Here is a 54,878-nt window from a genome sequence, read left to right on the forward strand (position 1 = left end):
CACCAGGTAGGCCGCCATCACGGGGATGTCCACCATGCTGATAGCCTGGATGAACAGCAACCCCATGCCGGGCCACTGGAACACGGTTTCCGTGATGATGGCGAAGGCGATGATGGAGCCGAGCTGCAGCCCAGTGATCGTGATCACGGGAACCATCGTGTTCTTCAGCGCGTGGCGGAAATTGATCAGCCGTTCCGGCAGGCCGCGGGCGCGCGCGAACTTGATGAAATCGGCGCGCAGCACCTCCAGCATTTCGGCGCGCACCAGGCGCATGATCAGCGTCATCTGGAACAGGGCCAGCGTAATGGCGGGCATGATCAGCGCCAGCCAGCCCGATTTGGTCAGGAAGCCGGTGGTCCACCAACCCAGGCTGACGACGTCGCCGCGCCCGAAGCTGGGCAGCCATCGCAGTTGCACGCCGAACACCAGGATCAGCAGGATGCCGATCAGGAACGTGGGCAGCGAGATCCCGGCCAGCGAGATCGCCATGAACGCCTTGGACAGCACGCCGTGCCGCTTGAGCGCGGTGTAGATGCCCATCGGTATGCCGAGAGCCAGCGCCATGACGGCGGAAACGAAGGACAGCTCCAGCGTGGCGGGCATGCGTTCTTCGAGCAGTTCGCTGACGGGGCGGCGCTGGCGGTACGAAATACCGAAGTCGCCCTGCGCCGCGTTGGAGACGAAGCGTGCGAACTGCACGACGAAGGGATCGTCCAGGCCGAGTTCGCCGCGCAACTGCGCGCGTTGTTCAGGCGTGGTGTCCTGGCCGACCATGCTGGCTATCGGGTCGCCTACATAGCGGAACATGGAGAACGCGATCAGCGCCACCGTCAACATCACCAGCACCGACTGGATAAGCCGTTGCGCAATAAAGGAAAGCATTATCGGGTGCCCTCGTTTGCAGATAACGCCGGGCCGCGTTTCCGGCGGAGGCCGGAAGCGGGGCTGGGCCGGGCGCGCCCGGACGGCTCGCGCCGCCCGGGGCTGACATCGTCAGGGGATTACGGCAGCACGACGTCGCGCAGGTCGAGCACGTCGTCGGCGCGCTGGATGACCTTGATGTTGTCCTTCACGCCCCAGGACATGGGCTGCTGGTGCAGCGGCAGGTAGCCGAAGTCGCTGCGCACGATGCCGAAGGCTTCCTTGATCATGGCGTTGCGCTTGGTCTGGTCGGTTTCCACGCCGATCTTGTCGGTGAGTTCATCGACCTTCTTGTTGCAGTAGCCGCCCAGGTTGAACTGCCCGGCGGCCGTCTTGGCGTTGCGGCAGGACGTGAGGTTCAGCAGCGTGTTGTGCGCGTCGGTGGAGCTGGGCGTCCAGCCCAGCATGTACATGCTGGTCTGGTTGCCGGCCTGCAGCAGGATCTTGCCGAAGTACTTCGACTTGGTCTGCGCCAGCAGGTTGATCTTGATGCCCACGCGCGCCAGCATGCCCGCGACCGCCTGGCAGACCTTTTCGTCGTTGACGTAGCGGTCGTTCGGGCAGTCCATGGTGACCGTGAAGCCCTTCGGATAGCCGGCCTCGGCCAACAGCTTCTTGGCGCGTTCCGGATCCGGCTTGTAGGGCGCGCCGAAGGAGTCGTCATAGCCGTTGATGGCGGTGGCGATGAGCGAACCCAGCGGCTTGGCCGCGCCGCGCATGATCTTCTCGTTGATGGCCTTGGTGTCGACCGCCAGGACCACGGCTTCGCGCACCTTCGGGTCCTTGAAGGGGTTCTTGCCCTTCACGTCCGAGAACAGCAGTTCGTCGCGGTCCTGGTCCATGCCGATGAAGATGGCGCGGGCTTCGGGCGCGGTCAGCGGCTTCACGCCCTTGGCGTCTTCGAGGCGCTTCCAGTCCTGGACGGGAACGGGCTGCACCAGATCCATTTCGCCGGAGATCAGCGCGGCCACGCGGGTGGCTTCCTGCGTGATCGGCTGGAAGATGACCTCGTCCACGTTGGTCTTGATGTTCTTGTTCCAGTAGCCATCGTAGCGCTTGAGAACCGTCTTCACGTCGGGCTGGCGCGAGGCCAGCATGAAGGGGCCGGTGCCGTTGGCGTTGAGGTTGGCGTAGTTGCCCTGGTTGTCGCCCTTGACGTTGGTGGCCTCGGTGGTCTTGTTCTTTTCGGACCACGACTTGCTCATGATGTACAGGAACACCCATTCGCGCGGCAGGATGGGGTTGGGCGTGGGGGTGGTGACCTCGATGGTGTAGTCGTCCACCTTCTTGATGTCGGACGCCTTGGCGCCATAGCCCTTCATGTCGGAGCCCGGGGTCAGGCTGCGCTTCCAGGAGAAGATGACGTCGTCCGCCGTGAAGGGCGAGCCGTCATGGAACTTCACGCCCTTGCGCAGCTTGAACACCCATTTGGTGGGCTCGGGGTTTTCCCAGCTTTCCGCGAGCAGCGGAGTCAGTTTCAGGTTGCCGTCGTAGCCGGCCAGGGTTTCGTAGATGTTGCCCTGGAAGCCCAGCGTGAACGTTTCGTTCAGGGCCATCGGGTCCATGGACGTGGCATCGCCCTGGTACGACCAATGGAAGGTCTTGGCGGACGCGCCGGCGCTGAACGCCAGCGAAGCCGCGACGGCCGCTGCCAGCGCCGCTTGCTTCAGGTGGGGAAAAGTACGCATAGCCCTCATGCTCCGTGTAGTGCGCGGGTAGCGCGACAGAAGTGACAGGGCCCCAGCCCCATCCAGGGCGGGGGCATGGCGTTGCTGCTTACGACGAAAGGCGGATTGGGGTCGAGCGGGACGCGGCGCCAAGCGCGCGCGGGCCGATAATGGCGCTGCCGGGAATCACTGCGTAGGACTTCGACTTCACGATCGACCCAACCCCTTGTGCTTGTCATGACGGGGACGGGCCCGCGCCGATGCAAAACGAATCTTATAGACGCATTCGTTTAAGCGTCAATCGGTTTGGATTGGGGTTAGTACGCGCTTGCGGGCGGCCTTGAATGGTGCGTGCCGCAGCGCCCGCGGGCACAGCGGGTCAAGCGGCGGGCAGCGGCGCGTTGGCAAGGGTTTTCGCCAATTCGCCCACGACGCGCTTGCGGCGGTCGCTGTCTTCGTAGCGTTCGCCGAGGGCCGACCATTCGGGCCGGCTGCGCGCTTCCTTCAGGGCTTCGGGCAAGGGGCCGTTGCGCCAGGCCTCGTCATCCGGGCGATCCAGTTTCAGCGGTTCGCGCGCGGCGTGGCCGCGGCGTTCCAGGGCTTCGATCAGTTGCCGCTGGCGCAGCGCCAGCAGGCGCAGCACGGTGTCGTCGACGCTGATCTCGCGCCAGCCGCGCAGCTTGCCGGCCATGCGCTTGCCCAGCTTCTCGACGCCTTGCCAGAGGCCGCCGGCGGCGGCCCCGATCAGCATGCCGGTGCCGAGGCTCAGGCCGGCGCTGAACAGGTCCACCGCGGCGCCCGCCATCGCACCGGCGGCCGCGCCCATGCCGACCTGCACGCCCATGTCCTTCAAGGCCTGGGGATGGAACAGGTCCATGCCCCAGCGTTCGCCTTGCAGCGGCAGCGCATCGTCGGCGAAATCGGATCGGCGGAAGTTGTAGAGCGCCAGCAGGGCGTCGACGCAGGCCTGCTCGCGCTGCCGCACCTGTTCCCGCAGCCGGTTCGAGGCGGCCGTGAGCGCGGCTTCGTCGCTGGCGCTGGACACGTGCAGCGCGGCCGCGTCGATCAGCAGGTCCGCCAGCATTTCATAGGCGGCGCCGCGGCGGGCGCCGCGCTGCGCGGCCAGGCTGCCGGACAGCCGCGCCAGCGCGGCGGCATGGCGGTCCAGCAGCACGCCGAGCTTGGCGTAGAGCTGCTGCTCGCCGTCCAGCGGCGGCGCGACGGTATCGAATTCCACCACCGCATGCAGGCCCAGGCGGGCCATGGCGCCGCGCCATTCGTCCGCCCGGTGCGCGGGCGCGTTCACGAAGTTCAGCACCGGCAGCAGGGGGCGGCCGCAAGCGGCCAGGATGGCGAGTTCGTCGCGATGCTTGCCCAGCACCGGGTCGCGCGCGTCGATGACGTACAGGGCGGCGTCGCAGTCCAGCATCTTGGCCAGCACCCGGGCTTCCTGTTCGTAGCGGCCGTGCGCCTCGGGCGTTTCCAGGAAGCGGCGGATCCGCGCGGGTCCGTCCAGGCGTTCGCCCGGGCGGTCCAGGCGCTCCAGGTACTCCAGCAGGGAAATGCTGTCTTCCATGCCCGGCGTGTCGAACCACTCCAGCACCGCCCGCCCCTCGAGCCGCAGGCGCGCGCCTTCGACGTGGCGCGTGGTGCCGGGGCTGTCGGCGACTTCGCCGAAGCCGGTGTCGCGGGTCAGCGTGCGCAGGAGCGAGGTCTTGCCGGTGTTGGTATGGCCGACCAGCGCGATCTTGATGAGGTCTTCAGGCATGGCCGGACTCCAGCCACGCGAACGGGGCGGCGGGGGCCTGCACGATGGCGTCGGCGGACAGCCCCAGCGCGAGCAGGCGTTCGCGCCAGAGGGGAGCGCGGGTCGCGGCATCGGCGCCGGGCGGGATGAGCCAGACGCGGGTCTGCGCCGCGTGGGCCGCCAGCTCCGCGATCAGGGAGAGCGTGCCCCGGTCGGGCGTCTGGCGGGCATCGCAGGCGATCAGCAGGCGCGTGGCGGCGGTGCGCGCCAGCGCGTCCAGCACGCGGTTGCGTTCCTCGCGGGTGTCCAGGTTGCCGGCCTGCTGCACCGCCGCGGGCACGTCCGCGGGCGGCCATGCCAGGTCCGCGGGCAGTTCCAGCCCCAGCACCACGGGCCGCCCGTCCAGGGCCGCCGCGGATGCCGTGCGCACCCGCGGCTCGTGCAGGGGATCGACGGGGCGGTCTATGCCGGTGGACAGGGCGGGCGGCTCCAGCCGGTCGCGCAAGGACGAGAAGCCGGGCAGCGCGGGATCGACGCGCAGGCGGCGCAGCGCGCGCAGCGTGCCGGCCGCGCACAGGGCGCCGGCCAGCAGGCGGGGCAGGACGCCGTAGACGACCAGCACGCCGATCAGCCAGACCGACCACTGCACCTGCGCGTCCGCGGACAGGGCCTGCGTGCCATCGCTGGCGCGGACCATGGCGGCGTCCGGCATGGGGAAGCCCAGGTGGGCCGGCAGCCAGCCGATGGCCTGCGTGAACGCGACGAAGGTGTCGGGCGCCAGCAAGGTGGTGGCCCAGATGAAGCGGTAGCTGGCGGTGGACAGCACGGCCAGCAGAGCGGCCAGCGCTGCGCACAGGGCCGTCAGCCACAGCAGGTGGCTGATGCCGCCGAACAGCCAGCGCAGGGCGCCCGCGCGGGCCAGCAGGTTCAGGAACGCCTGGGGGACGAGCGCGCCGTCGGGCCCGCGGGCGAGCTTGCGCGTGGCCCAGAGCCAGAGGCGCCCCAGCCCGGTCGCGGCCGAGGCCTTGAGCAGGAAGCTGGCCAGCCACAGCAGGAACGTCAGCGCATGCAGGCCCAGCAAGGCGCCCAGCGCCCACAGCACGTTGACAGGCCGCGATCCGTCGCCCAGGGCGCCCAGGGCGGCGGCCGCGCCGGAGATCGCGGCCAGCACCAGCAGCGCGGCCAGGATGCCCAGCGCGCTGCGGCGCCAGGCGTCGACCAGCGGGGCGAGCTGTTCGCGTTGCGCCAGCAGCGCCGCGCGGGCCAGGATGCGCGCGGGCAGGTCGGCATCCAGTTGGCGCGTGCGCCGCACGGCGTCCGCGTCTTCCAGCGGCCCCCAGTGCGCTTCGCGCAGGCGGACGAGTTCCGCCAGCCAATGGGCGCGCAGGCGGCTCGGGCTGGCGGATTCGGCCGAGGGGCCGAAGTCGCGAGGGGGCGGGGACGGCATCGCGTCGGGCAGGGGCGTGGACAGGCCCTAGGGGCGGTGCGTCATTGTAGACCGGGCGGCTCGGGAAACGGGGCCGGACGGGGCCTGGCCGGGCCCGCGCCTAGTGTTTGCCGCAAGCGCTGCGGTACTGCCCGGGCGTGACGCCAACCGCGTCGCGAAAGACGCGCGCCAGATGGGAGGCGTTGCCGAAGCCGCTGGCCTGGGCGATCCCGGCCAGGTCGCCTTTGCCGGCCGCCAGCAGGCCGCGGGCGCGCGCCAGGCGCCTGGCCCGGACCCAGGCGTGCGGCGGTTCGCCGAAAGAGGCGTGGAACATGCGGGCGAAGTGATAGGTGGACAGCGCGGCCACGCCCGCAAGCCGGTCCAGCGTGAGCGGCTCGGCCAGGTGCGCGTCCACGTAGTCCATGACGCGCCGGCGCACGCCGGGCGCAAGCCCGCCCTTGGCCGGCGCGTTGGCCTTGCGCGCGACGCCCTGGTTCAGCAGGTGGTGCAGCACCGTTTCGGCCGCGCTGCTGGCCGCCAGACGGTCGGCGGGCTGCGCCCAGTCGGTACCCATCAACTGCCGGCAGACGTCGATCAGCGAATCGTCGTGGATGTAGGTGCGGTCGCGCAGTTCCAGCGTGCGGGGCTCGCAGTCCAGCCGCATGACGGCCTCGCGGGCCAGGCGTTCCGGCGCGATGTACAGATGCAGGAAATGCACCGTGTCGTTCATGCTCCAGCGCGAATGGTGTTCGGCCGGCAGGACGCAGAACTTGCCGGCGCCGCCGTGCAGCGTGTGGTTGCCCACGCGGAAGGATTTGTCGCCGCCATGCAGGTAAAGCGACAGCGTATGGTGGCCCGGCGTTTCGTAGCCCAGGGTTTCGCGGGCGCTGCGCGACCATTGCGAGATCGCGAGGCCTTCGCCCAGCGGAGCGGCGCGCTGCAACGTCGCGGTGGAGCGCGACAGCGTGCGGAAGACGGAGAAATCGGCCGGGGCCGAAGCAACGAGAGCCATAGGATTGAAATGCTACTGCGATCTTGCGCGCGTGGCGCGCGCGCGAGGGCAAAAACCGCAAGAAACGGCAACCCGGCGCGAGCCGGCAGGCGCACACTGGTGTTCCGGGCGGCCGTCGGGCCGCCGGCCCCATGTCCCTGTTTCCGCCTCGCCGCAAGCCGCAACGTGAACCTTTTCCTGTACTTCCTTACCGTCGTCATCTGGGGCACCACCTGGATCGCCATCAAGCTCCAACTGGGCGTGGTCGCCATTCCGGTGTCGATCTTCTACCGCTTCGCGCTGGCGGGCCTGATCCTGTTCGCGGCGCTGCTGCTGGCCCGCAAGCTGCAACGGCTGGACCGGCGCGGGCATTGGCTGTGCGTCGGCCAGGGGCTGTGCCTGTTCTGCCTGAACTTCCTGTGCTTCTACACCGCGACGCAGTGGATACCCAGCGGCCTGGTGTCGGTGGTGTTCTCGGCGGCCACCTTGTGGAACGCGCTGAACGCCCGCCTGTGGTTCGGCACGCGCATCGCGTCCCGCGTGATGGTGGCCGGCGTCTTCGGTTTTTCGGGCCTGGTGCTGCTGTTCTGGCCGGAACTGGCCAGCCAGGAGGCCAGCCATGAAACGCTGCTGGGCCTGGGCTTCGCGCTGCTGGGGACCTTCTGCTTTTCCACCGGGAACATGCTGTCTTCGCTGCAGCAGCGGGCGGGCATCCGGCCCTTGACCGGCAACGCCTACAGCATGCTCTATGGCGCGGCCATCCTGCTGGCGGGCTGCCTGGCGGCGGGCCTGCCCTTCGAGTTCGATGGGTCGGCCACCTACGTGGGTGCCCTGCTCTACCTGGCCATTCCCGGTTCGGTGATCGGTTTCACCGCCTACCTGACGCTGGTCGGACGCATGGGGCCGGCGCGCGCCGCGTATTGCACGGTGCTGTTCCCGGTCGTGGCGCTGAGCGTGTCCACGTACGCCGAAGGCTACCAGTGGACGCCGTCCGCGCTGCTGGGCCTGGGCCTGGTGATGCTGGGCAACCTGCTCGTCTTCACGAAGTGGTCGCCCTTTTCGCGCCGCGCCGAGGCTGCGGGCTAACTGCGCGCCAGGCCGCGCAGCCCTTCCAGCAGCCGGTCGATTTCCGCGTCGCTCGTCAGGTAGCTGACCGACGCCCGCGCGATCTGCGCCAGGCCGCGGGCCTGCATGTCCAGCGGCGTGTAGGGCACGCCGTTGCTGCCGATGGTCACGCCCCGCGCGGCCATGGCGCGCTGTACCGACACGGCGTCGCGGCCTTCCAGGTTGAAGGCCACCAGGCCGGAACGCTCGCGGCCCTGGTCCAGCACCGCGATCCCGGGAATGGAGGCCAGTTCGGCGCGCAGGGCCTGGGCGACGGTGTCGATGCGCGCGCGGATGGCTTCCAGGCCGATGTCCAGGGCTTCCCGCAAGGCGTTGGCCAGGCCGCAGCGCAGCGCGAGCGAATTCTCCGCGGACTCCAGGCGCGCGGCGTCCTGGCGCAGCACGGGCCGGCCGTCCGCGCCCAGCGGCGCCGAGTGCGTGTCCACGAGCGCCGGGGTCAGCGTGTCGAGAAAGCCGCGCCGCACATACAGCAGGCCGGTGCCGCGCGGGCCGCGCAAGGCCTTGCGCCCGGCTCCGCTCAGCACGTCGCAGCCGATCTGCGCCACGTCCACCGGCAACTGGCCGACGGCTTGCGCTCCATCCACGAAGTACGCGATGCCGTGCCGCCGCGCCACTTGGCCGACGGCGGCGGCGGGATTGATCAGGCCGCCGTTGGCGGGCAGCCAGGTCAGCGCGATCAGGCGCACCCGTTCGTCCAGCATGGCTTCCAGCGCCTGCGCGTCCACGCAGCCGCTTTCATCCGAAGGAATGGTTTCCAGCGTGGCGCCGGCGCGCTGGGCCGCGAGCCGCAGGGCCGCCAGGTTGCCGCCCCATTCGTGGCGGCCGACCAGGATGCGGTCGCCGGACCGCCAGGGAGGCAGCGCGGCGAAGGCCGCGCCCCAGCCGGGCGAATTGCCGCCGGTCAGCGCGATTTCGCCGGGATCCGCGTTGAGCAGCCGGGCCGCCAGCAGGCGGGCCTGTTCCGTCTGTTCCCGCGAAGCCACGCCCGCCTCCATCGGCCCCTGCGTGGCTTCGCGCTGCAGATGCGCATGGATCGCTTGCAGCGTGGCGGCCGAGGGCAGCGACGCGCCCGCATGGTTGAAGTGGACGGTGGTTCGGGCGCCCGGGGTCAGGGCGCGCAGCGCCTCGATGGCGGCAGGGGTCAAGGGGGCGGACATGGCGGCTCCGGAATGGGCGGGTTCAGGCCTGCGCGAGCGCGACGACGGCCTCGACTTCCACGGCCACGCCCTGCGGCAGGGACGCGACGCCGACGGCGCTGCGCGCGTGGCGGCCCGCGTCGCCGAACACCTCCACCATCAGGTCCGAGGCGCCGTTGGCGATGGCGCTCTGGCGGTTGAAGTCCGGCGTGCTGGCCACGAACACGCCCAGGCGCACGACGCGCGCCACGCGGTCCAGGCGGTCGCCGGTGGCGGCGGCGATCTGCGACAGGACGCCCAGCGCGGACAGGCGCGCCGCCTCCACACCGTCGGCGTCGGAAACCTGGTCGCCCAGCCTCCCCAGGAAGGCGGCCTTGCCGTCTTTGCGGGAGATCTGGCCGGAGATGTAGAGCAAGTTGCCTTCCTGCACGCAGGAAACGTAATTGGCGGCGGGGGCGGCGGCGGCTTCCAGGGCCAGGCCAAGTTCAGCCACGCGGCCGGAGATCGAGCGGGTCATGAGGGACTCCTGAATCGGGATCGAAGGGGTAGTCCCCATGCTATCGGCCACGGCGCGCCGTGACCAATCAATTCTTGCGCTGTACACATGAGTAAAACTAATGCGTGTCGTCCGGCGCCGCGGCCGCCTGCTCCAGCCAGGAATGGAACCGCTGCGCGGCGTCGCCGAGCGCGCCGCGCGGGGTCACGAACCACCAGCCTATGCGGGGGGCTTCCAGCGTGGCGCCCGGCAGGGCCTCGACCAGCGCGCCGCTGGCCAACTGGGCTCCGATCAGGCGATGCCGCCCCATCGCCAGCCCCTGCCCCGCCAAGGCGGCTTCCACCACGATGTTGTAGTCGTGCAGGCGCACGGGCCGCGCGCGGCCCAGGTCCAGGCCGTAGCGTTGCGCCCAGGCGTCCCATTCGAACGGATGCCGGGCGTGGGAAGCCAGCAGGGGATAGCGCAGCAGGTCTTCCGGACTGCGCGGGCGCTTCCTGCCCGCGATGAGCGCGGGGGCGCAGACGACGGACAGGCGCTCCGTCATGAGCAGCCGCGCCCGCACGCCGGGCCAGGCGCCGCGTCCATACCGTATCGCGACGTCGACCTCGCCGCCCGCGACGTCCGCCAGCGCGATGTCCGGCAGCAGTTGCAGGTCGATGTCCGGATGGGCCGCGGCGAACCCCGCCAGGCGCGGCGCCAGCCAGCGCGTGGCGAACGAGGCCAGCAGTCCGACCCGCAGCTTGCTGCGCGCCGCCGCGGGCGCGCGGATCTCGTCGGTGCCCTGGCGCAGCAACTCGAATGCGGCGTGCACGCGTCCGTAGTAGGCCTGGCCCGCGGCGGTCAGGGCCACGGCGCGGGTGCGGCGTTCGAACAGCGCCACGCCCAGCTCCGCTTCCAGGCGCTGGATATGGTGGCTGACGGCGCTTTGCGTCACGAACAGCTCCTGCGCGGCCTGGGAAAAGCTCAGGCGCCGCGCGGCTGCTTCGAAGGCGCGCAGGGAAACCAGGGCGGGCAGGGATCGCGCGGAACGCATGGGGCGGGCGGAATCGTGGTGGGGGAATGCGCATCATCGTACTGCGCGGGCGGGCAAGGCAAACGGGCGCCCAGGCCGTTTCCGAAATGCAAAAGGCCCGCAACGGATTGCGGGCCTTTCAGTACTGCATTCTTTGGCTCCCCGAGCTGGGCTCGAACCAGCGACCTGCGGATTAACAGTCCGTCGCTCTACCGACTGAGCTATCGGGGAACAGGTAGAGGGGCCGAATTATGCACAAAAAATAGAAGGAATGCAAAACGGGCCGGCGGCCGGCGCTTCAGGCGTGCTGGATGGCCTGCGCCGTGCGAAAGAGCTGAGGCACGATGTCGCGCAACAGGCGCTCGACCGGGTAGTCGTGGCGCGGCGCGCTGATGCTGATGGCCGCCAGCGGCAGATCGCGGGCGTCGCGCAGCAGCACGGCCGCGCCGACCTGGTTCTGCAGCACCTGGTCTTCGGTCAAGGCATAGCCGTCCTCGCGGGCCTGCCCGATCAGCGCGAGCAGCGCGTCCGTTTCCACCACGGTGCGCGACGTAAAGGCGCGGGGCGGCGAGCGTTCGAGCGCCAGCCGCAGCGCCGCGTCGTCCAACTGCGCAAGCAGCATGCGCCCAGCGCTATTGCACCAGGCTGGCATGCGGCGGCCCGGCAGCATTTCCGCCAGCGTCATTTGCCGGCTTGGCAGGCGCAGCAGGTAGATCATGTCGCCGCCCGCCAGCACGCTCATGTGCACCGCCAGCCCGCAACGGTCGCGCAGCGCGACCAGATGCGGCGCGGCCATGGAAACGAGGCGGTCGCTGCGCAGGAAGAAATAGCCCAGCTCCACGACGCGCGGGCCCAGCCGGTAGCGGCGCGAGAGCGCGTCCTTGACCAGATAGCCCAGCCGCTCCCAGGTGTGCACGAAGCGCTGGGCCGCGCTCTTGCCCAGGCCGGTGAGCGTGGCGATGTCGGTCAGGCCCAGCGAGTCGCCGGCGTCGCGAAACGCCTCCAGCACCCGCACGCCTTTCTCCAGCGATGCGACGAAGAGCGGATCGTCCGCGTCGGCGGCGGGCGGCGAGGCGGCTTCGGAAGCGGGTGAGGAGCGCGTCGTCATGGCGTTTTCTGGAGTGCGGTCAAGGTGGCCGGAATGCCGTGGGCGCTAGTTTCCCCGAATTGTCCGGTAGCGGAATACCTACTATAAAGTCAATTATTCAATACTTTGTATTGTATGGCAATACACCTTGAGCAGAACATGACTATCGAATCAACCGTGTGCGAGATGACCGCAACCGCAATGCGTGCGGAAATCGCCGCGGGACACCTGAGCGCTCGCGAGGTGGTGTCGGCGCATCTGGCGCGCATCGACGCCTGGAACCCCCACGTGAACGCGGTGGTGACGCTGGACGCCGAGGGCGCGCTGGCCGCCGCGGCCCGAGCCGACGAGCGCCAGGCTGGCGGGCATCCTCTGGACCTGCTGCACGGGCTGCCCATCGTCCACAAGGACTCGTTCCTGACGGCCGGCATGCGTACCACCTACGGTTCGTCCCTGTACCGAGATTTCGTGCCGGAGCGCGACAGCCTGATCGTCAGCCGCGAGCGCGCGGCCGGGGCCATCACGCTGGGCAAGACCAACCTGCCCGAGTTCGGCGCCGGCTCGCAGACCTTCAACACAGTATTCGGCGCCACCCGCAATCCCTATGACCTGCGTCTGACCGCGGGAGGCAGCAGCGGGGGCGCGGCCGCCGCGCTGGCCACCGGCATGGCGCCCCTGGCCGACGGCACGGACATGGGCGGGTCGCTGCGCAACCCGGCGTCGTTCTGCAACGTGGTGGGCCTGCGGCCCTCGCCCGGCCGCGTGCCGCAATGGCCGAGCGCCAGCCCCTACAACACGCTGACCGTCGCCGGCCCGATGGCGCGCACGGTGGCCGACGTGGCGCTGCTGCTGGCCGCCACAGCCGGATCCGACGCGCGCGATCCGCTTGCCATCGAACAGGATCCCACCCGATTCCTGAACGGCCTTGAACGCGATTTCCACGGGGCGCGTATCGCTTGCGCGCCCACCTGGGGCGGCCTGCCCACCGAGCCCGCCGTGGTGCACGCCCTGGAACAATGCCTGCCGGTGTTCGCGGACCTGGGTGCGCACGTGGAGCCTGCCTGCCCCGATTTCACCGGCGCGGACGCCGCGTTCCAAGCCCTGCGCGGCCAGACCTTCGCGGTGGGCTACGAGGCTGTGCTGCGCGAGCATCGGCACCAACTGAAGGACACGGTGATCTGGAACATCGAGCTGGGGCTGCGGCAACCGGCGACGGCCGTCGTGCAGGCCGAACGGGACCGCGCGGCATTGTTCGCGCGCATGCATGCCTTTATGCAGACCTACGAATTCATGATCGGCCCGGTCAGCCAAGTGCTGCCGTTCCCGGTGGAACAGGAGACCGTGAGCCGCATCGGCGACACGCCCATGCACAACTACATCGATTGGATGCGCTCGGGCTATTACCTGTCCCTGACGGGGCACCCCGCCATTTCCGTGCCTTGCGGCTTCACCGCCGAGGGCCTGCCCGTCGGCATCCAGATCGTGGGCCGTTACCGGCGGGAGCATGCGCTTCTGCAACTGGCCCACGCCTTCGAACAAGCTACGCAATGCTGGCGCCGCGCGCCGGCCCTGCCCAACTGACCGCCACAGACCAACACAAGGGGAATTCCGCATGAGCAAGCACATCGCCAAAGCCGCGATCCTGTGCATCCTGGCCGCCGCGCCGGCGCTGGCGCCGGCCCAGGACTATCCGAGCAAGCCCATCACCATGGTCGTTCCGTTTCCGCCCGGCGGCTCCACCGACGTGATCGGCCGGCTGTTCGCCGCCAAGCTGGGCGCGCGGATGGGGCAGACCGTCGTGGTCGAGAACAAGCCCGGCGCCAACACCGGCATCGGCGCGGTGGCCGTCGCGCGCGCCGCGCCGGACGGCTATACCTTCATGATCACCGGCGCGCCGACCTTCACGCTGAATCCGCTGCTGTATCCGAACCTGAACTACGACCCGATCAAGAGCTACGAGTACGTGGCGATCGCCGGCAGCACGCCCTTCGTGATCCTGACGAATCCGCAGACCGGCATCGGCTCGGTCGCCGACATCGCCAGCAAATCCGCCGCGCAGCCGCTGAGCTTCGGTTCTTTCGGCAACGGCTCCACGCCCCACATCGCCGGCGAGTCGCTGGCCCAGCGCACCGGCGCCAAGCTGCTGCACGTGCCCTACCGCGGCAGCGCGCCCGCCATGGCGGACCTGCTGGGCAACCAGATCCCGCTGTCCATCGACACGCTGGTCGCCGGCCTGCCGCAGATCAAGGCAGGCAAGGCCCGCGCCGTGGCCCTGACGGGCGGCGCGCGCTCGAACCTGGTGCCCGACGTGCCCACCGTCGCGGAAAGCGGCGTGGCGGGCTACGACTTCGAGACCTGGTTCGGCGTGGTGCTGCCCAAGGGCACTCCCGCGCCCGTCGTGGCCCGCCTGTCCAAGGAGATCGAAGCAGTGATGGCCGAACCGGACACGCGTGCCAAGCTCGAACAACTGGGATTCGACGCCACCTACTCGGATCCCGCGGCCTTCCGCCGCAAGGTGGAAACCGAACTGGAGCGCAACGTGGCAATCATCAAGGCGGCCGGGATCAAGCCGGATTGAGCGATACGCGGACGAGAAAAGGCCGGCTGTGGGAGCCGGCCATTTTCATTCCATTGAGCGTAAAAGAAGTCCGCGGACTTCTTGCGGGCTCAAGCCGGGGCCATCTTCTTAAATGGCGACGGTGGGCCGGCTTCTTCAAGCGCGCCTTGCCTGATGCCTGCGCTGCCACTCGTGATTGCGCGCATCCCGAATTCCGTAAGCGTCAGTTCGCGGACTTTGATCACTGCACCCGGCTTCGAAATGAGCTTGTACTCTTTGACGAAAGTCTCAGACGGCTTCTTGGTGACAGTGTTCATATCAATACCTCTTCGTGACAAAGTCGCTAATGGCCTTGGTGCCAGCACCAACAATTTCCACAACATCGTCGCGTTCAAAGAGAGCGCGGTCACTTGAATCCAAGTAGATCACGCCGATCGGGTGCTGTCTAGAGCGGTCCAGCACGGGCACGGCCATTGCAGAATAGCGTCCGGGGCCAAGCTTGCGAGCTTCCGCTTCGGTGTATCCCCATTCCTGAACCAACTCGGTGCGCAGTTCTTCTTCCGTTCCGTTTTGGCTGGACATGACCAGGGGCTTCTTGTTTCGGATGGCTCTTCCCGTTATGCCGGTATGGATCGGGAACGTCCGGCCGACACCCTCACCATTGGAGCCGGCGTAGTTAATGATCTGCTCGATCTCTCGCGGTTCGTGGATGGGAGGGACGACTCGGTGGAAGGTGGCACGGATGTCACTTCCGCATCCGCGCTTATTGCACCATTCGGAAAGCATGGTATGCACCGTGGAAACCGCCGCGTAGAGCCCCTCATGGATGACGTCGGGGCCATCCTTCTGATCCTCGGAGCGAGCGGTTGCAACGCGGACCATGGTCGCAACGATTAGCCAAATGCACGCGGTGGCGGCAAGTCCGAACATCCATTGATCAAAGAGAGGGTCCCGCCAGCTTTTCACTGCCGCCGAACCGGCAACGATGATGGGAGGGCCGTTGAACAAGACCTCCCTAGGCCATTTCTTTTGCCAGAAACGCTTTTGCTGTGCTCCCGGAAGATGATTTGCATTCATGCCGTCGAGCCCTTCGAGCCAAGAGTGGGTACGATTGTAGGCGAACGTTACAGTGGAGGAATCAGGCCTTGTTACCGGGAAGCGGCAAATCAGACGGAGGGCCACGTCGAGGCCGAGTATCTCTCATCCTTCCCGGCTGCCGCGGCTGTATAACAATGAAAAAAAACCCGCATCGCCTGGGCTGATGCGGGTTTTCGGACGTCTGCTTCGAATTGGTGCCGGTGAAAGGAATCGAACCCTCGACCTTCTCATTACAAGTGAGCTGCTCTACCAACTGAGCTACACCGGCGTTGCGTGCCGGGGGCACGCGCAGGGACCGCATTGTAATGAAAAAATGCGGTTGCCGCGTTGGACTGGCCGCAGGCAGGCGCTATTTGACGATGGTCAGGCGCGGACGCTTGGGTTCGTCGTCGTCTCCGCCGTCGTCGTCGGGGGCGGTGGCGGCGTCGGAGCCTTCGGGCGCGGCGGTCGCGGCCGTGCCCTGGGCGCCGGCGGCCGGCGGTTCGTAGGGCTGCACTTCGAAGCCCATGCCCGCGCCGGTTTCGCGCGCGTAGATGGCGCTGACGGCCCCCACGGGAACGTAGACGTTCTCGGTCACGCCGCTGAAGCGGGCCTGGAATTCGATGAACTCATTGCCCAGCACCAGGCGGTTGGTGGCCAGCGTGCCGACGTTCAGTGTGATCTGTCCGTCGCGCACGTGGGCGACGGGCACCATGGTGTGCTCGTCGACCTGCACGGTGATGTACGGCGTGTAGCCGTTGTCGGTGCACCATTCATGCAGCGCGCGGATCAGATACGGTTTGGTCGAAGTTTCACCCATCACGCAGCCAGCCTCAACGACGCATCACTTTTTCCGAAGGCGTCAGCGCTTCGATATAGGCCGGACGCGAGAAGATGCGTTCGGCGTACTTTTGCAGCGGAGCCGCGTTCTTGGGCAGTTCGATGCCGTAGTGGTCCAGGCGCCACAGCAGCGGGGCCACGGCCACGTCCAGCATGGAGAATTCCTCGCCCAGCATGTACTTGTTCTTCAGCAGCATGGGGGCCAGTTGGGCCAGGCGGTCGCGGATGTTCTGGCGCGCGTTGGCCAGCTTCTTTTCGTCGGGCTTGGCGCTGCGGTCTTCCAGCGTCGAGACGTGGACGAACAGTTCCTTCTCGAAGTTGTAGAGGAACAGGCGGGTGCGGGCGCGCATGACCGGGTCGGCGGGCATGAGCTGCGGGTGCGGGAAGCGCTCGTCGATGTACTCGTTGATGATGTTCGACTCGTACAGGACCAGGTCGCGTTCGACCAGAATGGGCACTTGACCGTACGGGTTCATCACCGAGATGTCTTCGGGCTTGTTGTACAGGTCGATGTCGCGGATCTCGAAATCCATGCCTTTTTCGAACAACACGAAACGGCAGCGTTGCGAAAACGGACACGTGGTTCCGGAATAGAGCACCATCATGGCGGTAAGTCCTTTATGAAAAACGAAAGGCCAGCGCCTTAATCTAGCAGGCGCTGGCCCCAATTGCCAGGCTGGATAGGCGTACGGCCCTATCCGCCGATTCCGTCCCCATTTGCAGCCGGGGACGGCGGAAAACCTGGCGGGGCGTTGCGGTTAGCGCACGTGTTTCCAGTACGAGGCATTCAGGCGCCAAGTAACCAGGAAGAACAACAGCAGGAACAACATGACGCCGACACCGAGACGGACGCGGAACGTCTGGACGGGTTCGGCCATCCAGGACATGAACGCGGTCAGATCGGCGATGTCGTTGTCGTATGTTGCGACTTGGGCCGGGTTGCCGGCCTTGAATTTGGCATCGAAGGTGGCATGGCCGTGGTAGTTGGCTACCGGTTCGGCCTTGACCGTGGAAAAACCTTGTGCATCGTACACCGTGGTGACGCGTTCCCAGGTTTTGGGCGCGCCTTCCTTGCCTTCCACCTCGTGCATGGCGACGGTCGTGAGCTCGCGCGGACCCTGGCGTTCCCAGAGGGCGTGGGGCATGCCCACGGCCGGGAAGACCAGGTTGTTCCAGCCCGTGGCGCGCGACGTGTCGCGGTAGAAGGTGCGCAGGTAGGTGTAGATGTAGTCGGAACCCGAGGGGCCGGCGTTCACGGACTTGGCGCGGGCGATCACGGACAGGTCCGGGGGCGTCGTGCCAAACCACTGCTTGGCGTCCTTCGGGGTCATGGCGACGTGCATCATGTCGCCGACCTTTTCGCCGGTGAACAGCAGGCTTTCCTTGATTTGCTGGTCGGTCAGCCCGATGTCCTTGAGCTTGTTGTAGCGCATCGAGGACGCGCTGTGACAGTTCAGGCAGTAGTTGACGAACAGCTTGGCTCCGTTCTGCAGCGACGACATGTCGTTCACGCGGTACGGGGCCTTGTCCAGCGGGAATCCGCCTTCAGCGGCGAAAGTGGAGGTGCACGCGAGCATCAAGGCCACGGCACCAATCAGCTTCTTGATCATGGTTAATCCGTTATCTGGTGGGCTCAGTGGGCGTGGAACGTAACGCGCTCGGGCACTTTCTTGAAGGTGCCCAGGCGGCTCCAGACCGGCATCAGGAAGAAGAATGCCAGGTACAGCAGCGTGCCGATTTGCGACGTAATGTTCAACGGCGGACTGGGCGGCTGCGTACCGATGTAGCCGAGCACCAGGAAGTTGACCATGAAGATGCCGTAGATCCACTTGTGCCACGTGGGGCGGTAGCGGATCGACTTGACCGGGGAATGGTCCAGCCACGGCAGGAAGAACAGGATGACCACGGTGCCGCCCATGGCGACCACGCCCCAGAACTTGGCGTCGATGGCGCGCAGCAGCACGGCCACGACGATCAGGATGCCGGGGATGGCGACGCGCATGATGCCCTTCAGGTTGCTCTTGACGAGCAGCGCGATGGCGCCCAGCACGGACGCGCCCGCCAGCACCCACGTGAATTCGTCGGTGGTGGCGCGAAGCATCGAGTAGAACGGCGTGAAGTACCAGACCGGGGCGATGTGCGGAGGTGTCTTCAGCGAGTCGGCGGGGATGAAGTTGTTGAACTCGAGGAAGTAGCCGCCCATTTCCGGCGCGAAGAACACGATGAAGGCGAACACCAGCAGGAAGCCCGCCACGCCCATCAGGTCATGCACCGAGTAGAACGGGTGGAACGGGATGCCGTCCTTGGGACGTCCGTACTTGTCCTTCGGGCCCTGTTTGATTTCGATGCCGTCCGGGTTGTTCGAGCCGACTTCGTGCAGCGCGACCAGGTGGGCCGCGACCAGGCCCACCAGCACCAGCGGGATGGCGATGACGTGGAAGGCGAAGAAGCGGTTCAGCGTGGCGTCCGACACGACGTAGTCGCCGCGGATCCAGATCGACAGTTCAGGGCCGATGAACGGAATGGCCGCGAACAGGTTCACGATCACCTGGGCGCCCCAATACGACATCTGGCCCCAGGGCAGCAGGTAGCCGAAGAAAGCTTCGGCCATCAGACAGAGGAAAATCGCGACGCCGAAGATCCACACGAGTTCGCGCGGCTTGCGGTAGGAACCGTAAAGCAGCCCGCGCAGCATGTGCAGGTACACGACGACGAAGAACATCGACGCGCCGGTGGAGTGCATGTAGCGCACCAGCCAGCCCCAGGGGACTTCGCGCATGATGTATTCGACGGATTGGAACGCGCGTTCGGCATCCGGCTTGTAATGCATGACCAGGAAAATGCCGGTCACGATTTGCAACACCAGCACCAGCAGGGCCAGTGAACCAAAGAAATACCAGAAGTTGAAGTTCTTCGGTGCGTAGTACTCGGACAAATGGGCTTTCCAGGTGGAGGTCACCGGAAAGCGCCGGTCCAGCCAGCCCAACAGGCCTGTCGTCTCGACGGTTTTCTCGCCAGCCATGTAACGGCTCCTTCTCTCACGTGGCGTAATGCGGATTTACTTACGTAATTTCGGGAAAAAGCGCGACGCGAGCGTCAGGCCTTGTTGTCTTCATCGACGCCCACGATGATGCGGGTATCGCTGAGATATTGGTACGGCGGAACTTCGAGGTTGTCGGGAGCGGGCTTGTTCTTGTAGACCCGGCCGGCCAGGTCGAACGTGGAGCCGTGGCAGGGGCAGAGGAATCCGCCTTGCCAACTGGCGCCCATGCCGCCACCGCCACCGGTTTCGAAGTGCGCGGTGGGCGAGCAGCCCAGATGGGTACAGATGCCGACGCAGACGAAGATCTCGGGCTTGCGCGAGCGGCCTTCGTTTTCGGCATAAGCGGGAGTGAAGCCGGGCCGCTTGGAGTCAGGATCGGCCAGCAGGGCGTCCTGGGTCTTGAGGCCGGCGAGCTGTTCGGGCGACCGGTGGATGATCCATACCGGCTTGCCGCGCCATTCGACCGTTTTCATGGCGCCGACGGGAATGTCGCCGATATCCACTTCCACGGGTGCCCCGGCCGCGCGGGCCTTTTCAGAAGGGGAAAACGTGCTCACTAACGGTATTGCCGTTGCGACACCTGCTACGCCACCCACAGCACAGGCGGTGGTTACCCAGAAACGTCGCGAAGGATCGGGCGGCAGGTTTGGATCAACCGCACCGTCATCATCATGCACCAGCGTATCCTGACTCATCTTCCTATCCTTGTTGATGCGCCCGCTCTACGAGTAGCATCACTTCTGCGGCATCGGCTTCGCGGGAATATGTAACAACATAGCAACCGCGTATTATAGCGCCAGCCCACTGGCGGGCGTATCACGAAGGGAGTGCTTTTATGAGCAAAGCGACTGGTTTCGTCAAAGAATTTCGAGATTTCGCTGTAAAAGGCAACGCGGTGGACCTCGCGGTCGGTGTCATCATCGGCGCGGCTTTCGGCAGGATCGTCGATTCGCTGGTGAAAGACATCGTCATGCCGCTGGTCAATTTCGTGCTTGGCGGTTCGGTCGATTTTTCAAACAAGTTCCTGATTCTGTCGATGCCGGACGGCTATAGCGGCCCCATGACCTACGCCGACCTCACCAAGGCGGGCGCCAACGTGTTCGCCTGGGGCAATTTCGTCACGATCATCATCAACTTCGTGCTGCTGGCCTTCGTGATCTTCTGGATGGTCAAGGCCATCTACAAGGCCCGCACCAAGGCCGAGGAGGCGCCGGCCGCCCCCGCCGCGACGCCCGAGGACGTGGCCCTGCTGCGCGAAATCCGCGATCTGCTCAAGAAGCCCTGATCCGACACTGCCGCAGGCCCGGGATCCGCGCAAGAGCGGGTCCGGGCCGCGGCTGGCGGACGTTCCCACCGGCGCGTGCCGGCCCCCGCTGAACGATCCGCGGCTGGTTTTCCCCCGCTAGCCCTATTCCGCGGCCATCTGGCGTTCGACGCGGCGCGCAAACATGGCGAAGCTCGCGCGCACGATACTGGGCTTCAACAGGAAGTCGTGCGACTCGGCTGCCAGCGCGTCATTGACCGGCTTCACCTCGCCATATGCGGCCGCCGCCTGCAACTGATTGCGCGCCGCGCGCTCGATCAGCACCGACAGGTACAGCGCTTCTTCGACACAGGATCCGGCGGCCAGGAAACCATGGTTGGCCAGCAGGATGCAGCGTTTGTCGCCCAGTGCCGCCGAAATGATCTCGCCTTCCTGGTCGGCGATGGGCAGGCCGGGCCATTCCTTCAGATGGGCACAGTCGTTATGGAACGGCGTCGCATCCATGTGCGCGACGACCAGCGGCCGGCCCGTCATGGACAGCGTCGAAACGTGGGGCGGGTGCGTGTGGATGATGCACTGCACGTCGGGGCGCTGGCGGTAGACCCAGAAGTGGAAGCGCACGGCGGGGTTGGGCGTGCCCGGGCCGTCCAGCACTTCCATGTCCTCATTGATGCGGATGACCGAGGCCGGGACGATTTCGTCGAAGGCATGGGCCATGGGGGTCGTCAGGAACGTGCCGTCTTCCTTGCGCACGGTGATCTGGCCCGCCAGGGTTTCCGAATGGCCTTCGCTGGCGAGAATGCGGCAACTCAAGGCCACCTTTTCCTTCTCGCCCCAGTTCCCGAAGTCGAGCTTGTTCGCGGAGCGTGCAAAGAAGGCGTCGGCATGGGCTTGTTTTTCCAGCATGGGGTCTCCTTGGGGATAATGGCTCAATTACACGCCGGCCGAAGCTGCCTGCAATTGACCGATCACGAACGCGGGTTGACTCATTGCGACAGGAACGCAGGCGCCTCCCGGCCGCCGACGGCCGATCCGACAGAGTGTTCCGAGCATGCCACGCGCCAGCCAGACAGTGAACCAACCCGCCCGGCCCGCCTGTTCCGAGGCGGATCTCAATTTCGCACCCCAGTTCCGTCCCTTCTACGCACAGGAGATCGCCGGCTACGAGCGCGAGCTGGACAAGCTGGTCCTGCCGGGGGAATTCAGGGCGTTGACGGAACGGCCCAGACTGCAATTGCAGGCCTGTCGCCTGCGCGCGGGCGGGCTGGTGGTGAGCCTGGAGTCCACGCCGATCAGCGTGCATCACCGGGCGGATCACGCGGCCGATCTGGAGCACGCGGAGTTTCTGGCGAGCTTCGTGATCGCGGGGCACGGCGTCATCGTCCAGAATGAGGCCACGCTGCCGCTGGAGCCGGGGGACGTCATCTTCCGCACGACCGCGCTGCCGTCCGAGATCCGGATGTACACCGATTCGCGCATCGTGGTGGTGAAGGGGCCGCTTTCGCGCCTGCTTGGCGCGCACAGCCTGGCGATGTCCCAGTTCACCGCGCAGCGCGGGGTGGCCGGCTTGCCGATGGTGCAGACCGCCCATCGCTGCCTGCATCATGTGTTCTTCGACAAGGCGGAATCCAATCCCACCTCGTCGCTGTTTGCCGAGCAGGCGCTGCTTGCGCTGCTGGCCTCGATCTACACCAGCCAGGCGCTGGAGAAGATCCCGGGCGATGCGCGCGCGCCCGCCGACAACTGGCAGGTGCTGGCCAGCTACATCGATGCCCACATCACCGATCCTGAACTGTCGGTGCAGGCGGTGGCGGACGTGCTGCGCGTCACCACGCGCTGGGTGCACCGGCTGTTCAAGACGCGCGCACTGCAATACACCAGCTATGTGCGCGAACGCCGCCTGCAACTGGCCCGAGAAGCGCTGGAGGATCCGCGCCGCTCGCACGTCGAGATCAAGGAGATCGCCGCCTCTTGCGGATTCCAGCATGCGAGCCATTTCATTCGCCGCTTCCATGAACGCTTCGGCATGTCTCCCGCCTTGTACCGCAAGACGGCCAGAAGCGGCGGCGGCGGCGCGTAGGTCCGCGCCGCCTGTGCGTGGATGGCTTCGGCGCGTCAGCCGCGGCGCAAGTCCTGCAACGTGGGCTTCATGAGAAACGCCGAGGTGCCGGCGACGATGCCGAGGAACGCCAGATAAACACCGACGGGAAGAATGCTGTCGAACTTCTGGACCAGCGTCGCCGAGATCAGGGGCGCCAGGCCGCCGCCGATGGCCGCCGAGAACTGGACCCCGATGGACAGTCCGGAATAGCGCAACTCGGCGGGGAACTGGGCGCTGTAGAGGCTGGATTGGGGCGCGATCATGATTGCGTAGTTGAAGGCCATGGCGACGAAGACGGCAAGGCTGTATGCCATCAGCGAGCCGCTGCCCACCGCGAGAAAGATCGGGATGGCCATGAGCCCGAGGAACATGCCGCCCCAGCCACAGACGCGGCGCGCGCCGATGCGGTCGGCCAGCATGCCGAACAGCGGAATGGTGAACATCAGCACGCCCGCGCCGTAGAGCAAGGCATGCAGCGCGTCGGCGCGGCTGAAACCCAGCTTGGACACGGCGTAGGACACCGAGAACACCAGGAAGGTGTAGATCAAGGTGACTTCGGCGATCTTGCAGCCTATGCACAGCAACAGCGATTTGCCATGCGCGCGCAGCAGTTCGCCTAGGGGCATCTTGTCGTCCAGCGGCTGGCTGGCCTGCGCCTTCTCGCGCTTGACCCGCTCGAACTCCGGCGATTCGTCGATGCCGTGGCGGATGAACAGGCCGACGACGATGAGCACGGCGCTGGCCAGGAACGGCAGGCGCCAGCCCCAGGACAGGAAGTCCTCTTCCGGCAGCCGCGTCACCAACGCGAAGGAACCCACCGACAGCAGGATGCCCAAGGGCGCGCCCACCAGCGGCAGGCTGCCGAAGAACGCCTTCCATTTCGGCGGCGCGTGCTCGACCGCCATCAGCATGGCGCCGCCCATCTCGCCGCCGAAAGACAGGCCCTGGCCGATGCGCAGCACCACCAGCAGCACCGCCGCCGAGATGCCGATCTGTTCATAGGTCGGCAGCAGCCCGATGAGCACGGTGCATATGCCCATCAGCAGCAGGCTCAGCGTCAGCATGGACTTGCGGCCAATGCGGTCGCCGAAGTGGCCGAACAGAATGCCGCCGATGGGCCGCGCCAGCATGCCGCTGGCGAACGCGCCGAAGGCCGCCAGCGTGCCGGTGACCGGATCGAACTGCGGGAAGAAGATCTTGTTGAACACCAGGGCGGCGGCGGTGCCGTAGGCGAGGAAGTCGAAGGCTTCCACGGCGGTGCCGATGACCGTCGCGACGGCGACCCGGAACAGGTTCGGTTTCTTGTGTGATTGGGCAATGGGCTGCGCGGCCTGTATGGCGTCCATGTCGTTCCCTCTTGTCTTGTAGTAATGGTTTTGTCGTTGCGTGCGGGGCTCAGGGGCCCGGCGGCACGTATCCCGGCAACTGCCGTATGCGCTCGCGCCACGCTGCAATGGCGGGATAGGCGGCGATGTCGATGGCGGCTTCCTCGGCCAGCGCCAGGTAGCCGTGGCAGGCGATGTCGGCCACGGTCGGCGCATCGCCGCCGGCCAGCCATTCGCTTTCCGCAAGGCGCTTGTCCATGCGTTGCAGCACGCGGTCCGTGCGGGCCTGCATGCCGGGCACGTCGAGCAGGGCCTCGCTCACGCCCAGGTGGTGCGCCGCTTCGGCGTTGCTCACCACATGCGTCAGCCGCAGCGGCTGCAGGCTGTTGGCGATCTCGTTGGCGGACACCGATATCCAGGCGTGCATGGCGCCCATGCGGGGCGGCGGGGCCAGCCACTGGGGGGCGTAATGGTGCGCCAGGTGCAGCAGGATGGCGTGGCTGTCCCAGATGGCGGTGTCGCCATCGGTCAGCGCGGGGATCTGCTGGAAGGCGCTGACGCGCTCGAACTCCGCGGTCTGGTTCTTGCGGGCCAGCACGTCGACGAACGTGCTTTGGTAGTCCCGGCCGATGAGCGCAAGAAAGAGGCGGACCTTGTAGCAGTTGCCGGAGCGCGGGTGGTCGTAAAGGGTCAGCATGCAGTGGCTCCGCGTGTAGGAGGCCCGGCCGGGAAAGGTCCGGCGGTGGGCGGCTGCATGGAATGCTAGGGCTGCGGGCGCCGGCCAGAATTGACGGAGAGAGAACCGCGATTGACCAGATGCGACGCGCAGGCGCCGCTTTGATCGCGCCCCCTGGTTTTCCCGTAGCCAAGTTTGGCCGATTCAGAGCCTGCCGCGCGCGGGGCCGCCGTTGGCGCCATGAAATGCAAACGCCCCCTTGCGGGGGCGGATGACGGGTGGCGCGCGATGCCTGCTATGCCGGATTGTCGATGTCGACGAATTCGACCTTGATGCCGAAGCGTTCGGCCACCGCCTGCCCCAGCGCCTCTACGCCGTAGCGTTCGGTGGCGTGGTGGCCCGCGGCGATGAAGCCCACGCCGGTCTCGCGCGCCAGGTGCACCGTGGATTCGGACACTTCGCCCGTGATGTAGGCGCTGGCGCCCGCGTCCGCGGCATCGGCCAGCATGCCCTGGGCGCCGCCGGTGCACCAGGCGACCCGCGCCAGCGGCTGGCCGGGATCGCCCACGACCAGCGGCTGCCGCCCCAGGCGCTGGGCGACGCGTTCGCCCAGTTGGCCCAGCGTTTGCAGTCCGGGGGCGTCGCCCAGCCATACCAGGTTGTCCGGCCCACAGGTCTGCGGCGAACCGTCATCGCGCAGCGCCGGAGTCAGGCCCAGCACGCGGGCCAGTTGCGCGTTGTTGCCCAGCCTGGGGTGTGCGTCCAGGGGCAGGTGGTAGGCGTACAGGTTCAGGTCGTTCTTCAGGGCCAGGGCCATGCGCGCGCGGCGCGTGCCGATGACGCGGCGGTCTTCGTTGCGCCACATCCAGCCGTGGTGCACCAGCACCGCATCCGCGCCGCGTTCGACCGCCACGCGCAACAAGGCTTCGCTGGCGGTAACTCCGGCGATAATGTGTCCGATTTCGGATCGGCCTTCCACCTGCAGCCCATTGGGGCAGTAGTCCTTGAAGCGCGCCGCTTGCAGGGTGTCGTCCAGCCAGTTGGCCAGGACGCGGGAGTCCACTTTACTCATTGCTAGTCCTATCAGAAACATGCGCCGATATTGGCTGATATTCGCTCAGGCCGTCACGGTCTGCCTGGGTATTCTATTCGTGGTCACGACCTTGCGGCCCGACCTGCTGCGGCTGGCCGGGCCGGCCGCGGGGCCGCAGGCCGCCACGGCGGCGGCCAGGCCGCCCGCCGGGCGCGCCTTGGCGACGGTGTCCTACGCCGACGGCGTGGCCCGCGCCGCGCCGTCCGTGGTCAACGTATACACCACCAAGCACGTGAACGTGCCGCTGATCCCGCTGCCCGACGACCCGCTGCTGCGAGAGCTGTTCGGCCAGGTGCCGGGCGTGACGCGGCGCCAGGCGTCGACCAGCCTGGGTTCCGGCGTGATCGTGAACCAGGACGGCTACGTGCTGACCAATTACCACGTCGTGCAGGCGGCCGACGCGATCGAGGTCGCCCTCGCCGATGGCCGCCGCGACGCCGCCAAGGTGGTGGGCGCGGACCCCGACACCGATCTCGCGGTGCTCAGGCTGGCCACCTTGCGCGCCGTGCCCGCCGCCACGCTGGCGCCCGACCGGGGCCTGCGCGTGGGCGACGTGGTGCTGGCCATCGGCAATCCGTTCGGCGTGGGGCAGACCACGACGCTGGGCATCGTGTCGGCGCTGGGCCGCAATGGCCTGGGGCTGAATACCTACGAACATTTCATCCAGACCGACGCGGCGATCAATCCGGGCAATTCGGGCGGCGCGCTGATCGACGCTGCGGGCAATCTGGTCGGCATCAACACCGCCATCTATTCCGAATCCGGCGGATCGATGGGGATCGGCTTCGCCACGCCCATCGAGATCGCGCGCAAGGTCATGGACGAGATCGTCAAGACCGGCGGGGTCAAGCGCGGCTGGCTGGGCGTGGAGCCGCAGGACGTGACGCCGGAACTGGCGCGCGCGTTCGACCTGGACCGCGATACCACGGGCGTGATCATCGCCGGCGTGATGCGCGACGGGCCCGCCGCGCGCGGCGGCCTGCGCGTGGGCGATATCGTGCAGTCGGTCAACGGCAAGCGCATGGCCGACACCAGCAGCCTGCTGTCGGAGATCGCGCAGTTGCCGCCGGGCCAGCGCGCCACGCTGGGCATCCTGCGCGGCGGCAAGCCGGTGGAACTGGCGGTGGTGGTGGGCACGCGCCCGGGCAAGCCGCGCTAGGAGCTGCCCGCATTGACCGGGGTTTCGCGGGAGCCCTGGGGCGCGGCGGCGCCCTGCAGCATCAGGCGGACCGCCAGCAGGACCGTCTTCTTGGTGCTTTCGGGCTGTTGCCGCAGCAGCGCCCGGATTTCGGCGCAATAGCCGTCGGAGGCATCGTCGGGGTGGCAGGCGCCGCCGGTTGCGGCGGCGGCCGCGCAGGGCGCCACGCCGTCGGTCAGCCACGGCACGCTGGTGTCCAGCGCGCGGGCCAGCCGCAGCAAGGTGGCCCGCGATGGCGAGTAGCGGTCTTCGCGCGTGAGGATCCGGTGGATGCAGGACTGCGGCACGCCGGAGATGCGCGCCAACTGGTTCTGGCTTTTGATGCCGCGCCACCGCATCAGGGTGTGCAGGCGTTGGGCAAGTGACATGGCTGCAATTTAGGATTGCGGCCAGCGGCTTACAACGTGAAACGGTCCTGCTTGCGCGCAGGACCGCCAGGGAGCGCTATCGGCGTTCGGTCAGGGAGTCCGACGCCTCTTCGTCCGCCGCGTCCGGCTTGGGCGTGACCATGCGGGCGCAGACCAGCCCGATTTCGTAGAGCAGGCACAGCGGCACGGCCAGCATGAACTGGCTGACCACGTCGGGCGGCGTGACGACGGCGGCGATGATGAACGCGCCCACTACCACGTAGCCGCGGGCGGACTTCAGCTTGGACAGTTCGACCACGCCCATCTTCACCAGAAGCACGACCGCCACGGGCACTTCGAAGGTGATGCCGAACGCCATGAACATGGTCATGACGAAGCTGAGATAGGCCTCGATGTCGGGCGCCGGCGTGATGGACTGCGGCGCGAACGTGGCGATGAAGTGGAACACCGTGCGGAACACCACGAAATAGCAGAACGCCATGCCCGCGATGAACAGAAGGGTGCTGGAAATGATGAGCGGCAGCGCCAGGCGCTTTTCGTGCTTGTACAGCCCGGGGGCCACGAAGGCCCAGGCCTGGTACAGCACCACGGGCAGCGCCACGATGAAGGCGGCCATCATCGTGACCTTGACGGGCACCATGAACGGCGTGATCACGCCGGTGGCGATCATGCGCGTGCCTTCCGGCAGCGAGGCGAGCATGGGCTGGGCCAGAACGTCGTAGATGGCCGACGCGCCGGGGTAGATGAACAGCACGATGAACACGCCGACCACCGCGGCGACGGCGCGCAGCAGCCGGGTGCGCAATTCGACCAGGTGGGAGATGAAGGTCTCCTGCTGGCCTTCTTCTTGGGAGGCGTCCTGGGTCACGTCGGTGTTCCGGAGGGCGAGACGGGCTTGGCCTCGCCGGCATTGGGCGCGCTGGGCGCCGGGGCGGGTTGCGGGGCGGCGGCGGGCGCGGGCTCGGCTGCCGGGGGAAGGTCCAGGTCCAGGTTGTGGTTCTGGCCGGGCGGGGCGATCGTGCGGGCCGGTTCGACCGGCGCGTCCGCGGCGGTCTCCGGCTCTGCCTTGCCGCTGGCGGCGCGGGCGACTTCGTCGAGTTCCGCGCGGAACTGCTGGACCGGTTCCTGGAGCGAGGCTTGCGTTTCGTTCAGGGAGCTTTGTACGCCCTGGGCGGCGTCTTCCATTTCGCTCTTGAATTTGCGCAGTTCGTCGAGTTCGATTTCGCGCTGGATATCGGACTTCACGTCATTGACGTAACGTTGCGCGCGCCCCAGCAGGTGGCCGACGGTGCGGGCCACCTTGGGCAGGCGTTCGGGTCCGATGACGATCAAGGCGACGACGCCGATCACCATCAGTTCAGTGAGGCTGACATCAAACATTCGACGGCCGCTTGGAAGTTGATGCGATGAGGGCCTGCCCGGTCAGGGCGGGCCCGGGAGGCAGGCGGGGGCTCAGGAGTTGGATTTTTCCTTGGCCTGCACGTCGATGGTTTCGCCGGAGACGCGCTGCTGCGCGATCGGTTCCGCGGGCTTGTCGCTGTTGGCTTCCTTCATGCCTTCCTTGAAACCCTTCACCGCTCCGCCGAGGTCCGAGCCGATGTTGCGCAGCTTCTTGGTGCCGAAAATCAGCGCCACGATGACCAGGACGACCAACCAATGCCAAATGCTGAAACTACCCATGATGTTTCTCCGAATTACGCGGTGGGGGCCACGCGCCCTTTCCAGGGGCGCGAGCCGCCGATGATGTGGAAATGCAGATGAGGGACTTCCTGGCCGCCTTCGACGCCAGAGTTGACCATGATGCGAAATCCGCCATCGGGGCCCGGGCGGCAGCCATTCTCGGCGGCGAGCCGCGGGGCCAATGTCATCATTCTACCCAACCAGCCTGCGTCCTCGGCCGTAATATCCTGCATGGATGTGACATGACGTCGAGGGATCAGCAGCAAATGCACCGGCGCGGCGGGATTGATGTCGTGGAACGCAACGAAATCCTCGTCTTCATAGACCTTCTTGGACGGGATGTCGCCAGTGGCGATCTTGCAGAAGATACAGTTGTCGCTCATATCCGGGTTTCCGTGGTCAGTCTTGCGGGCGGCTCGCTTTTTCCGCCAGTCCCGACAGCCCTTCGCGGCGGGCCAGTTCGGCCAGCACGTCTTCGGGACGCAGGTTGAAGTGGGTCAAGGCGACCAGGCAATGGAACCACAGGTCGGCGGTTTCGCTGACGATGCGGTCCGGCACGCCGTCCTTGGCGGCCATGACCAGCTCCGTGGCTTCCTCGCCGATTTTCTTCAGGAAGGCGTCCGGCCCCTTGGCCAGCAGCTTGGCGGAATAGGAGGCCTTGGGGTCGCCGCCGTTCTCGGGGCGGCGGGTTTCCAGGGTGTCGGCGATGCGCGCCAGGATCTCGGCGGCGCTTGCGGCTTGGTCGGTCATTTGTAGATCAGTTCGGGGTCTTTGAGCACGGGGTCCACCGTGACCCAGGCGGCCTGGCCGGTCTGGCCTTCCAGGCGGCGGTAGAAGCAACTGGCGCGGCCGGTATGGCAGGCGATGCCGCCTTCCTGGTGCACCTTGAGCAGGATCACGTCGCCGTCGCAGTCCAGGCGCAGTTCGTGCACTTGCTGCACATGGCCGGATTCCTCGCCCTTGCGCCACAGGCGCTGGCGCGAACGCGACCAGTACACGGCGCGGCCGGTGGCCGCGGTTTCGGCCAGGGATTCACGGTTCATCCAGGCCACCATCATGATCTGGCCGTTGTCGGCGTCCTGCGCGATGGCGGGGATCAGGCCGTTTTCGTCGAAAACGACGTCGGCCAGCCAGGCGGGTTCGTTGCTCATTTCTCTATCCATAGTCCCGCGCGCAGCACCCAAAACCAGCGCGGCGCGATCCATAATCTTACGGCAATACATTGTTGCACGCGCCACCGCCCCGCAAACAACCGCTGCCGCTCAAGTGGGGCCGCACGGATCCGGGCTCCGCCGGTCCGTCGCGGCGCCCCCCTGGGGGGGAAGCGCCGCAGGCGCTCCGGGGGGGTCACAGCCTCACAGGGATCCCCAGCCCAGCCATGAACCGCTTGCATTCGCCCACGGTATGCTGGCCGAAGTGGAAGATGCTGGCGGCCAGGACCGCGCTGGCGCGGCCGGCGGTGACGCCGTCGGCCAGATGTTGCAACGTGCCGACGCCGCCCGAGGCGATGACGGGCACCGGCACCGCGTCCGAGACGGCGCGCGTGAGTTCCAGGTCGAAACCGGACTTGGTGCCGTCGCGGTCCATGCTGGTCAGCAGGATTTCGCCCGCGCCATAGGCCGCCATGCGGCGCGCCCAGGCCACCGCGTCCAGGCCGGTGGCCTTGCGGCCGCCGTGGGTGAAGACTTCCCAGCGGGCGGGTTCGCCCGCGGCCGACACGCGGCGCGCGTCGATCGCCACCACCACGCACTGCGAGCCGTGGTAGTCCGAGGCGGCGCGGACCAGGTCCGGATTGGCCACGGCGGCGCTGTTGATGCTGATCTTGTCGGCGCCGGCGTTGAGCAGGCGCTGGATGTCGGACACCTGGCGCACGCCGCCGCCCACCGTCAGCGGGATGAAGACCTGCGAGGCCACCTGTTCGATGATGGGCAGGATCAGGTCGCGGCCGTCGCTGGTGGCGGTGATGTCCAGGAACGTGAGTTCGTCGGCGCCCTGCTCGTTGTAGCGGCGGGCGATTTCGACGGGGTCTCCCGCGTCGGCCAGGTTCACGAAGTTCACGCCCTTGACCACCCGCCCGGCGGTGACGTCGAGGCAGGGGATGATGCGGCGGGTCAGTCCGTTCGCCGCGGGCGCGGCGGCGCCGGAGGTGCTGCTGGAGAGGGTCATTTTGCCAATTCGTCGGCGCGGGCCTGCGCCGACCGGAAGTCGAGCGTGCCTTCGTAGATGCTGCGGCCCAGGATGGCGCCTTCGACGCCCTCTTCTTCGACGGCGCACAGGGCTTCGATGTCCTGGATGCCGGCGATGCCGCCCGAGGCGTAGACGGGGATGCGCACGTGCTGGGCCAGGCGGACCGTGGCTTCGACGTTGACGCCCGACAGCATGCCGTCGCGGCCGATGTCGGTGTAGATGATGGCCTCGCAGCCGTAGTCCTCGAACTTCTTGGCCAGGTCCAGCACGTCGTGGCGGGTCAGCTTGCTCCAGCCGTCGGTGGCGATCTTGCCGTCGCGGGCGTCCAGGCCGACGATGATCTGGCCCGGGAAGGCGCCGCAGGCGTCCTGCAGGAAGCCGGGGTTCTTGACGGCGGCCGTGCCGATGATCACGTAGGAAATGCCGGCGTCCAGGTAGCGCTCGATGGTGTCGAGGTCGCGGATGCCGCCGCCGATCTGGACGGGGATGTCGTCGCCGACGGCGTCCAGGATCGCCTTGATGGGGGCTTCGTTCTTGGGTTTGCCGGCAACGGCGCCGTTCAGGTCGACCAGGTGGAGGCGGCGGGCGCCTTGGTCCAGCCAGCGGGCGGCCATGGCGGCGGGGTCTTCAGAGAACACCGTTGCATCGTCCAGGTCGCCCTGGCGCAGACGCACGCAGCGTCCGTCTTTGAGATCGATGGCGGGGATCAGCAGCATGGTGGGCAGCGAGAAAAATAATGGTTGAATGGGCGGGCGGCCGCGAGCCGGGAAAGCTACGGCTGCCAGTCTACAAAATTGCGATACAGGCGCAAACCGTGCTCGGCGCTCTTTTCCGGGTGGAACTGCACCGCGAAAATGTTAGCTGCCGCCACCGCGCAGGTAAAGGCAAGACCATAATCGGTTTCACCGACGGTCAGGCCGGGATCCGCCGGATCGGCGTAGTAACTATGGACGAAGTAGAAGTGCGTTTCGTCCGGAATGCCGGCCCAGATAGGATGAGAGCGCGTCTGGCGGACTTTGTTCCATCCCATGTGAGGCACCTTGAGGAGCTCGGGGCGGGTGTCGGCCGGGCCCGCGCCGCCGGTATCGGCCAGGCAGGCGTCATCGGCCGCCAGCGGGTCCGCGAAGCGCGGGCCCGAGAAGCGGCGTACCACGCCGGGGAACAGCCCCAGGCAGGACGTGCCGCCTTCTTCGCTGGAATCGAACAGCATCTGTTCGCCCACGCAGACGCCCAACAGGGGCTTTTCGCGCGCAGCGCGCACCACGGCTTCGCGCAGCCCGGATTCATTCAGGGTGCGCATGCAGTCCGCCATGGCGCCCTGCCCGGGAAACACGACGCGGTCGGCCGCGGCGATTTCCTGGGGCTGGTTGCAGATGCGGATGTCGGCATCGGGGGCGGCGTATTTCAGGGCGCGGGCGACGGAGTGGAAATTTCCCATTCCGTAGTCGACGATGGCGATAGTGGTCACTTCTTTCTGCCTGGATCGGTGGGATCGCGAACGTTACAGCACGCCCTTGGTGGAGGGCACGGTGTCGCCCATGCGGGGGTCGACTTCCAGGGCCATGCGCAGGGCGCGGCCACAGGCCTTGAAGACCGTTTCCGCCTGGTGGTGGGCGTTGACGCCGCGCAGGTTGTCGATGTGCAGCGTGATCAGGGCATGGTTGACCAGGCCCTGGAAGAATTCGCGGGTCAGGTCCACGTCGAAATCGCCGATGCGGGCGCGGGTGAACGGGATGTGGTATTCCAGGCCGGGACGGCCCGAGAAGTCCACCACCACGCGCGACAGGGCTTCGTCCAGCGGCACGTAGGCGTGGCCGTAGCGGCGCAGGCCGGCCTTGGTGCCGGCCGCTTTCGCGATGGCCATGCCGAGCGTGATGCCCACGTCTTCCACCGTGTGGTGCGCATCGATGTGCAGGTCGCCCTCGGCCTTGATGTCGAGATCGATCAGGCCGTGGCGCGCGATCTGGTCCAGCATGTGGTCCAGGAAGGGCACGCCGGTGTCGATCGTCTGCTTGCCGGTGCCGTCGAGGTTGACGGCCACGCGGATGCGGGTTTCGTTGGTGTTGCGGGTGATCTCAGCGGTACGCATGTTAAGCACTCAAAATCTCTTGCAGGGCGGATAGCAAGGCGGCGTTTTCAGCCGGGGTGCCCACCGAGATGCGCAGGCAATTGGCCAGTAGCGGATGGGCGTTGGAGAAGTTGCGAATCAATATTTTGCGCGTTTTCAGCGCAAGATGCACGGCGTTGCCGTCCAGCTTGCCGGAAAAGCGGGCGAGTACGAAATTCCCCGCGGAAGGGAATACCCGCACCCCGGGCAGCCGGGCCAGGGCGGCGGCCAGCGGCTCGCGGTCGGCGCGCAGCCGCGCGGCCTGTTCGTCCAGCACGGCCTTGTGGCGCAGCACGGCCGACAGGGTGGCCTGGGTCAGCACGTCCAGATTGTAGGGGGGGCGGACCTTGTCCAGTTCCGCGATCCAGGCGGGGTGGCCGGCCAGGTAGCCGAAGCGCAGGCCGGCCAGGCCGATCTTGGACACCGTGCGCATGACGACCGTGTTGGGCGCGTCCAGCACCCGGGGCATCCAGGTGCTGCCGGCGAAGGGCTGGTAGGCCTCGTCCAGCACCACCAGCCCGGGGGCGGCGTCGATGATGGCCTGGATCGCGCCGTCGGGCCACAGGCCCCCGGTGGGGTTATTGGGCACGGCCAGGAACACCACCTTGGGCTGGTGCTCGCGGATGGCGGCCAGTATGGCCGGCAGGTCCAGCTCCAGGTCTTCGGTCAGCGGCACGCCGACGAAGCGGGCATGGTCGAAACGCGCCGCCATATCGAAGTACACGAACGAAGGCCACGGCGACAGTATGGCGTCGCCGGGATCGCAGCAGGCCTGCACGATGAGGTGGATGAGCTCATCCGAGCCGTTGCCGAACAGTACGTCCGCCGCTTCCGGGACGCCGAAGGCCGTCTTGACGGTGCCTCGCAGCGCCGACAGGTCGGCGGCCGGGTAGCGGTTCAGCGGCGTATCGCGCACGGCGCGGGCGATGTCCTCGCGCACCGCCTCCGGCAGCTCGTAGGGGCATTCCATCGCGTCCAGCTTGATGCAGCCTTCGGCGTGGGCCACCGGATAGGCGGCCAGCCCGCGGATGTCCGCCCGGACGGTGCCGGCGATGCGGCCGGCGATGCTTGCCGCCGGGGCAGGGCTCATGGCTTGTCGACCCGGTACTGGGCGCTGGCGGCGTGCGCCTGCAGGCCCTCGCCCAGCGCCAGTTCGGCGGCGATGCGGCCCAGGGTCTGCGCGCCCTGGTGCGAGACCTGGATCAGGCTGGAGCGCTTCTGGAAGTCGTAGACGCCCAGCGGCGACGAGAAACGGGCCGTGCGCGAGGTCGGCAGCACGTGGTTCGGGCCGGCGCAGTAGTCGCCCAGGGCCTCGGAGCTGAAGCGTCCCATGAAGATCGCGCCGGCGTGGCGGATCTGCGCGGTCCATTTCTCCGGATGCTCGGTGGAGATCTCCAGGTGCTCGGGCGCGATGTCGTTGGCGATGCGGCAGGCTTCTTCCAGGCTTTCGACCAGGATCAGCGCGCCGCGGTTGGCCAGGCTGACCCGCAGGATGTCGGCGCGCGGCATCGTGGGCAGCAGGCGTTCGATGGCGGCCTGGACTTCTTCGATGAAGGCGGCGTCCGGGCACAGCAGGATGGACTGCGCGAGTTCGTCGTGCTCGGCCTGCGAGAACAGGTCCATGGCGATCCAGTCGGCCGGCGTGTTGCCGTCGCAGATGACCAGGATTTCGCTGGGACCGGCGATCATGTCGATGCCGACCACGCCGAACACGCGGCGCTTGGCGGCGGCGACGTAGGCGTTGCCCGGGCCGACGATCTTGTCGACGGCCGGCACGGTGGCGGTGCCGTAGGCCAGCGCGCCCACGGCCTGCGCGCCGCCGATGGCGAACACGCGGTCCACGCCGCCGATGGCGGCGGCAGCCAGCACGATGGGATTGCGCGCGCCGTCGGGCGTGGGCGTGACCATGATCAGTTCCTGCACGCCCGCGACCTTGGCCGGGATGGCGTTCATCAGCACCGACGAGGGGTAAGCCGCCTTGCCGCCGGGCACGTACAGGCCCACGCGGTCCAGCGGGGTCACCTGCTGGCCCAGCATCGTGCCGTCCGCCTCGGTGTAGGTCCAGGTCTCGGCGCGCTGGCGCTCGTGGTAGCCGCGCACGCGGTCGGCGGCGGCTTCCAGGGCGTTGCGCTGGGCGGCCGGCAGCGCGGCCAGGGCCGCATGCCAGTCGGCCTTGGGAATCTCCAGCGTGCCGGCGGACGCGCCGGGCATGCGGTCGAAGCGCTGCGTGTATTCCACCAGGGCGGCGTCGCCGCGGGCGCGTACGTCGGCCAGGATGCCGGCGGCGGCGCGGTCGATGGACTCGTCCTCGGCGGCCTCGAAGGCCAGCAGCTTGGACAGGGCGGATTTGAATCCGGGATCGCGGGAGTCGAGACGATTGATCAGGGCCATGGCGTCATGGTGCAGGTAACGGCCGCCGCGGCGTCGCGGCGGGCGGGGGTCAGGCGTTGCGGGAGGCGGCTCTTTCGAACGCGTCCAGCAGCGGTTGCAGGCGGGCGCCGCGGGTTTTCAGCGCCGCCTGGTTGACGATCAGGCGCGAGGAGATCGGCATGATGTCCTCGACCGCGACCAGGTCGTTGGCGCGCAGCGTGCCGCCGGTGGACACCAGGTCCACGATGCAATCGGCCAGGCCGACCAGCGGCGCCAGCTCCATCGAACCATACAGCTTGATGATGTCGACGTATACGCCCTTGGACGCAAAGTGTTCACGGGCTGAATGCACGTACTTCGTGGCCACGCGCAGGCGCGCGCCCTGGTGGACGGCGCCTTCGTAGTCGAAGCCGTTGCGCACGGCCACGGCCAGGCGGCACTTGGCGATGTTCAGGTCGATCGGCTGGTACAGGCCGCCGGGCTGTTCCTTGGCGTGCTCGATCAGCACGTCCTTGCCCGCGATGCCCAGGTCGGCCGCGCCGTACTGCACATAGGTGGGCACGTCCGAGGCCCGCACGATGATCAGGCGCAGGCCGGGGTCGCTGGTCGGCAGGATCAGCTTGCGCGAGCTTTCCGGGTTCTCGGATACCTCGATGCCGGCCTCGGCCAGGAGGGGCATGGTTTCTTCGAAGATCCGTCCCTTGGACAGAGCCAGGGTCAGGGGCGTGACGGGGGAATCGCTCATGCTGCCTGTTCCTTGCCGGTAATGCGTTGGATGTTTGCGCCGAGGGCGCGCAATTTCACTTCCATCTGGTCGTAGCCGCGATCCAGGTGGTAGATGCGGTCGACCAGGGTATCGCCCTCGGCGGCCAGGCCGGCGATGACCAGGCTGGCCGAGGCGCGCAGGTCGGTGGCCATGACGGTGGCGCCCGACAGGCGCCGCACGCCGCGCACCACCGCGGTGTGGCCGTCGATGTCGATGTCCGCGCCCATGCGGCGCAGTTCCTGCACGTGCATGTAGCGGTTTTCGAAGATCGTTTCGACGATGACCGAGGTGCCGTCGGCCACGGCGTTCAGCGCCATGACCTGGGCCTGCATGTCGGTGGCGAAGCCCGGGTACTCGTGCGTGCGGAACCCCACGGCGCGGGGGCGCGAGGACATGGCGCCGCGGATCCAGCCGGGGCCGGTTTCGATGGCGACGCCGGCCTCGGCCAGCTTGTCCAGGGTGGCGCCGAGGATGTCGGCGTCGGTGTTGCGCAGGACGATGTCGCCGCCGGCCGCGCCCACGGCGCACAGGAAGGTGCCGGCTTCGATGCGGTCGGAGATGACGCGGTGTTCGGCGCCATGCAGGCGGTCCACGCCGTCGATCACGATGCGGTCGGTGCCGTGGCCCTGGATGCGGGCGCCCATCTTGATGAGCAGCTCGGCCAGGTCCACCACTTCAGGCTCGCGCGCGGCGTTTTCCAGCACGGTCTGGCCTTCGGCCAGCACGGCGGCCATCAGCAGGTTCTCGGTGCCGGTGACTGTGACCATGTCGGTGCGGATGGAGGCGCCCTTCAGGCGCTTGGCGCGCGCCACCACGAAGCCGTGCTCGATGCTGATGTCCGCGCCCAGCGCGGACAGGCCCTTGATGTGCTGGTCCACCGGGCGCTGGCCGATGGTGCAGCCGCCGGGCAGGCTGACGCGGGCCTCGCCGAAGCGCGCCACCAGCGGGCCCAGCACCAGGATGGAGGCGCGCATGGTCTTGACCAGGTCGTACGGGGCTTCCAGGTTGTCGACCTTGTCGGCCTGGAGCGTGACGATGCCGTCCGCGCCGCGTTCCGCGCGCACGCCCATGCGGGCGAGCAGGCGCAGCATGGTGGCCGTGTCGTTCAGGTGCGGGACGTTGGACAGGGCCAGCGTGTCGGCCGTCAGCAGGCTGGCGCACAGGATCGGCAGGGCCGAGTTCTTGGCGCCGGAGATGGAGATCTCGCCGTGCAGCGGCGAGCCGCCGGTGATGCGCAGTTTGTCCATTACTGTCCTGCCTGCCGGTATTCGTCGGGCGTCAGCGTGCGCATGGAGAGCGCGTGGATCTCGGCCTTCATGCGGTCGCCCAGCGCGGCATAGACCAGTTGATGGCGCTGGATGAGGCGCTTGCCTTCGAAGGCCGCGCTGACGATGACGGCGTCGAAGTGGGAACCGTCGCCTTGCACGTCGAGATGTTCACAGGGCAGGCCGTCCGCGATGTACTGGCGGACTTGCGCGGGAGTGGGAAGCATGGACGTCAATTCCTGAGTTTGTAGCCGCTGGCCAGGAGCCGCAGCGCATAGAGCGATAGCGCGAGGAACACCCCCGTCACCACCGCCAGGCTGCGCCAGGGGGAGACGTCCGACACCGAGAAGAATCCGTAGCGGAAACCGTCGATGGTGTAGAAGATGGGGTTCCAGTGGGATACGCCCTGCCAGAAGGCGGGAAGCGTATGGATGGAATAGAACACGCCGGAGAGGAAAGTCGCCGGCATGATCAGGAAGTTCTGGAAGGCCGCGAGCTGGTCGAATTTCTCGGACCACAGGCCCGCGATCAGGCCCAGCACGCCCATGATGCCGCAGGCCAGCACCGCGAACGCGGCCAGCCACAGCGGATGCGCCGGAACCAGCGGCACGAAGCACAGCGCCACCGCCCAGACGCACAGGCCGACCGCCAGGCCGCGGACGATCGCCGCCAGCACGTAGGCGCCGAAGATGTCGCGGTGCGACAGCGGCGGCAGCAGCATGAAGACGAGGTTGCCCGTGATGCGGCTCTGGATGAGCGACGACGACGGGTTGGCGAACGAGTTCTGCAGCATGCTCATCATCATGAGCCCGGGGATCAGGAACGCCGTGTACGGCACGCTGCCGTACACCATGACGCGCCCTTCCAGCACGTGCGCGAAGACCAGCAGGTACAGCAGCGCGGTGATGACCGGCGCGGCGATGGTCTGGAAGCTGACCTTCCAGAAGCGCAGCAGTTCCTTGCGCAGCAGGGTGGGAAAGCCGGAGCCCGCGTCCAGGCGGGGCTGCACCAGCGGCTGGCTGGCGCTCGCGAGGGGCTGGGTCATGACGAGATCTCTTCGGGTTGCAGGGCCGCCACGGCGGGTTCGTCCTGGTGCATGATGCGGACGAACGCGTCTTCCAGGTCCACGCCGCCCACGCGGGCCAGCAGGGCCTGGGTGGTGTCCAGCGCCACGATGCGCCCGCCCTTGAGCATGGCGATGCGGCCGCACAGCGCTTCGGCTTCTTCCAGGTAGTGGGTGGTGAGCATGATGGTGTGGCCGGCCCGGTTCAGGCGCGAGATGAATTCCCACAGCGTGCGGCGCAGGTCCACGTCCACGCCCGCGGTCGGCTCGTCCAGCACGATCACGGGCGGGCGGTGCACCAGCGCCTGCGCCACCAGCACGCGGCGCTTCATGCCGCCGGACAGCGCCCGCATATTGGCATTGGCCTTGTCCGCCAGCCCCAGGTTGAAGAGTATTTCGTCGATCCAGTCGTCGTTCTTGCGCAGGCCGAAATAGCCGGACTGGATGCGCAGGGTCTCGCGCACCGTGAAGAACGGGTCGTAGACCAGCTCTTGCGGCACCACGCCCAAGGCGCGCCGGGCCGACTTGTAGTCGGCCACGACGTCGTACCCACAGACCGTGGCGTGGCCCGAGGTCGCGTGCGCCAGCCCGGCCAGGATCGAGATCAGGGTGGTCTTGCCGGCGCCATTGGGACCCAGCAGCCCGAAGAACTCGCCGTGTTCGATCGCCAGGCTGACGTTGTCCAGGGCCTGGAAGCTGGATTCGGGCGCGCGCCCGAGCAGCTTCCGCCAGCCGCTTTGGCGCGGGGAGTAGATCTTGGAGACGTTTTCTAGACTGACGGCGGACATGACGGGGGGAAGTGGCCCGAAAAGAGCGAATCGCTCATTATATAAGCGCGCCGCGGCGGGAAGCGCCGATGGCCCCGGCGCCCGTAGGGATCGGCGTCCTATCCGTCCCTGAAATAATCGGCCCGGCGGGCCTCTGGGGGCGCGCCGGGCCGGGACAGCCGGTGACGGGGATCACTGATTGCGCTGGTTCAGCGCCTGGATCAGGCCGTCGATGCCGTTCTGGTTGATCTGCTGCGCAAACTGGTTGCGGTAGTTCTCGATCAGCCAGATGCCCTCGACGTTCATGTCGTAGATCTTCCAGCCCTGGGCGGTCTTTTCCAGGCGATAGTCGACGCCCGTCGGCTGGCCGTTGGGCTGGCTGATGAGCGTGCGCACGACGACGTCGTCGGACTTGGGGTCGCCGCGGAACGGCAGGGTGCGGACGGTGGTGCTGGTCGTGACGCGGGTCAGCGCGCCGCTGTAGGTGCGCACCAGGGTGCCGCGGAAGGCCTCGGCCAGGGCCGTCCGCTGCTGTTCGTTGGCCTGGCGCCAATAGCGGCCGGCGGCCAGGCGGGTGGTCTTCTGGAAGTCGACGTAGGGCAGGATGTGGGCGTTGACGACCTCGTTGATACGGGCGGTGTTTCCGGCCTTGACGGCGCCATCCGCCTTGAGCACATCGAGGGCTTCATTGGCCGCGGCCAGCACGAACTGGTCCGGAGGGCCGTTGGGATCGGGCTTGGTCTGCGCGGCGGCGGAGGCGGCGAGGCCCAGCAGGCCCGCGAAAACCAGCCGTTGCAACAGGGAAACAAGGGAAATTCGCATCAAAACTCCTTACTCGTACTGATGGCGCGGTCCCGCGCCTACTTGGCAGCGGGTTGGGGCGCGGGCGCGGCGGGGGCGGCGGGCGCGGCGTCGTCCTCGTCATCTTCATAGTTGGGCAGCGACGATTCGTCGTCCACCTTGTGGCCCAGCACCATGGCGGCGCGGCGCTGCAGGTAGGCGTCGCGGACGAAGCTGTACGGATCGAGCGCCACGCGGTCGACCGTGTCGGTCGCATCCAGCAGGCTGGCGCGGGTATCGACCACGCGCAGGCCCCATAGCGAATTGCGCAGGCGGACGTTGTCGATGGCGTCCACGCCCATGTAGCCGTAGGTCGTGCCGGCGTAGTCGCCGACCAGGCCGGCGCCGTCGCGCACGGTGGACGAGCCGAAGAACGGCAGCACCAGGTACGGGCCCTGGCCCAGGCCCCACACGCCCAGCGTCGTGCCGAAGTCGTTCGGGATGCGGCGCGCGCCATTGGCCGAGGCGACGTCGAAGCAGCCGCCCACGCCCATGGTGGTGTTGAACAGGAAGCGGCCCAGCGTGTTGACGAAGTCGTGGCCGCGGCCCTGCAGGAAGCTGTTGGTGCCGGACCAGAGGTCGCCGACGTTGCTGAAGATGTTGTGCACGCAACTGCGCACCGGTTCCGGCGTGACGAAGGTGTACGCCTGCGCCACCGGCTTGAAGACGGCGCGGTCGACCGTGTCGTTGAACTTGTAGATGCCCCGGTTGAAGCCTTCCCAGGGATCGCGGGGATCCGGATTCTGGGGGGCGGCACAGCCTGCCATCAGCGCGCCAGCGGCTGCGGCGACGGCAATCCGGGAAATCGCTTTCTTATTCATGATCGGGGCATCCGTATCCATAATTCTTATGCTGTTGCGTACGCGGGACGGGGTTTGTTGCCGCGTCTTGCGCATGGTCTTCAATTTGGCGTCTTCGCGGCGGGTTCCGGCGAGGTCGTGCCCTGCTTCTCCGCCGAACCATACAGGAACTGGCTGATTAGCTGTTCAAGGACGACGGCGCTCTGCGTGTAGCGGATCTTTCCGCCGTCGGCAAAGTTCTCTTCGTCGCTGCCCGCGGTCAGGCCCAGGTACTGTTCGCCCAGCAGGCCCGACGTCAGGATGGATGCCGACGTGTCCTTGGGGAACTGATAGGCCGTTTCCAGTTTGACCGACACGATTGCCTGGAAGGTCTTGTCGTCGAACGAAATGCCGTCGACCCGGCCCACCACGACCCCGGCGCTCTTGACGGGCGCGCGCACCTTGAGGCCGCCTACGTTATCGAAGTTGGCCGTTACCGTATAGGTCGGGGCGAAAGAAAAAGTGCTCAAGTTGCCGGCGCGCAACGCCAGGAATGCCAGCGCGACCGCGCCCAGCAATACGAACAGGCCTACCCAGAAGTCGGTTTTTTCGCGTGACATGATCGATCCGTATCAATTTCCAAACATCAAGGCGGTGAGCAGGAAGTCCAGCCCAAGCACCGCCAGGGAGCCCACGACGACCGTGCGCGTAGTGGCGCGGGCGACCCCTTCGGGCGTGGGCTTGGCCTGCCAGCCTTCGTAAAGCGCGACCAGCGTCACCGAGACGCCGAACACCACGCTCTTGATGACGCCGTTGGCCACGTCTTTCCAGACGTCCACGCCGTTCTGCATCTGCGACCAGAAGGCGCCGGCGTCCACGCCGATCATGATCACGCCCACCACCCAGCCGCCCAGGATGCCCACCATGGAGAACACCGCCGCCAGGATGGGCATGGCGATGATGCCGCCCCACAGGCGCGGCACCAGCACGCGGCGTATCGGGTCCACGGCCATGACTTCCATGGCCGCGAGTTGTTCGCCGGCCTTCATGAGGCCGATCTCGGCCGTGAGCGAAGTGCCCGCGCGGCCGGCGAACAGCAGCGCCGTGACGACAGGCCCCAGTTCGCGCACCAGCGACAGGGCCACCAGCAGGCCCAGGGCCTCCTCGGAGCCGTAGCGGTTCAGCGTGTAGTAGCCCTGCAGCCCCAGCACGAAGCCCACGAACATGCCGGACACGGCGATGATCAAGAGCGAATAGTTGCCGATGAAATGGACCTGCTGCGACACCAGGCGGGGGCGCGACAGCACGATGCCGCTGCGCGCCAGCATGGCGCCGAAGAACCGGGTGAAGTAGCCGATGCCGGAGACCCGGGTGCGCACCCAGCCGCCCAGCGCGCCGATGGTGTTGCGGGAGCCGCTCATGCCTTGCGCCCCTTCTGTTGCGAAAGCCACTTCTGGAAAGCGGGCGTTTCGGGATACTGGAACGCGACGGGGCCGTCGGGCTCGCCCTTGAGGAACTGCAGCACGTAGGGGTCCTGCGAGGCCGACAGCGTTTCCGGGGTGCCGGCCGCGGCAAGCTTGCCCTGCCCCACCAGGTACACCCGGTCCGCGATGGAGAACGATTCCTGCACGTCGTGCGTGATCAGCACCGACGCGCAGCCCAGCCGGTCGGCCAGGCTGCGGATCAGGCGGGCGGTGATGCCCAGCGAGATCGGGTCCAGCCCGGCGAACGGCTCGTCGTACAGGATGAGCTCGGGTTCCAGCACCACGGCGCGGGCCAGCGCTACGCGCCGGCCCATGCCGCCCGAGATTTCGGAGACTTTCAGGTGCGCGGCGGCGCGCAGGCCCACGGCGTCGAGCTTGTCGAGCACGCGCTCGGTCACTTCCGCTTCTTCGAGCCGGGTGTGCTCGCGCAGCGGGAAGGCCACGTTCTCGAAGACGTTCAGGTCGGTGAAGAGCGCGCCCTGCTGGAACAGCACGCCCATGCGCGTGCGCAGCGATTGCAGTTCGGCCGGGGTGGCGAGGGCCACGTCCTGGCCGAAGGCCAGCACGCGCCCCTGTTGCGCGGTGAGCTGGCCAGTGGCCGCGCGCAGCAGGGTGGTCTTGCCCGAGCCCGAGCCGCCCATGATGGCGACCACCTGGCCCGCGCGCACATCCATGGAGATATCGCGCAGGACGGTGAAATCGCCGTAGCCGAGCGCCACGCCTTCCAGGCGCAGGGCGAATTCCGGGGTGCTGCTTGTTTGAGCGGGCATGGGCAACGAACGGGTGTTTCGGCGGCGGAGCTTGCCCTGCTGTCCGGCCGGTGCGCCTGGCTGTTGTAAGGGCCGGCGCAGGCTGGACAGGCGGCGTCGGGAAGCGCCCTGTTACTCATATGCCGGGGACGAAGGCGGGCCTTGGCTCCCAGCGGCGAGGCGCCATTGTAGCCCGACGCTCTGTAATCACAACGCGACGGGCCGCCCGTGGAACAGTGTTTTCGGTGCGGGGAACAATCCCGGCTCAGCGGCGCGCCCGCGCCGCCGCCGTTTCCCGGGCCAGCCGCGCGATCAGATCGGCGGTGGTTTCGCGCCGGGCCAGGGGTGCGCCCTGGCCGGCCCACAGGGACAGCACGTGGATGTTGCCCGCCTTGCCGCCCGCCGTGCGCATCGGCCGCGTCAGGGCGTTCTGCAGGGGGTACGGCAGGATGTCGGCCGCGATGGCGTCGGCATCCCGCATGAACGCGTTCTCGATGCCGCGGGCCGGGCGGCCGGAAAACGCCCGGGTCACGCGCGACTGCTCGGCCCGCGAGGCGGGCAGCACCGCCTTGTAGGCATCCCCGATACCAGACTCGTCCGTGGTCAGGAAGGCCGTCCCCATTTGTGCGAGGTCGGCGCCCAGGGCCAGGGCGGCGGCGATGCCGCGCCCGTCCATGATGCCGCCTGAGGCGATGACCGGCACGGAGACCGCGTCGGCCACCTGCGGCACCAGGGCCATGGTGCCGATCAGCGATTCCTCGAACTCGCCCAGGAACGTGCCGCGGTGCCCGCCGGCCTCCGCGCCCTGCGCGACGACGGCGTCCACGCCGTCCTGTTCCAGCGCGACCGCCTCGCGCACCGTGGTCGCGGTGCCCACGGTCAGGATGCCCAGTTCGCGGCAGCGCGCGAGCGCCTCGGCGGGCATGCGGCCGAAGGTGAAGCTGAAAACGGCCGGGCGCGCCCGCAGGACCGCCTCGATCTGTTCCGGCAGCGGGTCGGGCTGGGGGACGGGTTCGGCGGGCGCGGCCAGGCCCAGTTGCTGGTGGTAGCGCGCCATCAGCGCCAGCATGCGGCCGGCGTCGCCCCGCATGGCTTCCTGCGGAACGGACGCGAACAGATTGATGGCGAACGGGCGTTCGGTGCGCGCGCGGATCGCCCGCGCCGCGGCCTCGATCTGTTCGGGGCTCAGGTAGGCCGCGCCGAGCGAGCCCAGGGCTCCCGCTTTCGATGCCTCGGAGACCAGTTCCACCGTCGTGGCGCCGCCGGCCATGGGCGCCTGGACGATGGGATGGAGCAGCTTGAGCAGATCGATCGGACGGGAAGCCATGGGATTACTCCTGGAAGGTTATTGAAGCTGGATGTTCCCAGCCTTGATGACGTGCGCCCACTTCTCGGTCTCGCTCTTGATGAAGGCGGCGAATTCCTCGGGCGTGCCGCCGCCGGCCTGGCTGCCGGTGTCCGCGATCGCCTTCTGGACGTCGGGCTCCTTCAGGATGCGGTTGAACTCGGCGTTGAGCTTGGCGATGATCGGCGCGGGCGTGCCGGCCGGGGCGACGATGCCCTGCCAGTTGTACGACTCGAAGCCCGGCAGGCCCGATTCGGCCATGGTCGGGACGTCGGGCAGCACGTCCAGGCGCTTGGCCGACGTGACCGCGATCGGGTGGATTTTCTTGCCCTGGATGGCCGGCAGCGCCGAATAGCCCATTTCGAACATCATCGAGATATGGCCGCCCATGAGGTCGGTCGCGGCCAGGCTGCCGCCCTTGTACGGGACGTGGACGATGTCGATCTTGGCCTGTTCGCGGAACATCTCGCCGGACAGGTGGTGCGCGCCGCCCACGCCGGACGAGCCGAAGGACAGCTTGCCGGGCTGCTTCTTGGCCTGCGCGATCAGGTCCGCCAGCGTCTTCACGGGCAGCTCGTTGTTCACGCTCAGCACCAGCGGGCTGTTTTCGATCAGGATGACCGGCGCCAGGTCCTTTTGCGGGTTGTAGGGCATTTCCTTCATCAGCGACGGATTGACCGCCATCGGGGCCAGGTTGCCCGTGCCGATGGTGTAGCCGTCCGGGGCCGCCTTGGCGATGAGGTTGGTGCCGACCACGCCGCCCGCGCCCGCCTTGTTCTCGACCACGATGGGCTGGCCCAGCGATTCGCCCAGCTTGCGCGCCAGCAGGCGCACGCGGGTGTCGGCGAAGCCGCCCGGCGCGTAGGGCACGATCATGGTGATGGGCTTGGCCGGCCAGTCGGTGGACTGGGCCCGGGCGGCGCCGCTGAAGGCGGCGGCGGCCGCGAGGGCGGCGATAAGGGGACGCAACGGTTTCATGCTGGGAACTCCTCTTTCTGCTTTCTAGTGGAACAGCCCTGCGGGCCGATCGCATTATGCCCAGCGTCCCTGCGATCTGTCGTGATTTTTCCCAAGCGCCATGCCGAAAGCGCCAGCAGCGCCGCGCTGCCCGCCAGCACCTGCGGCAGGCCCGCGCCCCAGCGCGTTGCCCACGATGCCAGGAGCGGCCCCAGGATCTGGCCCGCGGCGAAGGCCGCGGTCATGATGGCGGCCGCGCGGGGAGCCGCCGCGCCGGCCCCGCGCCGGGCGGCCAGCATGCCCGCCTGGGTGATCACCATGAAGGTGCCGCCCACCAGCAAGGCGGCCAGGATCACGGCGGCGATGTGGTGCCAGACCGCCACGGCCAGCATGCCCAGGGCCATCAGGGCCTGGGCGCCGCGCCAGACCCGCCGGTCGTCGCGGCCGCGGGCCAGCCGCGGGACCAGCAGGCAGGACGCCGCCGCGGCCAGCCCGAACAGCGGCCAGGCCCAGCCGAAGACCGCCGGGTCCGGGATGATTTCCTTGGCCATCGCCGGCAGGAAGGTGGCGGGGACGATGTAGCCCACGCCGAAAATGCCGTAATGCAGGGCCAGCCGCGGCATGCCGGGCGGCAGGCCGGCGGGCGGCGCCTCCGCGGCGCGCGGCGGGACGGGCGCGGGCTGGCGGCGCAGTGCCGCCCAGGCGGCGGCGGACAGGGCCAGCGCCAGGCCGCCCAGGCTGATCCAGAGGGTGTCGGCGCGCGCGCCCCGCGTCGCCAGCGCCAGGCAGGCCAGCCCCGTCAGCGCGATGCCGGCGCCCACGCCGGCGTAGGCCACGGCGGACGCGCCAGCCTCTCGCGGGTCGCCCGCGGGCACGGGCCGCCAGGCCGCCACGCAGATGAAGGCGCTGGCGCTGGCGTAGCCGGCGGCCAGCCGCAGCGCGCACCAGGCGGCCATCCCCTGCCAGAGCGGCATGGCCAGCGTCAGCAGGGCCACGGCCAGCAGGCTGGCCGCCAGCGTGCCGCGCAGCCGCCGGACGGGCCAGGCGACGGCCGCCAGCGCGCCGAGCAGGTAGCCGGCGTAGTTCGCCGAGGCCAGCCAGCCGCCTTGCGCCAGGGACAGGCCGGCTTCCTGCGCCATCGAGGGCCAGACCGGCGTAAAGGCGAACCGGCCGATCCCCATGGCCGCCGCCAGGGCCAGCGCCGCCGGCCAGGCCAGGGCGGCCGCGCCGCGGAAATGGGGGGCGGGAGACGTAACGGGCGTTGACATGCTCCCTACTCTACGGCTGTACTAATATCTTTAATAGTGAATTATTAAGAACTTGAGTTCTTGAAATGAGAAACTTGGATCTCGACGCGCTGCAAATATTCAAAGCGGTTGCCGACCAGGGCGGCGTGGCGCGCGCCGCCGCGCACCTCAATCGCGTGCAGTCCAACGTGTCGACCCGCCTGAAGCAACTGGAGGCCTCGCTGGACGCGCCGCTCTTCCGGCGCCAGAACCGCCGGCTGGTGCTGTCGGACCAGGGCCGCGTGCTGCTGTCGTATGCCGACCGTCTGCTGCGCCTGTCGGACGAGGCGCAGGCCGCGGTGCGCGAAGGTTCGCTGCGGGGCGTGCTGCGCATCGGCACCATGGAAAGCACCGCGGCCGCGCGCCTGCCGCCCATCCTGGCCGCTTATCACGCGTCCTGGCCGCGGGTGCGCATCGAACTGGTGACGGGCACGTCGGCGGCGCTCGCGGCCAAGGTGCGCAACTACGACATCGAAGCCGCCTTCGTCGCCCGGCCGTTCCCCGCCGAGGGGCTGGCGGCGATGGACGCGTTCCAGGAAGAGCTGGCGCTGATTTCGCCCATGGCCTGGGATCCGGTCCGGAGCGCGAAAGAACTGGGGAACCGCAGCGTCATCGCGTTCGCGGCGGGATGCTCGTATCGCCGCATCCTGGAATCCTGGCTGAACCAGGAAGGCGTGACGCCGGGGAACGTGATGGAGTTCGCGTCGTATCACGCCATCGTGGCGTGCGTGGCCGCGGGGTCGGGCGTGGCCATCGTGCCGCGGTCGGTGCTGGCTGTGCTGGGGACGGCGCATTCCGTGCGCGTTTGCGCCCTGCCCGGTCCCCATGGCCAGGCCCTGACGCAACTGGTCTGGCGCGCCGACGATGATACGCCGGCGCTACAGGCCTTGCGGCAGGAACTGAAGGCCGTTTAGAAGCGGTAGCCGACGCCCAGGGTGGCGACCCAGGGATTGATGCGCGCGGTGCCGATGTGCTGGCCGTCCAGCTTGACCTTGGACGAGATGTCGATGTAGCGGATGTCCGCGTTCATGAACCAGCGCTCATTGATCTTGATGTCGGCGCCGAGCTGCGCGGCCACGCCCCACGAATCCTTCAGCTTCAGGCTGGAGCCGCTCAGCGCGCCTTCGGTCTTGGTGTCGAAGAAGTGGGTGTAGTTGATGCCGACGCCGATGTAGGGCTGGATCATGCTGTCCGGCAGGATGTGCCATTGCAGGCTCAGCGTGGGCGGCAGGTGCTTGGTCGAGCCGATCTTGCCCAGGCCGCTGCCGCGGATGTCGTGCTCGAAAGGCCAGGCGCCCAGCAGTTCGAGGCCGATGTTGCGCGTGGCCATATAGGTCAGGGTGAAGCTGGGGCGGACATTGTTGTTGACGTCGAGCTTGACGCCGCCGTTCAGCACGCTGCCGTTGTTGGAATCCGGGCGCACCTGCGTGACGCCGACCTTGAGCAGCACATCCCCGGCTTCATGCGCGTGCGCGGGGGCGAGCGAGGCGGCGGCGAGCAGGCCGGCGATGGCGGTGGCGCGAATAGGCCCGTTCAGCGAAAACATTTCTCTTCTCCGATCTTTCCATGGGTTGAGCACACAGATTCGCAGACCTGGCGCCGGCCACGATTGATATGTGTCAAAGCGTGAAAAGACCGCGTTGAAAAAGTGGTTATGTCGCAACATCGGGCCGCGCGAGGGCGCGCGCCAAAGAAAACGCCGCCGGCGCGGGGCGCTCGGCGGCGTCGGGGGGACCGTCGCGGGATCAGCGCGGCAGTTCGCTGCTTCCCATCAGGTAGGCGTCGACGGCGCGCGCGCACTGGCGGCCTTCGCGGATGGCCCAGACCACCAGGGACTGGCCGCGGCGCATGTCGCCGGCGGTGAAGACCTTTTCCACGTTGGTGCGGTAGTCGTCGGTATTGGCGCGCACGTTGCCGCGCGCGTCGCGGTCCACGCCGAAGGCGTCGAGCACGGTCTGGACCGGCGACACGAAGCCCATGGCCAGCAGCACCAGGTCGGCCTTGATCTCGAATTCGGAGCCTTCGGCTTCGCGCATCTTCATCTGGCCGGTGGCTTCGTCCTTGAACCATTCGACGCGGGCGCCGACCAGCTTTTCAACCTTGCCGTTGCTGCCCTTGAACAGCTTGGTGGTCACGGACCAGTCGCGCTCGCAGCCTTCCTCGTGCGAGGACGAGGTGCGCATCTTCAGCGGCCAGTAGGGCCAGGTCATGGCCTTGTTTTCGGATTCGGGCGGCTGGGGCATCAGTTCGAACTGCGTGACCGAGGCCGCGCCGTGGCGGTTGCTGGTGCCCACGCAGTCGGAACCCGTGTCGCCGCCGCCGATCACCACCACGTGCTTGCCCTTGGCCAGCGTCTGGTCGGTAAGGCGGTCGCCGGCCACGGCCTTGTTCTGCTGGCGCAGGAAGTCCATGGCGTAATACACGCCCGACAGTTCGCGTCCCGGCACCGGCAGGTCGCGCGGGGTTTCGGAACCGCCGCTCATCACCACCGCGTCGAACTCGGCCAGCAGCGATTCCGGCGTGCGCACGGTCAGGCCGTCGGCCACCGGGTCGCCCGGATTGCCGATGTAGGTCGACGGCGCGAATTCCACGCCCTCGGCCTCCATCTGCGAGATGCGGCGGTCGATCTGGTGCTTTTCCAGCTTGAAATCGGGGATGCCGTAGCGCAGCAGCCCGCCGATGCGGTCGCTCTTTTCGAACAGGGTCACGGAATGGCCGGCGCGGGCCAGTTGCTGCGAGCACGCCATGCCGGCGGGGCCGGAACCCACGACGGCGACCTTCTTGCCCGTCTTGCGCGCCGGCACCTGCGGAGCCACCCAGCCTTCGGCCCATCCTTTGTCGATGATGGCGTGCTCGATGGACTTGATGCCCACGGCGTCGCTGTTGATGTTCAAGGTACAGGCGGCTTCGCACGGCGCCGGGCAGATGCGGCCCGTGAACTCCGGGAAGTTGTTGGTGGAGTGCAGCACTTCGAGCGCGCGCTTCCAGTCCTGCTTGTAAACCAGGTCATTCCAGTCCGGGATGATGTTGTTGACCGGGCAGCCGTTGTTGCAGAACGGGATGCCGCAATCCATGCAGCGCGCCGCCTGCTGCTTGGCCTGGTCGTCGTTCAGGTGCAGCACGAACTCGCGCCAGTTCTTCAGGCGCTTCTGCGGGGCCTCGGAGGCCTCCTGCAGGCGCTGGTATTCCATGAATCCGGTGATCTTTCCCATGATTTCCCTCACGCAGCCAGTTGTTGCGGGTTGGCTGCACGCCACATTTCACCCAATGCGCGGCGGTAGTCCGTCGGCATGATCTTTACGAATTTGCCGCGCGAGGCTTCCCAGTCGCCCAGGATCTCGCGGGCGCGGAAGCTGCCGGTGTAGCGGAAGTGGTCTTCCACCAGGCGGCGCAGGATGGCTTCGTCCGTTTCGCGTTCGCCGCCGCGCTGCGCGCTGTGCCAGGTGTCCATGCCGTTCTGCGCGACCTGTTCGGCGTGCGAGGAGACGGCTTCCAGTTCGACCATGGACAGATTGGCGCGGTGCTTGAGCGTGCGCTCCGGATCCCACACGTAGGCCACGCCGCCGGACATGCCGGCCGCGAAGTTGCGGCCCGTCGCGCCCAGGACCACGACGGTTCCGCCCGTCATGTATTCGCAGCCGTGGTCGCCCGTGCCTTCCACCACCGTGGCGGCGCCCGAGTTGCGCACCGCGAAGCGTTCGCCGGCCACGCCGTTGAAGAACGCCTCGCCCGCCAGCGCGCCGTACAGCACGGTGTTGCCGGCGATGATGTGGTCGGGGCCGAAGCCGCGGAAGTCGTTGGGCGAGCGCACGATGATGCGGCCGCCCGACAGGCCCTTGCCCACGTAGTCGTTGCCTTCGCCCACCAGGTCCATCGTGATGCCGTGGGCCAGGAACGCGCCGAAGCTCTGGCCCGCCGTGCCGTTGCACTGGATGTGGATGGTGTCGTCCGGCAGGCCGTCATGGCCGTAGCGCGAGGCCACCGCGCCCGACAGCATGGCGCCGATGGTGCGGTTGCGGTTGCGCACCGGAACGATGAACGAGACCTTTTCGCCGCGCTCCAGCGCGGGCTTGCTGCGTTCGATCAGTTGATGATCCAGCGCGCCGGCCAGGCCGTGGTCCTGCTCTTCGGTCTGGCGCACGTCGGCGTCGGACTGGGTTTGATGGAACACGCGGGCGAAGTCCAGGCCCTGGGCCTTCCAGTGCTCCACGCCCGAGCGCATGTCCAGCAGGTCGGCGCGGCCGATCAGGTCGTCGAACTTGCGGATGCCCAGTTGGGCCATGATTTCGCGGACTTCCTCGGCGATGAAGAAGAAGAAGTTCACGACGTGCTCGGGCTTGCCCTGGAATTTCTTGCGCAGGACCGGGTCTTGCGTGGCCACGCCCACCGGGCAGGTGTTCAGGTGGCACTTGCGCATCATGATGCAGCCTTCCACGACCAGCGGCGCGGTCGCGAAGCCGAATTCGTCGGCGCCCAGCAGCGCGCCGATGACGACGTCGCGGCCGGTCTTCATCTGGCCGTCGGCCTGCACGCGGATGCGGCTGCGCAGGCGGTTGAGCACCAGCGTCTGCTGTGTTTCGGCCAGGCCCAGTTCCCACGGCGTGCCCACGTGCTTGATGGAGGACACCGGCGACGCGCCCGTGCCGCCGTCATGGCCGGCGATCACGACGTGGTCGGCCTTGGCCTTGGCCACGCCCGCGGCCACCGTGCCCACGCCCACTTCGGACACCAGCTTGACCGATACCGAGGCCTTGGAATTCACGTTCTTCAGGTCGTGGATCAACTGGGCCAGGTCTTCGATCGAGTAGATGTCGTGGTGCGGCGGGGGCGAAATCAGGCCCACGCCCGGCACCGAGTAGCGCAGCTTGGCGATGTATTCCGACACCTTGTGGCCGGGCAACTGGCCGCCTTCGCCGGGCTTGGCGCCCTGGGCCATCTTGATCTGGATCTGGTCGGCGGACGACAGGTATTCGGCGGTCACGCCGAAACGGCCCGAGGCCACCTGCTTGATCTTCGAGCGCAGCGAGTCGCCCTTCTTCAGCGCGACGTCGGCTTCGATGCGGTCGGAGCCCAGCAGCGAGGCCAGCGTGTCGCCGTCCTTGACGGTGCTCTTGCCTTCGCGCATTTCGGCGCGGTAGCGCAGTTCGTCTTCGCCGCCTTCGCCGGTGTTGGACTTGCCGCCGATGCGGTTCATGGCCACGGCAAGCACCGAGTGCGCCTCGGTGGAAATCGAGCCCAGCGACATGGCGCCGGTGGCGAAACGCTTGACGATATCCTTGGCCGATTCGACGTCGTCCAGCGGGATGGCGCGCGACGGATCGAAGCGGAACTCGAACAGGCCGCGCAGGGTCATGTGGCGGCGGCTCTGGTCGTTGATGATCTGCGCGTACTCCTTGTACGTGCGGTAGTTGTTGGCGCGCGAAGCATGCTGCAGCTTGGCGATGGAATCCGGCGTCCACATGTGCTCTTCGCCGCGCACGCGATAGGCGTATTCGCCGCCCGCGTCCAGGTCGTTGGCCAGGACCGGATCCGTGCCGAAGGCGGCGCGATGCTGGCGCAGCGCTTCTTCGGCGACCTGGAAGATGCCGATGCCTTCGATGTTGGACGAGGTGCCGGTGAAGTACTTGTTCACCAGGGCGCTTTGCAGGCCCACGGCTTCGAAGATCTGCGCGCCGGTGTAGGACATGTACGTGGAAATGCCCATCTTGGACATGACCTTGTTCAGGCCCTTGCCGATCGCCTTGATGAAGTTCTTGACCGCCTTTTCGGGGTCGTTCATCTTGCCCAGCGATTCCAGCGCCAGGTAGGGGTGGATGGCTTCGGCGCCGTAGCCGCCCAGGAGCGCGAAGTGGTGCACTTCGCGCGCCGAGCCGGTCTCCACGACCAGGCCGGTGTTGGTGCGCAGGCCGGCGCGGATCAGGTGCTGGTGGACGGCGGAAGTCGCCAGCAGGGCGGGGATGGCCACGCGCTCGCTGTCGACCAGGCGGTCGGACACGATCAGGATGTTGTAGCCGCTGCGCACCGCGTCGACGGCGCGCGCGCACAGCGCGGCCACGCGGGCTTCGATGCCCTCGGGGCCCCAGGCGGCGGGGTACGTGATGTCCAGTTCGAAGCTGCGGAACTTCTTGCCGGTCACCTGCTCGATGTCGCGGATCTGCGCCATGGCGGCGAAGTCCAGCACCGGCTGGGTCACTTCCAGGCGCAGCGGCGGGTTGACGTTATTGATGTCCAGCAGGTTGGGCTTGGGGCCGATGAACGACACCAGCGACATCACCATCTGCTCGCGGATGGGGTCTATCGGCGGGTTCGTGACCTGCGCGAACAACTGGCGGAAGTAGTTGTAGAACGGCTTGGCGCGGTCGGACAGCACGGCCAGCGGGGCGTCGTTGCCCATCGAGCCGATCACTTCCTCGCCGCTCGCGGCCATGGGTTCGAGGATGAACTTGTAGTCTTCCTGGGTCCAGCCGAAGGCCTGCTGGCGGTCCAGCAGCGAAACGGACGACTGCGTGGCCGCGGGCGCCTGGCGCGGGGCCGGAAGCGATTCCAGCTTGATCTGCAGGCGCTCGATCCACTGGCGGTAGGGGCGGCTGTTGGCCAGTTGCAGCTTGATCTCGGCGTCGTCGATGATGCGGCCCTGTTCCAGGTCGATCAGGAACATCTTGCCCGGCTGCAGGCGCCACTTCTTGACGATGCGGTTCTCGGGGATGGACAGCGTGCCGGCTTCGGAGGCCAGGATGACCATGTCGTCATCGGTGACCAGGTAGCGGGCCGGGCGCAGGCCGTTGCGGTCCAGCGTGGCGCCGATCTGGCGGCCGTCGGTGAACGCGACCGCGGCGGGGCCGTCCCACGGCTCCATCATGGCGGCGTGGTATTCGTAGAAAGCGCGGCGGCTTTCGTCCATCTGCGTGTGCTGCTCCCAGGCTTCCGGGATCATCATCATCATGGCGTGGGCCAGCGAATAGCCCGAATTCACCAGCAGTTCCAGGCAGTTGTCGAACGTGGCGGTGTCGGACTGGCCTTCGTAGACGATGGGGTACAGCTTCTTCAGGTCGTCGCCCAGCACGGCGGACTGCATCATGCCTTCGCGGGCGCGCAGCCAGTTGAAGTTGCCCTTGACCGTGTTGATTTCGCCGTTGTGGGCGATCATGCGGTACGGGTGGGCCAGCGGCCACGCCGGGAAGGTGTTGGTCGAGAAGCGCTGGTGCACCAGCGCCAGGGCGGACACCGTGCGCGTATCGGCCAGGTCGCGGTAGTAGCGGCCGACCTGGTCGGCCAGCAGCAGGCCCTTGTAGACCACGGTGCGAACCGAGGCCGAGGGCACGAAGTATTCCTTGCCGTGCGCCAGGTGCATGTTCTGGATGGCGTGGCTGGCGGTCTTGCGGATCACGTACAGCTTGCGCTCCAGCGCGTCGGGCACCATCACGTCGGCGCCGCGGCCGATGAACAACTGGCGGATCACGGGTTCGCACGCGCGCACGGTGGGCGACATGGGCATGTCGACGTCCACGGGCACATCGCGCCAGCCCAGCACCACCTGGCCTTCGGCGCGCACGGAGCGCTCCAGTTCCTGTTCGCAGGCCAGGCGCGACGCGGTTTCCTTGGGCAGGAACACCATGGCCACGCCGTACTCGCCGGGAGGCGGCAGGATGATGCCCTGGTGGCTGAGTTCGTCGCGGTAGAGAGTGTCGGGAATCTGGATCAGGATGCCGGCGCCGTCGCCCATCAGCTTGTCCGCGCCGACCGCGCCGCGGTGGTCCAGGTTTTCCAGGATCTTCAGGCCCTGCTGGATGATGGCGTGGCTTTTCTTGCCCTTGATGTGCGCGACGAAGCCGACGCCGCAGGCGTCATGCTCGTTCTTGGGATGGTACAGACCCTGGGCCGGCGGCAAGCCGATGCGGCTGGCGTCGATGGGGGCCGCCTTGGGCGGGGGACAGGATTCGATCTGGGTGTTTTGGGGCATGGCGCGCTCCGCAGTGGGCCTGCGTCGTAATGTTGCAGTGCAGGAGACGGACAATACCCCCGTCATGAGTAGGGTGCAACAGGAATAAACAGGGTTTGTCCCCATTTATATTAGAGTTTTGCC

The 54,878-nt window shown here is 67.5% G+C and carries 56 protein-coding genes and 2 tRNA genes (1 of these 58 only partly in view); 7 read left to right on the top strand and 51 right to left on the bottom strand.

Annotation, left to right across the window (positions count from 1 at the left end):
- The 5 genes from WHX56_RS05545 to WHX56_RS05565 all read right to left on the bottom strand — a co-directional run.
- Positions 1-882, bottom strand: partial view of an ABC transporter permease gene (locus WHX56_RS05545; protein WP_129245955.1) — the 5' portion only. Its footprint begins 90 nt before the window's first position; the window shows 882 of its 972 coding nt (coding positions 1-882); its start codon is at positions 880-882; its stop codon lies off the left edge, out of view.
- A gap of 119 nt (positions 883-1,001) precedes the next feature.
- On the bottom strand, positions 1,002-2,609 hold the full coding sequence (locus WHX56_RS05550; RefSeq protein ID WP_338880679.1) for an ABC transporter substrate-binding protein: 1,608 nt from the start codon (positions 2,607-2,609) through the stop codon (positions 1,002-1,004).
- 358 nt (positions 2,610-2,967) lie between these two features.
- Positions 2,968-4,356 (bottom strand): GTPase/DUF3482 domain-containing protein, encoded by a 1,389-nt coding sequence (locus WHX56_RS05555; protein WP_338880680.1) that lies wholly within the window; start codon positions 4,354-4,356, stop codon positions 2,968-2,970.
- A complete protein-coding gene (locus WHX56_RS05560; protein WP_338880681.1) occupies positions 4,349-5,782 on the bottom strand; it encodes a DUF2868 domain-containing protein in 1,434 nt (477 codons plus the stop codon). Before WHX56_RS05560 ends, WHX56_RS05555 begins: the two co-directional genes overlap by 8 nt.
- Before the next feature lie 100 nt (positions 5,783-5,882).
- Complete coding sequence (locus WHX56_RS05565) at positions 5,883-6,773, bottom strand: AraC family transcriptional regulator (RefSeq protein WP_338880682.1); 891 nt, start codon at positions 6,771-6,773, stop codon at positions 5,883-5,885.
- A 165-nt stretch (positions 6,774-6,938) separates the two neighbouring features.
- Here WHX56_RS05565 and WHX56_RS05570 point away from each other — a divergent pair, with 165 nt between their 5' ends.
- The gene (locus tag WHX56_RS05570; RefSeq protein WP_338880683.1) at positions 6,939-7,838 is read left to right on the top strand and encodes a DMT family transporter; all 900 of its coding nucleotides are present in this window, start codon (positions 6,939-6,941) and stop codon (positions 7,836-7,838) included.
- Here WHX56_RS05570 and WHX56_RS05575 read toward each other — a convergent pair.
- The 5 genes from WHX56_RS05575 to WHX56_RS05595 form a co-directional block, all read right to left on the bottom strand.
- Positions 7,835-9,034 carry an aminotransferase class V-fold PLP-dependent enzyme gene (locus tag WHX56_RS05575; protein WP_338880684.1) on the bottom strand — a complete coding sequence of 400 codons (1,200 nt, stop codon included), beginning with the start codon at positions 9,032-9,034 and terminating at the stop codon, positions 7,835-7,837. The two genes, WHX56_RS05570 and WHX56_RS05575, sit on opposite strands and share 4 nt — an antisense overlap.
- Before the next feature lie 22 nt (positions 9,035-9,056).
- Positions 9,057-9,530, bottom strand: a complete 474-nt coding sequence (locus WHX56_RS05580; protein ID WP_129245968.1) for a RidA family protein — start codon at positions 9,528-9,530, stop codon at positions 9,057-9,059.
- Positions 9,531-9,627: 97 nt separating this feature from the next.
- Positions 9,628-10,542 (bottom strand): transcriptional regulator GcvA, encoded by a 915-nt coding sequence (gcvA, locus tag WHX56_RS05585; RefSeq protein ID WP_338880685.1) that lies wholly within the window; start codon positions 10,540-10,542, stop codon positions 9,628-9,630.
- Between the two features lie 134 nt (positions 10,543-10,676).
- Positions 10,677-10,752, bottom strand: a tRNA-Asn gene (locus WHX56_RS05590).
- 67 nt (positions 10,753-10,819) lie between these two features.
- Positions 10,820-11,629, bottom strand: coding sequence for an IclR family transcriptional regulator (locus WHX56_RS05595; protein ID WP_338880686.1), 810 nt, complete (start codon positions 11,627-11,629; stop codon positions 10,820-10,822).
- A 138-nt stretch (positions 11,630-11,767) separates the two neighbouring features.
- Here WHX56_RS05595 and WHX56_RS05600 point away from each other — a divergent pair, with 138 nt between their 5' ends.
- Positions 11,768-13,189 (top strand): amidase, encoded by a 1,422-nt coding sequence (locus tag WHX56_RS05600; RefSeq protein ID WP_338880687.1) that lies wholly within the window; start codon positions 11,768-11,770, stop codon positions 13,187-13,189.
- 31 nt (positions 13,190-13,220) lie between these two features.
- Entirely contained in the window at positions 13,221-14,186 is a 966-nt protein-coding gene (locus WHX56_RS05605; RefSeq protein ID WP_338880688.1) for a tripartite tricarboxylate transporter substrate binding protein, read from the top strand.
- Between the two features lie 89 nt (positions 14,187-14,275).
- Here the strand turns inward: WHX56_RS05605 and WHX56_RS05610 are convergent, their stop codons facing one another.
- The 8 genes from WHX56_RS05610 to petA form a co-directional block, all read right to left on the bottom strand.
- Complete coding sequence (locus WHX56_RS05610) at positions 14,276-14,482, bottom strand: sulfatase (protein ID WP_075873375.1); 207 nt, start codon at positions 14,480-14,482, stop codon at positions 14,276-14,278.
- 1 nt (position 14,483) lies between these two features.
- Positions 14,484-15,347 carry a GAF domain-containing protein gene (locus tag WHX56_RS05615; protein ID WP_338880690.1) on the bottom strand — a complete coding sequence of 288 codons (864 nt, stop codon included), beginning with the start codon at positions 15,345-15,347 and terminating at the stop codon, positions 14,484-14,486.
- Positions 15,348-15,455: 108 nt separating this feature from the next.
- Positions 15,456-15,531 (bottom strand) — tRNA-Thr (locus WHX56_RS05620).
- An 81-nt stretch (positions 15,532-15,612) separates the two neighbouring features.
- A complete protein-coding gene (locus WHX56_RS05625) occupies positions 15,613-16,062 on the bottom strand; it encodes a ClpXP protease specificity-enhancing factor (RefSeq protein ID WP_129246002.1) in 450 nt (149 codons plus the stop codon).
- Positions 16,063-16,075: 13 nt separating this feature from the next.
- A complete protein-coding gene (locus WHX56_RS05630) occupies positions 16,076-16,687 on the bottom strand; it encodes a glutathione S-transferase N-terminal domain-containing protein (protein ID WP_006388039.1) in 612 nt (203 codons plus the stop codon).
- A gap of 153 nt (positions 16,688-16,840) precedes the next feature.
- On the bottom strand, positions 16,841-17,692 hold the full coding sequence (locus WHX56_RS05635) for a cytochrome c1 (protein WP_129246004.1): 852 nt from the start codon (positions 17,690-17,692) through the stop codon (positions 16,841-16,843).
- Positions 17,693-17,715: 23 nt separating this feature from the next.
- Complete coding sequence (locus WHX56_RS05640) at positions 17,716-19,104, bottom strand: cytochrome b (protein WP_129246006.1); 1,389 nt, start codon at positions 19,102-19,104, stop codon at positions 17,716-17,718.
- Positions 19,105-19,178: 74 nt separating this feature from the next.
- Entirely contained in the window at positions 19,179-19,820 is a 642-nt protein-coding gene (gene petA / locus WHX56_RS05645) for a ubiquinol-cytochrome c reductase iron-sulfur subunit (RefSeq protein ID WP_129246008.1), read from the bottom strand.
- A 140-nt stretch (positions 19,821-19,960) separates the two neighbouring features.
- Here petA and mscL point away from each other — a divergent pair, with 140 nt between their 5' ends.
- Positions 19,961-20,410 (top strand): large conductance mechanosensitive channel protein MscL, encoded by a 450-nt coding sequence (gene mscL, locus WHX56_RS05650; RefSeq protein WP_129246010.1) that lies wholly within the window; start codon positions 19,961-19,963, stop codon positions 20,408-20,410.
- A 123-nt stretch (positions 20,411-20,533) separates the two neighbouring features.
- On the opposite strand, the gene WHX56_RS05655 is transcribed toward mscL, so the two are convergent.
- Positions 20,534-21,295 carry an aldolase gene (locus WHX56_RS05655; protein ID WP_338880691.1) on the bottom strand — a complete coding sequence of 254 codons (762 nt, stop codon included), beginning with the start codon at positions 21,293-21,295 and terminating at the stop codon, positions 20,534-20,536.
- A gap of 145 nt (positions 21,296-21,440) precedes the next feature.
- Here WHX56_RS05655 and WHX56_RS05660 point away from each other — a divergent pair, with 145 nt between their 5' ends.
- Positions 21,441-22,469 (top strand): AraC family transcriptional regulator, encoded by a 1,029-nt coding sequence (locus WHX56_RS05660; RefSeq protein ID WP_338880692.1) that lies wholly within the window; start codon positions 21,441-21,443, stop codon positions 22,467-22,469.
- 35 nt (positions 22,470-22,504) lie between these two features.
- Here the strand turns inward: WHX56_RS05660 and WHX56_RS05665 are convergent, their stop codons facing one another.
- From WHX56_RS05665 to WHX56_RS05675, 3 genes are all read right to left on the bottom strand, one after another.
- On the bottom strand, positions 22,505-23,836 hold the full coding sequence (locus WHX56_RS05665) for an MFS transporter (RefSeq protein WP_129246016.1): 1,332 nt from the start codon (positions 23,834-23,836) through the stop codon (positions 22,505-22,507).
- A gap of 49 nt (positions 23,837-23,885) precedes the next feature.
- A complete protein-coding gene (locus WHX56_RS05670; RefSeq protein ID WP_338880693.1) occupies positions 23,886-24,512 on the bottom strand; it encodes a glutathione S-transferase family protein in 627 nt (208 codons plus the stop codon).
- A gap of 274 nt (positions 24,513-24,786) precedes the next feature.
- Complete coding sequence (locus WHX56_RS05675; RefSeq protein ID WP_338880694.1) at positions 24,787-25,563, bottom strand: Nif3-like dinuclear metal center hexameric protein; 777 nt, start codon at positions 25,561-25,563, stop codon at positions 24,787-24,789.
- Positions 25,564-25,582: 19 nt separating this feature from the next.
- Here WHX56_RS05675 and WHX56_RS05680 point away from each other — a divergent pair, with 19 nt between their 5' ends.
- Positions 25,583-26,743, top strand: coding sequence for a trypsin-like peptidase domain-containing protein (locus tag WHX56_RS05680; RefSeq protein WP_287754049.1), 1,161 nt, complete (start codon positions 25,583-25,585; stop codon positions 26,741-26,743).
- On the opposite strand, the gene WHX56_RS05685 is transcribed toward WHX56_RS05680, so the two are convergent.
- The 26 genes from WHX56_RS05685 to WHX56_RS05810 all read right to left on the bottom strand — a co-directional run bounded on the left by WHX56_RS05685 (position 26,740) and on the right by WHX56_RS05810 (position 46,777).
- Complete coding sequence (locus WHX56_RS05685) at positions 26,740-27,150, bottom strand: helix-turn-helix transcriptional regulator (RefSeq protein ID WP_338880695.1); 411 nt, start codon at positions 27,148-27,150, stop codon at positions 26,740-26,742. The two genes, WHX56_RS05680 and WHX56_RS05685, sit on opposite strands and share 4 nt — an antisense overlap.
- Positions 27,151-27,226: 76 nt before the next feature.
- Positions 27,227-28,018, bottom strand: coding sequence for a twin-arginine translocase subunit TatC (gene tatC / locus WHX56_RS05690; protein WP_129246804.1), 792 nt, complete (start codon positions 28,016-28,018; stop codon positions 27,227-27,229).
- The gene (gene tatB / locus WHX56_RS05695) at positions 28,015-28,530 is read right to left on the bottom strand and encodes a Sec-independent protein translocase protein TatB (RefSeq protein ID WP_338880696.1); all 516 of its coding nucleotides are present in this window, start codon (positions 28,528-28,530) and stop codon (positions 28,015-28,017) included. Before tatB ends, tatC begins: the two co-directional genes overlap by 4 nt.
- 72 nt (positions 28,531-28,602) lie before the next feature.
- A complete protein-coding gene (gene tatA / locus WHX56_RS05700; protein WP_043545046.1) occupies positions 28,603-28,830 on the bottom strand; it encodes a Sec-independent protein translocase subunit TatA in 228 nt (75 codons plus the stop codon).
- A gap of 14 nt (positions 28,831-28,844) precedes the next feature.
- Positions 28,845-29,213, bottom strand: coding sequence for a histidine triad nucleotide-binding protein (locus WHX56_RS05705; RefSeq protein ID WP_129246800.1), 369 nt, complete (start codon positions 29,211-29,213; stop codon positions 28,845-28,847).
- A gap of 16 nt (positions 29,214-29,229) precedes the next feature.
- Positions 29,230-29,580, bottom strand: a complete 351-nt coding sequence (locus tag WHX56_RS05710) for a phosphoribosyl-ATP diphosphatase (protein WP_338880697.1) — start codon at positions 29,578-29,580, stop codon at positions 29,230-29,232.
- Positions 29,577-29,981, bottom strand: coding sequence for a phosphoribosyl-AMP cyclohydrolase (gene hisI, locus WHX56_RS05715; protein WP_287754057.1), 405 nt, complete (start codon positions 29,979-29,981; stop codon positions 29,577-29,579). Before hisI ends, WHX56_RS05710 begins: the two co-directional genes overlap by 4 nt.
- A gap of 196 nt (positions 29,982-30,177) precedes the next feature.
- Positions 30,178-30,996 carry an imidazole glycerol phosphate synthase subunit HisF gene (gene hisF, locus WHX56_RS05720; RefSeq protein WP_338880699.1) on the bottom strand — a complete coding sequence of 273 codons (819 nt, stop codon included), beginning with the start codon at positions 30,994-30,996 and terminating at the stop codon, positions 30,178-30,180.
- On the bottom strand, positions 30,993-31,733 hold the full coding sequence (hisA, locus tag WHX56_RS05725) for a 1-(5-phosphoribosyl)-5-[(5-phosphoribosylamino)methylideneamino]imidazole-4-carboxamide isomerase (RefSeq protein ID WP_129246792.1): 741 nt from the start codon (positions 31,731-31,733) through the stop codon (positions 30,993-30,995). Before hisA ends, hisF begins: the two co-directional genes overlap by 4 nt.
- Positions 31,734-31,789: 56 nt before the next feature.
- Positions 31,790-32,485 (bottom strand): imidazole glycerol phosphate synthase subunit HisH, encoded by a 696-nt coding sequence (locus WHX56_RS05730; RefSeq protein ID WP_129246790.1) that lies wholly within the window; start codon positions 32,483-32,485, stop codon positions 31,790-31,792.
- Positions 32,486-32,518: 33 nt separating this feature from the next.
- Positions 32,519-33,106, bottom strand: coding sequence for an imidazoleglycerol-phosphate dehydratase HisB (hisB, locus tag WHX56_RS05735; RefSeq protein WP_129246788.1), 588 nt, complete (start codon positions 33,104-33,106; stop codon positions 32,519-32,521).
- 1 nt (position 33,107) lies between these two features.
- Positions 33,108-34,214, bottom strand: coding sequence for a histidinol-phosphate transaminase (gene hisC, locus WHX56_RS05740; protein ID WP_338880700.1), 1,107 nt, complete (start codon positions 34,212-34,214; stop codon positions 33,108-33,110).
- Entirely contained in the window at positions 34,211-35,515 is a 1,305-nt protein-coding gene (gene hisD, locus WHX56_RS05745; RefSeq protein ID WP_129246784.1) for a histidinol dehydrogenase, read from the bottom strand. Before hisD ends, hisC begins: the two co-directional genes overlap by 4 nt.
- A 49-nt stretch (positions 35,516-35,564) precedes the next feature.
- On the bottom strand, positions 35,565-36,239 hold the full coding sequence (gene hisG / locus WHX56_RS05750; protein ID WP_338880701.1) for an ATP phosphoribosyltransferase: 675 nt from the start codon (positions 36,237-36,239) through the stop codon (positions 35,565-35,567).
- The gene (gene murA / locus WHX56_RS05755) at positions 36,236-37,507 is read right to left on the bottom strand and encodes a UDP-N-acetylglucosamine 1-carboxyvinyltransferase (protein ID WP_338880702.1); all 1,272 of its coding nucleotides are present in this window, start codon (positions 37,505-37,507) and stop codon (positions 36,236-36,238) included. The genes hisG and murA overlap by 4 nt, the downstream gene beginning before the upstream one ends.
- Positions 37,507-37,752 carry a BolA family protein gene (locus WHX56_RS05760; RefSeq protein WP_043545032.1) on the bottom strand — a complete coding sequence of 82 codons (246 nt, stop codon included), beginning with the start codon at positions 37,750-37,752 and terminating at the stop codon, positions 37,507-37,509. The genes murA and WHX56_RS05760 overlap by 1 nt, the downstream gene beginning before the upstream one ends.
- Before the next feature lie 5 nt (positions 37,753-37,757).
- Positions 37,758-38,570, bottom strand: coding sequence for an ABC transporter permease (locus tag WHX56_RS05765; RefSeq protein WP_129246778.1), 813 nt, complete (start codon positions 38,568-38,570; stop codon positions 37,758-37,760).
- Complete coding sequence (locus WHX56_RS05770; protein ID WP_338880703.1) at positions 38,567-39,376, bottom strand: ABC transporter ATP-binding protein; 810 nt, start codon at positions 39,374-39,376, stop codon at positions 38,567-38,569. The genes WHX56_RS05765 and WHX56_RS05770 overlap by 4 nt, the downstream gene beginning before the upstream one ends.
- Positions 39,377-39,547: 171 nt before the next feature.
- On the bottom strand, positions 39,548-40,177 hold the full coding sequence (locus WHX56_RS05775) for an MlaC/ttg2D family ABC transporter substrate-binding protein (RefSeq protein WP_129246774.1): 630 nt from the start codon (positions 40,175-40,177) through the stop codon (positions 39,548-39,550).
- 38 nt (positions 40,178-40,215) lie between these two features.
- On the bottom strand, positions 40,216-41,016 hold the full coding sequence (locus WHX56_RS05780; protein WP_129246772.1) for an MlaA family lipoprotein: 801 nt from the start codon (positions 41,014-41,016) through the stop codon (positions 40,216-40,218).
- A gap of 80 nt (positions 41,017-41,096) precedes the next feature.
- On the bottom strand, positions 41,097-41,594 hold the full coding sequence (mlaD, locus tag WHX56_RS05785; RefSeq protein WP_129246770.1) for an outer membrane lipid asymmetry maintenance protein MlaD: 498 nt from the start codon (positions 41,592-41,594) through the stop codon (positions 41,097-41,099).
- 12 nt (positions 41,595-41,606) lie between these two features.
- Positions 41,607-42,395, bottom strand: coding sequence for a lipid asymmetry maintenance ABC transporter permease subunit MlaE (mlaE, locus tag WHX56_RS05790; RefSeq protein ID WP_129246768.1), 789 nt, complete (start codon positions 42,393-42,395; stop codon positions 41,607-41,609).
- A complete protein-coding gene (locus WHX56_RS05795) occupies positions 42,392-43,228 on the bottom strand; it encodes an ABC transporter ATP-binding protein (RefSeq protein WP_129246765.1) in 837 nt (278 codons plus the stop codon). The genes mlaE and WHX56_RS05795 overlap by 4 nt, the downstream gene beginning before the upstream one ends.
- Before the next feature lie 244 nt (positions 43,229-43,472).
- Positions 43,473-44,534: an NAD(P)H-dependent flavin oxidoreductase gene (locus WHX56_RS05800; protein ID WP_338880704.1), complete on the bottom strand. Its 1,062-nt coding sequence runs from the start codon at positions 44,532-44,534 to the stop codon at positions 43,473-43,475.
- 18 nt (positions 44,535-44,552) lie between these two features.
- Positions 44,553-45,530 (bottom strand): tripartite tricarboxylate transporter substrate binding protein, encoded by a 978-nt coding sequence (locus WHX56_RS05805; protein ID WP_338880705.1) that lies wholly within the window; start codon positions 45,528-45,530, stop codon positions 44,553-44,555.
- A complete protein-coding gene (locus WHX56_RS05810) occupies positions 45,527-46,777 on the bottom strand; it encodes a YbfB/YjiJ family MFS transporter (protein WP_338880706.1) in 1,251 nt (416 codons plus the stop codon). The genes WHX56_RS05805 and WHX56_RS05810 overlap by 4 nt, the downstream gene beginning before the upstream one ends.
- 65 nt (positions 46,778-46,842) lie before the next feature.
- On the opposite strand from WHX56_RS05810, the gene WHX56_RS05815 reads away from it, so the two are divergent.
- A complete protein-coding gene (locus tag WHX56_RS05815; RefSeq protein WP_338880707.1) occupies positions 46,843-47,709 on the top strand; it encodes a LysR family transcriptional regulator in 867 nt (288 codons plus the stop codon).
- Here the strand turns inward: WHX56_RS05815 and WHX56_RS05820 are convergent.
- The 3 genes from WHX56_RS05820 to WHX56_RS05830 form a co-directional block, all read right to left on the bottom strand.
- The gene (locus WHX56_RS05820; RefSeq protein ID WP_129241283.1) at positions 47,706-48,341 is read right to left on the bottom strand and encodes an OmpW/AlkL family protein; all 636 of its coding nucleotides are present in this window, start codon (positions 48,339-48,341) and stop codon (positions 47,706-47,708) included. The two genes, WHX56_RS05815 and WHX56_RS05820, sit on opposite strands and share 4 nt — an antisense overlap.
- A 199-nt stretch (positions 48,342-48,540) precedes the next feature.
- A complete protein-coding gene (locus tag WHX56_RS05825) occupies positions 48,541-50,007 on the bottom strand; it encodes a glutamate synthase subunit beta (protein WP_338880708.1) in 1,467 nt (488 codons plus the stop codon).
- Positions 50,008-50,015: 8 nt separating this feature from the next.
- Positions 50,016-54,755 carry a glutamate synthase-related protein gene (locus WHX56_RS05830; RefSeq protein WP_129241285.1) on the bottom strand — a complete coding sequence of 1,580 codons (4,740 nt, stop codon included), beginning with the start codon at positions 54,753-54,755 and terminating at the stop codon, positions 50,016-50,018.
- Positions 54,756-54,878: the final 123 nt, after the last annotated feature.

The sequence above is a fragment of the Achromobacter veterisilvae genome, from assembly GCF_037619525.1.
Classification (GTDB): Bacteria; Pseudomonadota; Gammaproteobacteria; order Burkholderiales; family Burkholderiaceae_B; genus Achromobacter; species Achromobacter veterisilvae.

Excerpts from the sequence above, each read along its gene's own strand:
- WHX56_RS05550 (WP_338880679.1), bottom strand. The coding sequence starts at position 2,609 with ATGCGTACTTTTCCCCACCTGAAGCAAGCGGCGCTGGCAGCGGCCGTC.
- WHX56_RS05555 (WP_338880680.1), bottom strand. The coding sequence starts at position 4,356 with ATGCCTGAAGACCTCATCAAGATCGCGCTGGTCGGCCATACCAACACC.
- WHX56_RS05560 (WP_338880681.1), bottom strand. The coding sequence starts at position 5,782 with ATGCCGTCCCCGCCCCCTCGCGACTTCGGCCCCTCGGCCGAATCCGCC.
- WHX56_RS05565 (WP_338880682.1), bottom strand. The coding sequence starts at position 6,773 with ATGGCTCTCGTTGCTTCGGCCCCGGCCGATTTCTCCGTCTTCCGCACG.
- WHX56_RS05575 (WP_338880684.1), bottom strand. The coding sequence starts at position 9,034 with ATGTCCGCCCCCTTGACCCCTGCCGCCATCGAGGCGCTGCGCGCCCTG.
- WHX56_RS05580 (WP_129245968.1), bottom strand. The coding sequence starts at position 9,530 with ATGACCCGCTCGATCTCCGGCCGCGTGGCTGAACTTGGCCTGGCCCTG.
- gcvA (WP_338880685.1), bottom strand. The coding sequence starts at position 10,542 with ATGCGTTCCGCGCGATCCCTGCCCGCCCTGGTTTCCCTGCGCGCCTTC.
- WHX56_RS05595 (WP_338880686.1), bottom strand. The coding sequence starts at position 11,629 with ATGACGACGCGCTCCTCACCCGCTTCCGAAGCCGCCTCGCCGCCCGCC.
- WHX56_RS05600 (WP_338880687.1), top strand. The coding sequence starts at position 11,768 with ATGACTATCGAATCAACCGTGTGCGAGATGACCGCAACCGCAATGCGT.
- WHX56_RS05605 (WP_338880688.1), top strand. The coding sequence starts at position 13,221 with ATGAGCAAGCACATCGCCAAAGCCGCGATCCTGTGCATCCTGGCCGCC.
- WHX56_RS05610 (WP_075873375.1), bottom strand. The coding sequence starts at position 14,482 with ATGAACACTGTCACCAAGAAGCCGTCTGAGACTTTCGTCAAAGAGTAC.
- WHX56_RS05625 (WP_129246002.1), bottom strand. The coding sequence starts at position 16,062 with ATGGGTGAAACTTCGACCAAACCGTATCTGATCCGCGCGCTGCATGAA.
- WHX56_RS05630 (WP_006388039.1), bottom strand. The coding sequence starts at position 16,687 with ATGATGGTGCTCTATTCCGGAACCACGTGTCCGTTTTCGCAACGCTGC.
- WHX56_RS05635 (WP_129246004.1), bottom strand. The coding sequence starts at position 17,692 with ATGATCAAGAAGCTGATTGGTGCCGTGGCCTTGATGCTCGCGTGCACC.
- WHX56_RS05640 (WP_129246006.1), bottom strand. The coding sequence starts at position 19,104 with ATGGCTGGCGAGAAAACCGTCGAGACGACAGGCCTGTTGGGCTGGCTG.
- petA (WP_129246008.1), bottom strand. The coding sequence starts at position 19,820 with ATGAGTCAGGATACGCTGGTGCATGATGATGACGGTGCGGTTGATCCA.
- mscL (WP_129246010.1), top strand. The coding sequence starts at position 19,961 with ATGAGCAAAGCGACTGGTTTCGTCAAAGAATTTCGAGATTTCGCTGTA.
- WHX56_RS05655 (WP_338880691.1), bottom strand. The coding sequence starts at position 21,295 with ATGCTGGAAAAACAAGCCCATGCCGACGCCTTCTTTGCACGCTCCGCG.
- WHX56_RS05660 (WP_338880692.1), top strand. The coding sequence starts at position 21,441 with ATGCCACGCGCCAGCCAGACAGTGAACCAACCCGCCCGGCCCGCCTGT.
- WHX56_RS05665 (WP_129246016.1), bottom strand. The coding sequence starts at position 23,836 with ATGGACGCCATACAGGCCGCGCAGCCCATTGCCCAATCACACAAGAAA.
- WHX56_RS05670 (WP_338880693.1), bottom strand. The coding sequence starts at position 24,512 with ATGCTGACCCTTTACGACCACCCGCGCTCCGGCAACTGCTACAAGGTC.
- WHX56_RS05675 (WP_338880694.1), bottom strand. The coding sequence starts at position 25,563 with ATGAGTAAAGTGGACTCCCGCGTCCTGGCCAACTGGCTGGACGACACC.
- WHX56_RS05680 (WP_287754049.1), top strand. The coding sequence starts at position 25,583 with ATGCGCCGATATTGGCTGATATTCGCTCAGGCCGTCACGGTCTGCCTG.
- WHX56_RS05685 (WP_338880695.1), bottom strand. The coding sequence starts at position 27,150 with ATGTCACTTGCCCAACGCCTGCACACCCTGATGCGGTGGCGCGGCATC.
- tatB (WP_338880696.1), bottom strand. The coding sequence starts at position 28,530 with ATGTTTGATGTCAGCCTCACTGAACTGATGGTGATCGGCGTCGTCGCC.
- tatA (WP_043545046.1), bottom strand. The coding sequence starts at position 28,830 with ATGGGTAGTTTCAGCATTTGGCATTGGTTGGTCGTCCTGGTCATCGTG.
- WHX56_RS05705 (WP_129246800.1), bottom strand. The coding sequence starts at position 29,213 with ATGAGCGACAACTGTATCTTCTGCAAGATCGCCACTGGCGACATCCCG.
- WHX56_RS05710 (WP_338880697.1), bottom strand. The coding sequence starts at position 29,580 with ATGACCGACCAAGCCGCAAGCGCCGCCGAGATCCTGGCGCGCATCGCC.
- hisI (WP_287754057.1), bottom strand. The coding sequence starts at position 29,981 with ATGAGCAACGAACCCGCCTGGCTGGCCGACGTCGTTTTCGACGAAAAC.
- hisF (WP_338880699.1), bottom strand. The coding sequence starts at position 30,996 with ATGACCCTCTCCAGCAGCACCTCCGGCGCCGCCGCGCCCGCGGCGAAC.
- hisA (WP_129246792.1), bottom strand. The coding sequence starts at position 31,733 with ATGCTGCTGATCCCCGCCATCGATCTCAAAGACGGACGCTGCGTGCGT.
- hisB (WP_129246788.1), bottom strand. The coding sequence starts at position 33,106 with ATGCGTACCGCTGAGATCACCCGCAACACCAACGAAACCCGCATCCGC.
- hisC (WP_338880700.1), bottom strand. The coding sequence starts at position 34,214 with ATGAGCCCTGCCCCGGCGGCAAGCATCGCCGGCCGCATCGCCGGCACC.
- hisD (WP_129246784.1), bottom strand. The coding sequence starts at position 35,515 with ATGGCCCTGATCAATCGTCTCGACTCCCGCGATCCCGGATTCAAATCC.
- hisG (WP_338880701.1), bottom strand. The coding sequence starts at position 36,239 with ATGAGCGATTCCCCCGTCACGCCCCTGACCCTGGCTCTGTCCAAGGGA.
- murA (WP_338880702.1), bottom strand. The coding sequence starts at position 37,507 with ATGGACAAACTGCGCATCACCGGCGGCTCGCCGCTGCACGGCGAGATC.
- WHX56_RS05760 (WP_043545032.1), bottom strand. The coding sequence starts at position 37,752 with ATGCTTCCCACTCCCGCGCAAGTCCGCCAGTACATCGCGGACGGCCTG.
- WHX56_RS05765 (WP_129246778.1), bottom strand. The coding sequence starts at position 38,570 with ATGACCCAGCCCCTCGCGAGCGCCAGCCAGCCGCTGGTGCAGCCCCGC.
- WHX56_RS05770 (WP_338880703.1), bottom strand. The coding sequence starts at position 39,376 with ATGTCCGCCGTCAGTCTAGAAAACGTCTCCAAGATCTACTCCCCGCGC.
- WHX56_RS05775 (WP_129246774.1), bottom strand. The coding sequence starts at position 40,177 with ATGCGAATTTCCCTTGTTTCCCTGTTGCAACGGCTGGTTTTCGCGGGC.
- WHX56_RS05780 (WP_129246772.1), bottom strand. The coding sequence starts at position 41,016 with ATGAATAAGAAAGCGATTTCCCGGATTGCCGTCGCCGCAGCCGCTGGC.
- mlaD (WP_129246770.1), bottom strand. The coding sequence starts at position 41,594 with ATGTCACGCGAAAAAACCGACTTCTGGGTAGGCCTGTTCGTATTGCTG.
- mlaE (WP_129246768.1), bottom strand. The coding sequence starts at position 42,395 with ATGAGCGGCTCCCGCAACACCATCGGCGCGCTGGGCGGCTGGGTGCGC.
- WHX56_RS05795 (WP_129246765.1), bottom strand. The coding sequence starts at position 43,228 with ATGCCCGCTCAAACAAGCAGCACCCCGGAATTCGCCCTGCGCCTGGAA.
- WHX56_RS05800 (WP_338880704.1), bottom strand. The coding sequence starts at position 44,534 with ATGGCTTCCCGTCCGATCGATCTGCTCAAGCTGCTCCATCCCATCGTC.
- WHX56_RS05805 (WP_338880705.1), bottom strand. The coding sequence starts at position 45,530 with ATGAAACCGTTGCGTCCCCTTATCGCCGCCCTCGCGGCCGCCGCCGCC.
- WHX56_RS05810 (WP_338880706.1), bottom strand. The coding sequence starts at position 46,777 with ATGTCAACGCCCGTTACGTCTCCCGCCCCCCATTTCCGCGGCGCGGCC.
- WHX56_RS05815 (WP_338880707.1), top strand. The coding sequence starts at position 46,843 with ATGAGAAACTTGGATCTCGACGCGCTGCAAATATTCAAAGCGGTTGCC.
- WHX56_RS05820 (WP_129241283.1), bottom strand. The coding sequence starts at position 48,341 with ATGTTTTCGCTGAACGGGCCTATTCGCGCCACCGCCATCGCCGGCCTG.
- WHX56_RS05825 (WP_338880708.1), bottom strand. The coding sequence starts at position 50,007 with ATGGGAAAGATCACCGGATTCATGGAATACCAGCGCCTGCAGGAGGCC.
- WHX56_RS05830 (WP_129241285.1), bottom strand. The coding sequence starts at position 54,755 with ATGCCCCAAAACACCCAGATCGAATCCTGTCCCCCGCCCAAGGCGGCC.